General features: G+C 48.7%; 31 protein-coding genes. 12 read left to right on the top strand and 19 right to left on the bottom strand.

Translation table 11 applies throughout. The annotated features are described in order from the left end of the window. The 7 genes from ACTHMC_RS03395 to ACTHMC_RS03365 form a co-directional block, all read right to left on the bottom strand. On the bottom strand, window positions 1–1,219 hold a 1,219-nt coding region (locus tag ACTHMC_RS03395), incomplete at its 3' end, for a carboxypeptidase-like regulatory domain-containing protein (protein ID WP_440410824.1). 267 nt (window positions 1,220–1,486) lie between these two features. After that, window positions 1,487–2,680 (bottom strand): FecR family protein, encoded by a 1,194-nt coding sequence (locus tag ACTHMC_RS03390; protein WP_440410823.1) that lies wholly within the window; start codon window positions 2,678–2,680, stop codon window positions 1,487–1,489. A gap of 87 nt (window positions 2,681–2,767) precedes the next feature. Next, window positions 2,768–3,343, bottom strand: coding sequence for an RNA polymerase sigma factor (locus ACTHMC_RS03385; RefSeq protein WP_440410822.1), 576 nt, complete (start codon window positions 3,341–3,343; stop codon window positions 2,768–2,770). A gap of 177 nt (window positions 3,344–3,520) precedes the next feature. Next, a complete protein-coding gene (locus ACTHMC_RS03380; protein ID WP_440410820.1) occupies window positions 3,521–3,889 on the bottom strand; it encodes a carboxypeptidase-like regulatory domain-containing protein in 369 nt (122 codons plus the stop codon). Further along, window positions 3,886–4,269 carry a carboxypeptidase-like regulatory domain-containing protein gene (locus ACTHMC_RS03375; protein ID WP_440410819.1) on the bottom strand — a complete coding sequence of 128 codons (384 nt, stop codon included), beginning with the start codon at window positions 4,267–4,269 and terminating at the stop codon, window positions 3,886–3,888. Before ACTHMC_RS03375 ends, ACTHMC_RS03380 begins: the two co-directional genes overlap by 4 nt. 511 nt (window positions 4,270–4,780) lie before the next feature. After that, complete coding sequence (locus ACTHMC_RS03370; RefSeq protein ID WP_440410818.1) at window positions 4,781–5,212, bottom strand: carboxypeptidase-like regulatory domain-containing protein; 432 nt, start codon at window positions 5,210–5,212, stop codon at window positions 4,781–4,783. A gap of 157 nt (window positions 5,213–5,369) precedes the next feature. Further along, the gene (locus tag ACTHMC_RS03365; RefSeq protein WP_440410816.1) at window positions 5,370–6,533 is read right to left on the bottom strand and encodes a TlpA family protein disulfide reductase; all 1,164 of its coding nucleotides are present in this window, start codon (window positions 6,531–6,533) and stop codon (window positions 5,370–5,372) included. 227 nt (window positions 6,534–6,760) lie between these two features. Here ACTHMC_RS03365 and ACTHMC_RS03360 point away from each other — a divergent pair, with 227 nt between their 5' ends. The 7 genes from ACTHMC_RS03360 to ACTHMC_RS03330 all read left to right on the top strand — a co-directional run bounded on the left by ACTHMC_RS03360 (window position 6,761) and on the right by ACTHMC_RS03330 (window position 17,214). Further along, window positions 6,761–7,885, top strand: coding sequence for a sensor histidine kinase (locus ACTHMC_RS03360; RefSeq protein WP_440410815.1), 1,125 nt, complete (start codon window positions 6,761–6,763; stop codon window positions 7,883–7,885). After that, a complete protein-coding gene (locus tag ACTHMC_RS03355; protein WP_440410813.1) occupies window positions 7,882–8,622 on the top strand; it encodes a LytR/AlgR family response regulator transcription factor in 741 nt (246 codons plus the stop codon). Before ACTHMC_RS03360 ends, ACTHMC_RS03355 begins: the two co-directional genes overlap by 4 nt. A gap of 106 nt (window positions 8,623–8,728) precedes the next feature. Then, window positions 8,729–9,328: an RNA polymerase sigma factor gene (locus ACTHMC_RS03350; RefSeq protein ID WP_440410812.1), complete on the top strand. Its 600-nt coding sequence runs from the start codon at window positions 8,729–8,731 to the stop codon at window positions 9,326–9,328. Between the two features lie 66 nt (window positions 9,329–9,394). Next, a complete protein-coding gene (locus ACTHMC_RS03345; protein WP_440410810.1) occupies window positions 9,395–10,567 on the top strand; it encodes a FecR domain-containing protein in 1,173 nt (390 codons plus the stop codon). A 269-nt stretch (window positions 10,568–10,836) separates the two neighbouring features. Beyond that, the gene (locus ACTHMC_RS03340) at window positions 10,837–14,337 is read left to right on the top strand and encodes a SusC/RagA family TonB-linked outer membrane protein (protein ID WP_440410808.1); all 3,501 of its coding nucleotides are present in this window, start codon (window positions 10,837–10,839) and stop codon (window positions 14,335–14,337) included. 11 nt (window positions 14,338–14,348) lie between these two features. After that, a complete protein-coding gene (locus ACTHMC_RS03335; protein ID WP_440410807.1) occupies window positions 14,349–15,911 on the top strand; it encodes a RagB/SusD family nutrient uptake outer membrane protein in 1,563 nt (520 codons plus the stop codon). Window positions 15,912–15,942: 31 nt separating this feature from the next. After that, complete coding sequence (locus ACTHMC_RS03330) at window positions 15,943–17,214, top strand: hypothetical protein (RefSeq protein WP_440410805.1); 1,272 nt, start codon at window positions 15,943–15,945, stop codon at window positions 17,212–17,214. Between the two features lie 90 nt (window positions 17,215–17,304). Here the strand turns inward: ACTHMC_RS03330 and ACTHMC_RS03325 are convergent, their stop codons facing one another. The 4 genes from ACTHMC_RS03325 to ACTHMC_RS03310 are packed head-to-tail and all read right to left on the bottom strand — an operon-like array spanning window position 17,305 to window position 24,484. Continuing rightward, the gene (locus ACTHMC_RS03325; protein WP_440410804.1) at window positions 17,305–18,519 is read right to left on the bottom strand and encodes a glycoside hydrolase family 130 protein; all 1,215 of its coding nucleotides are present in this window, start codon (window positions 18,517–18,519) and stop codon (window positions 17,305–17,307) included. A gap of 7 nt (window positions 18,520–18,526) precedes the next feature. Then, entirely contained in the window at window positions 18,527–19,642 is a 1,116-nt protein-coding gene (locus tag ACTHMC_RS03320; RefSeq protein ID WP_440410802.1) for a glycan-binding surface protein, read from the bottom strand. Between the two features lie 24 nt (window positions 19,643–19,666). Beyond that, the gene (locus ACTHMC_RS03315) at window positions 19,667–21,280 is read right to left on the bottom strand and encodes a RagB/SusD family nutrient uptake outer membrane protein (protein WP_440410799.1); all 1,614 of its coding nucleotides are present in this window, start codon (window positions 21,278–21,280) and stop codon (window positions 19,667–19,669) included. Window positions 21,281–21,307: 27 nt separating this feature from the next. Next, window positions 21,308–24,484 (bottom strand): SusC/RagA family TonB-linked outer membrane protein, encoded by a 3,177-nt coding sequence (locus tag ACTHMC_RS03310; RefSeq protein ID WP_440410797.1) that lies wholly within the window; start codon window positions 24,482–24,484, stop codon window positions 21,308–21,310. A gap of 228 nt (window positions 24,485–24,712) precedes the next feature. Between ACTHMC_RS03310 and ACTHMC_RS03305 the strand changes: the two genes are divergently transcribed. Both ACTHMC_RS03305 and ACTHMC_RS03300 read left to right on the top strand, forming a co-directional pair. Further along, complete coding sequence (locus ACTHMC_RS03305; protein ID WP_440410796.1) at window positions 24,713–25,606, top strand: helix-turn-helix domain-containing protein; 894 nt, start codon at window positions 24,713–24,715, stop codon at window positions 25,604–25,606. Between the two features lie 131 nt (window positions 25,607–25,737). After that, a complete protein-coding gene (locus ACTHMC_RS03300; RefSeq protein WP_440410795.1) occupies window positions 25,738–26,556 on the top strand; it encodes a hypothetical protein in 819 nt (272 codons plus the stop codon). A 74-nt stretch (window positions 26,557–26,630) separates the two neighbouring features. On the opposite strand, the gene ACTHMC_RS03295 is transcribed toward ACTHMC_RS03300, so the two are convergent. From ACTHMC_RS03295 to ACTHMC_RS03260, 8 genes are all read right to left on the bottom strand, one after another. Further along, entirely contained in the window at window positions 26,631–27,191 is a 561-nt protein-coding gene (locus ACTHMC_RS03295) for a hypothetical protein (protein ID WP_440410793.1), read from the bottom strand. A gap of 202 nt (window positions 27,192–27,393) precedes the next feature. Continuing rightward, on the bottom strand, window positions 27,394–29,442 hold the full coding sequence (locus ACTHMC_RS03290) for a redoxin domain-containing protein (RefSeq protein ID WP_440410791.1): 2,049 nt from the start codon (window positions 29,440–29,442) through the stop codon (window positions 27,394–27,396). After that, window positions 29,442–30,884, bottom strand: a complete 1,443-nt coding sequence (locus ACTHMC_RS03285; RefSeq protein WP_440410790.1) for a PKD-like family lipoprotein — start codon at window positions 30,882–30,884, stop codon at window positions 29,442–29,444. Before ACTHMC_RS03285 ends, ACTHMC_RS03290 begins: the two co-directional genes overlap by 1 nt. Before the next feature lie 19 nt (window positions 30,885–30,903). After that, entirely contained in the window at window positions 30,904–31,593 is a 690-nt protein-coding gene (locus ACTHMC_RS03280) for a DUF4843 domain-containing protein (protein ID WP_440410789.1), read from the bottom strand. Between the two features lie 11 nt (window positions 31,594–31,604). Next, window positions 31,605–33,017, bottom strand: a complete 1,413-nt coding sequence (locus tag ACTHMC_RS03275) for a RagB/SusD family nutrient uptake outer membrane protein (RefSeq protein ID WP_440410787.1) — start codon at window positions 33,015–33,017, stop codon at window positions 31,605–31,607. A 10-nt stretch (window positions 33,018–33,027) separates the two neighbouring features. Further along, window positions 33,028–36,414: a SusC/RagA family TonB-linked outer membrane protein gene (locus ACTHMC_RS03270; RefSeq protein ID WP_440410785.1), complete on the bottom strand. Its 3,387-nt coding sequence runs from the start codon at window positions 36,412–36,414 to the stop codon at window positions 33,028–33,030. 224 nt (window positions 36,415–36,638) lie between these two features. Further along, the gene (locus tag ACTHMC_RS03265; protein WP_440410783.1) at window positions 36,639–37,835 is read right to left on the bottom strand and encodes a FecR family protein; all 1,197 of its coding nucleotides are present in this window, start codon (window positions 37,833–37,835) and stop codon (window positions 36,639–36,641) included. A gap of 103 nt (window positions 37,836–37,938) precedes the next feature. After that, the gene (locus tag ACTHMC_RS03260; RefSeq protein WP_440410781.1) at window positions 37,939–38,526 is read right to left on the bottom strand and encodes an RNA polymerase sigma factor; all 588 of its coding nucleotides are present in this window, start codon (window positions 38,524–38,526) and stop codon (window positions 37,939–37,941) included. A 138-nt stretch (window positions 38,527–38,664) separates the two neighbouring features. Between ACTHMC_RS03260 and ACTHMC_RS03255 the strand changes: the two genes are divergently transcribed. The 3 genes from ACTHMC_RS03255 (at window position 38,665) to ACTHMC_RS03245 (ending at window position 41,631) form a co-directional block, all read left to right on the top strand. Further along, the gene (locus tag ACTHMC_RS03255; RefSeq protein WP_440410779.1) at window positions 38,665–39,702 is read left to right on the top strand and encodes an LLM class flavin-dependent oxidoreductase; all 1,038 of its coding nucleotides are present in this window, start codon (window positions 38,665–38,667) and stop codon (window positions 39,700–39,702) included. A 154-nt stretch (window positions 39,703–39,856) separates the two neighbouring features. Further along, window positions 39,857–40,414 carry a DUF305 domain-containing protein gene (locus ACTHMC_RS03250; RefSeq protein ID WP_440410777.1) on the top strand — a complete coding sequence of 186 codons (558 nt, stop codon included), beginning with the start codon at window positions 39,857–39,859 and terminating at the stop codon, window positions 40,412–40,414. Window positions 40,415–40,479: 65 nt separating this feature from the next. Then, window positions 40,480–41,631: an MFS transporter gene (locus tag ACTHMC_RS03245; RefSeq protein ID WP_440410775.1), complete on the top strand. Its 1,152-nt coding sequence runs from the start codon at window positions 40,480–40,482 to the stop codon at window positions 41,629–41,631. Window positions 41,632–42,130 lie beyond the last annotated feature (499 nt).

Raw genomic sequence — 42,130 nt, 5'->3', positions numbered from 1 at the left:
GTTTCTTACGTTGATTATACAGTTGTTGTCTTTCAATGTATTGCTGGGGATCGTATGCAGAAGAACTATACATACCATCTATCAGTTCTGCCTGCAATTTTTCATGCGCATTCGCCAGGTTATAACTGGAGAGATCAGCCATATCGATATCTACGGCAGCATTATAAGTAACCAAAGCACGGCCCGTACCATTCTTTTTCGTTTCAATAACGATAACGCCATTTGCGGCCCTTGCTCCATAAATGGCTTTGGAAGCGGCATCTTTCAGAATGGTCATGCGTTCGATCCGGTTCATGTCCAGGTCGAAGATCCTTTCCAGGCTGGCTTCAAAGCCATCGAGGATGAATAAGGGCTCATTGGGCGATTTGAGGTAATTTCCTTTGAGGTTGGCCTGCACATCGGATTCGTCTGCAGGGAAAGTGGAAGTCCCACGGAGTTGTATCGTAGGTAGTGCATTGGGGTTGCTTCCCAATGAGAAATTATCGAGCACCATGGAGGGTACGATATTTTTAAGGCTTTGGAAAACGTTGGCGTTGCCTACTTTGCGGAGTTCTTCTCCGGTGATGGTTACAGCGGCTCCGGTGAAGCTGCTGGCTTTTCTGTTGAAAATACCGGTAACTACAGTCTGTTGCATTTCCGAAGGCTTTGGTTTCAGTTTGATCATCATTGCAGGATTGGGTCCTACTATCTTTTCACGGTGACTCTCAAAACCTACAGCAGAGAAAACTATCCAGTTTCCTAATACAGTACCAATACGAAATTCTCCCTTTACATCTGAAACAGTTCCGATTTCTAATCCTTCGACCAGTACGGAAACATTAGACATTGGCTCTCCTGTAGAAGCATTCACTACCCTACCCTCAACAGTATAATTGGGCCCACGCCGGCGAACAGGAGTTGTATCGCCATTTAGAAGGTTCTGTGGAGGCCGGGCTCCCACTGCAATATTTTTATCGTTGATCATATAGGAAAGTGCCTGTCCTCTGAAAATGATAGTAAGCGCATCATGTAATGGGACATCCTTCAAAACGACTGTCACAGGCTTTGCCTGCCTGATCATAAGATCATCATAGAAGAAGAGAAAACCGGTCTGTTTGGTAACTTTTTTAAGCACGGATACAAGAGGAGCATTCTTCGCATCCAGTGTCACTTTCTGGGCATATCCAGTAGCATGTACATGCACAAGCAGACAGAAAAGAAAGAAGACAGTCAATTTCATTGCTTTTACAATTGTTGTCCACCGGACGGAGGACGACAATTCGCAGTGCATTATCCTCTTCCGGTCGGGGGTTTTGGTTAATAATGGTAACCCCTCAATGGGTTGACCATTTGAAAGCAGAATCATACCTTTGTTAGGTTTGGTGAAAAAACTTGTTATCAACTCAATTTTGAAAACCAAACGCCGCCGGAAGTGCTCGCAACACTTCCGGCTTTGTTTTACGGATTGTTTTTAATGGCTATACGGATTAAGGTCTATCGAAAACAACTAACTTTTACTTGTAACTATCACGGTCCTGCCTTCCACCTTACAATTCACGTTGCTGGTGAATTCTATCAGTTTCAGCAGTTCATAGAAATTATCGGTCCGGTACATGCTGCCACTGAAGGCGGCATCAACATTCTCTCCATTCACAAAATTCACGTCGTACCACCTGCCCAACTGGTTGAACACATCAGAGAGCCTGGCGCTTTTGAATACGAATTTCCCTTCTTTCCAGGCCATGGTCTGTTCCATATCGGCCCTTTGCAGAACAATGTCCTTATTGGGTTGCATGATGCTCTGATAAGACGGTTCCAGGATTGTTTGCTGCTTATTTCCCTTCGAATCTCTAAATGCGGAATTAAGCTGCACTTTCCCTTCCAGTAACGTGGTGATGAACCGGCTGTCTTCAGGGTAAGCGTTCACATTGAACTGCGTTCCTAAAACTTGCACTGCTCCTTTGTTCTGCACGTCCACTATGAAAGGCTGCGATTGATTCTGGGCAACTTCAAAATAAGCTTCTCCGCTCAACTGCACTCTCCTCTCCTTGCCATGAAACGCAACAGGATAGCGGAGTTGCGTGGATGCATTCAGCCATACCCTGGTGCCATCCGGCAAGGTCATTTTGTATTGTTTACCACGCATGGTCACCATCGTGTTATATACTTCATCTCCTGTTGAGGGTGCATCAGTTGATTTATAAGTCAGGGCGCCATTCTCCACTATCGCTTTACTGGTAATAGTTCCATTCTGCACGCTATCCAACACAATCACCCTGCCATCGTCCAGTTTAAGGATAGCTCCGGCCTGTCCGGGCATGATCGAATCCTGCATATCAAGCACTACGGACATCTGGATGATTTTTTCTTCAGACTTAAGCCATAAGAACCAGGCTGCGCCAGCAATCAGTACCAGCGCCGCTGCGGCAGCCCACCAGCGGCGGTACAATGGTTTTACAGGAGCGCTTCCTGTTGCTCCGGAAGTTCTATTGTTTATAGCCTCCCAAACGGACTTTGTATTATCCTGATCAAGGTTATATTGTAATTGAGGTACATTTTCAAAGGATTCATTGATGGCATTCCATTGAGCTTCATAGGACGGGTCTGCCAGCAATTGCATCAGTTCCTGCTTCTCCGAGTCGGTGCAGGTCTTGTTGATGTAACGGTCAAAAAGTTCTGATAAATACTGATTGCTCTTCATTTTCATTGGTTGAATAGATAAGGTAGCGGGCTGTACAGGAGTAAAGACACCCACGGAAACAGAGATGTATTAGGCAGGATGAAAAAATCAGGAGAAAATTTTTAGGGCGGTCACAACAGCCGGGATCAGCAGGTCTTTTTCAAGGAAGAAGGCACGGATAGACTTGCTGGCAGCCAGGAGATGTACTTTAACCGTGTTGGGTGAAATGCCCATCTGACGGGCAGTTTCCTCGCGGCTAAGGCCATTGAGTTTGATCAGCATGAAGGCCTGACGTTGCGCAGGTGTAAGTCTTTCCATCGCTTGATGAACCAGTTTATCGGCTTCAGAGGAAAGCAGTTTTGTATCGGCAGCGTCTGCGTTGGTATCAGGCGCGGCCTGTTCCAACACTTTATTACCGGAACTGAAGCGGGCAATATCCCTCAGCACATTGAAGCTGCGATTACGGGTTAGGATGAATAGCCAGGAGGGAAAATCAATGATAGTGGGGAGTGTGGTCCTTTTCCGCCAGACCTGTACAAAGATGTCCTGGAGGATCTCTTCGGCTAAAACGGTGGATTCAGTGTAGAGGAAGGCGATCTCATATACCCTGTCCTTATGGCTAACAAACAGTTGTTCAAAGGCGCGTTCATCGCTTTGAGCAGTTTGTTGCAGGAGAAAACTCATTTCCTCTGCTGTATGGGTATGGATGGGCCGGGTCAAATCAGGGCTGTGATTTCCGGCTAAGGTAATTTTATTTCATTAGTATTTTCACTAATTCACATAAATAGCAAGACTAAGATAAATAGAAACTGGTATTTCAGGAAATTTAGAAATACCAGCCTTAAATTGAATGAATAATAGTTATTCAGGTTCTGGTCTTAGTTTTATGGTCCCAAGATTCGCATAAATCCCTGCGTTGATCTCTCTGGGTATATAACCAATCATGGAGCATACAAGAACAGTATTCATTTGAACTGTGATATTAAATTTCCCATCTGCGTCCGTAAACACACCCGATCCCACACCTTTCCTAATCACATCAGCTCCAGGGATTGGATTTGAAGTTACAGAATCAATTATTGTACCGAAATAATTATAATCCTCAGTAACTAGACTGGAACCTGTATGGTCCTTTTTTTCAAGATTAGAATTGATTATATGGCCCTTCTTAGAGCAAGATGCAACTCCAACTACGATAATAAGTATTCCTATCAACTTTCTGTAATTCATTTTTGAAAAGCATTAAAAGGTGAATACTCATAATCAGATATCTTGGCTTCATACAAACGGCGACGGCTGATTAAAAAAGGTTCGTCCTGAAGCACGACGTTCACTACAGTTTGACCTGGGGGTACAGAAATTACTTCATAAACATATCCGGGGTAATAGAAAGTTAAGAGTATTGAATCAGCTCTTGCAGTTATGAAATATATACCATCAACATTAGTTAGTGTACTTAAACTCGCACCGCTTATACCTACAGATACTCCTGATACAGCATAATTTTGAGAGTTAGTAACTCGTCCAGTAATATGTCTGCTCTGGGCAAACGAAAAGTAACTAGAAAATAAACCTAGAATAAACAAAAAAAATAGCTTATTGCTACTCATTGGATTTATAGTTTAATGGTTATCAATTCACTAAAAATACAGTACTTGAGATTTTATTTCTCTACCATTGTATAATAAATCAATAAAATAAATATTTCCCACTATACTATTTCGGGGGAATACTCTTAAGTAAGATTAGTTTTCCAAGTTTCTCTGTCAACCACTTTAATGTCCGAGCACCACGATTACTCCATCGCACTTTCTCATCTATTGCTTTTGCTTATGCGTAAAGAATCAATTCAATTGAGGTTCCATCTATTTTTTTGTAAAAACAGAGTATTCTGAGTAAAAAAGAAATATAGTAAAGTCGACTTATTACCAAACAAACAATTGGCCGAATAAATTAAAAATGCTGGTATTCCTTTTTACAGGAACACCAGCAATTCATAAAACTGAAGACATCATTTCGACCTTTACTAAGGAATTGGTGTTTGAAAAGACTTGAATGCCCATCAGTCCCCAATCTGGCACCTTGTAATTTCATGAAAATAAAGTATACTACCCTGATAACTTAATCCCGACACCAAACAAAGCCTGTTTTCCCAGGCCATGCTTTGTTCATTTGATCTTTGTTACATAATGGTGAAAACTTAGGTACAAATCTTAAAATTCCTAAAGATTCGATAATAATTAATGGAGGCTCTTCTTCTAGTTCAACATCTATAACTGAAAGCTCAGGAGGCAGTGCCACCGCCGGATTAATGTATCCATACATAAAGAAATCCAAAATCACCTCACGTGGTGGTACAATAAGATAAAACTTGCCATTAATATCAGTTAAAGTAGAATTCACGGTTCCCCTTACAGTTACAGAAACTCCTGGAATTGGGCATTTTTGGGGATCAGTAACAGTACCACTTATATTTCTATTTTGAGCAAGCACAAAGTGGGTGCTAAACAACCCAAGTACACACAACAAATAAAATTTCTTGATATTACTCATTGGATTAGGTTTAATGAAAAACATTATCATAATAATAAAGTATTTTTTTAAACAACTTTTAATTCCGGTTTTCTTTTTTTAGAAAAATAAGTAATTATATCTATTGAATATTCAAGAATTATTTATGAATTACATATTCACAAACTTAAGATTGCATTTACTTCCCAAACACCTCCTTCAACTTCACCTCCAGATCCGTTGAATACCCCGTATAACTCTTCACTATCTTTCCATCCCTATCTATCAGATACAACGTCGGAATCCCGCTAAACAAGAAAGTATCCATCGTCTTATTCTTTTCCGGGCTTAGCGTTTGACCCCATGGCATCTTCTCATCCTCCATCGCTTTCACCCATGCTTTCCTATCCGTGTCAATTGAAATACTCAACACATCAAAGCCCTGCGCCTTATAAGCATCATACAACGCTTTCACCTTTGGAATAGCCGCCCTGCAAGGACCACACCAGCTGGCCCAGAAATCGATCAGCAAATATTTCCCTTTGTAATCCGCCGTGGAAATATTCTTTCCATCAGCATCAGGGTAGCTCACCACGGGTACCGGCATGCCGGGCTTCAGCAATTTCGCCTGCGCGATATTGTCTTCCACTTTTTTCTTGTATTCTGCGATCTCCGTGAAACATGGATATTTCTTTTTCAGGTCTGTGAGGATCGGCAGGATGATTTCCTGGTTCTTTTCCCAGTTCAGCATCTTGATACCGGCCAACACTACAGGCCTGTCTTTGTACGCGCGGATCAGCACCTTGAGCCTGTCGCGGTAATCATCAGCCAGTGTCTTGTACGGATCCAGCCCTTTCAGATAAGCGCTCCAGCTGGTATCGGCGGATTTTCCGGCAATGTACATTTCCTTGCTCACGGCAATCATGTTCTGGTAATCCCTGTACACCATATGGTTAACCAGGTTGAGGAACTGGTTATCAGCAGAGCCTTCGATGAAGATATAAGGATTGTTCTTGATCTTCATTTTAGCGGTATCATAACCACGGCTGTTGATGGTGGCGTCTTCATCGCCCCAAACCGTTATGCGGTCCCATCTCAGGATCTCCAGATCATAGAACCTGGGCCTGCTGGCATCTACCGTGAACTGCCATTTGCCATCCTCCTTCACTACTACGGAGTCGATGGCCTTGTAATCCCTTCCATCCCTGTACCCGATCCAGACCTTATTGTTAGCGGCATATTTCTCGGGATTGAGGAACTGGACCTGTCCCTTTATCACGATGTTCTTCTTCTTTGCTTTGGTCTGTGCCCCTGCTGTTGCCGCAGCAGTAAGGGCTAAAGCGAATACAAAAAATTTCTTCATTGGAATAAATGCATTTAAATTGAGTGGGAAGATACCTTCCATTCCAACCTCATCCCTGATGCATTATACCAAATGACCAATCCACTTGACCAACTTCCGCCACAGGGCCTGAAAAAATGTAAAGCGGATTCCCGGTTTCATCCATCGTTTGCCGGAACTGGTCACACAAAAGCGGAAATGCACCATATTTTTGTAAACTTCATATGTAGCAAAGAATGAAATGACTGATGCCTGTTGAACTCTTCAAAAGACCCTGGCTTTCTTTCCTGGTGCATTGGCTGGCCTGGGAAGGCCTGTATTTCCTGATGGGACTGCCCCTGATCCTGGCCGCCCCGTACAGGAACTGGGAGAATTTCTTTTTCAATTATGGTCTCCTGGGCAGCGTGAATTTCCTGCTTTTTTACGGCTGCGCTTTTTACCTCATCCCTGCCCTCTTCATCAAACGAAAGAATATCTGGGCCCTGGTGATCAGCAGCCTGCTGCTGGCTTTTCTTTTCACCTTCATCAAGTACAGACTTGAAATGTGGAACTTTGAAACTAAGCTGGCTGAAGTGAAAGCCGCCATCAGCAGAATCCCGGCCATCGACACCACGGCCACCGGTGGTAAAACCGGCCGTCAGTTCCCTGCCACACCGGTAAGCCCCATGCAATGGAACAGTTATGTAAGGGCTTATATTTCTTTCAGCTTCCTGATCATCATCATCGCCTTTGCTTACAGGCTGTTGCTGGTCTGGTACGGACATGAAAAAGTGCGCAAAGACCTGGAGAACCAGAAACTGCAGGCCGAACTCAGCTTCCTCAAAATGCAGATCAACCCGCATTTCCTCTTCAACGCACTCAATAATATTTACAGCATGGCCGTGCTGGAACGCGCCCAGAAAACCAGTAACGGTATCATGAAACTATCAGAGATGATCCGCTACATGCTCTATGAAAAAGAAGATGAACAATACCGTGTAACACTCGATAAAGAGATCAGCCATATCAATAATTTTATCGATCTGCAAAAGCTGCGTTACGAAGGGGAATTGTTCATCCACTTCATTATCGAAGGCGATATCACCGGCCGGAAGGTACCGCCCCTGCTGCTTTTCCCGCTGATAGAAAATGCCTGTAAGCATGGCATTGTGCAGGACCCGGCAAAGCCCGTGAGCATTCAGATCACTATAATGGATAAGTTTCTGAACTTCTCGATACACAATTTCAAGAATGATTTCCTGAAAGACCAGACCGGCGGCATCGGACTGGTGAACGTACAGAAAAGACTAAGCCTGCTCTATCCGCAGCAGGACTTACTCCATATCCAGAACACCAGAAAAGAGTTTGATGTACAATTACAATTACCTTTATGAGCGTAACCAATGACATGACTATGCTCAACTGCCTGGTGATTGACGATGAGCCGCTTGCTATCAAACTGATCGAGGACCATATCAGCAGGGTTCCCTTCCTGAAACTGGCCGGTGTGAATACCAATCCGCTGGAAGCCCTCATAGCGTTCAACCGCCAGCCGGTGGATCTGATCTTCCTGGATATACAGATGCCGCAACTCAATGGGGTGCAGTTCATGCAACTGCTGCAGAACAGGGCGCAGGTGATCATCACGTCCGCGTTCCAGGAATATGCATTCGACGGCTTCGAGCACAATGTGGTGGATTACCTGCTGAAGCCCATTTCCTTTGAACGTTTTTACAAAGCGGTGGAGAAAGCCTGGAAGATCGCCAACCCGGCAGACCGTCCGCCAGCCGTGCCTGACCTGCATCCGCTCACCGGTGGTTATATTTTTGTGAAGGTGGAAACCAAGATGATCAGGGTGGAACTGGATGATATCCTGTATGTGGAAGGACTGAAGAATTATCTATCCATCTACACCCGCTCACAACGCATCATCACCCTGCAGAGCATGAAACAGCTGGAAGAGGCACTGCCACCCAACCGTTTCATGCGTGTGCACAAATCCTACCTGGTGGCATTCGATAAGATCAACAGTGTGGAAAGGCAGGAGATCCATATCGGTAATACCATCATACCCGTTGGCAGTACTTATGCAGATAATTTTTTCACCATGCTTAACAGAAAAAAGGCATAAACAGAAAGTTACTGCATACCATTATATTTTCTAAGTTTACAGTCCATCACGATCTTGTCCGCCATTAAACCGCCTGTTTCAAATCATTCATAAACTGAACCAGCGCTTGCAACCCGAACGTTTACATACGGTCACTGATACTTCCATGCCTGCGGATGATGCACTGTTACAACAGCTCAGCACCGGAAGCATGGCGGCATTCCAGTTGCTGTACCAACGCTACCAGCCCCTGCTGCAACGCTATCTCCAGCCATTCAGCGTAGTGGAAGAACCAGATGAAGTGATCCAGGATATCTTCCTCAAACTCTGGTGGAAACGGGAATCACTCACTGCCGTTCGTTCCGTACCTCAGTATCTTTTCCGCATGGCCCGCAACCGACTGCTGGACCTGCACCGCAGCAACCGCGCCAGGCAACAACGGGAAACAGCCACCAGCAACAGTTTGGAGGCTGCCGGGAATTCAACGCTGGAAAGCAAAGAGTTTTACGAATACGCCCTCCGCGCCATCGCCCGGTTACCGGAAAGGCAAAGGATGATCTATGAAATGAATGTGTTCCAGGACCTGTCGCTCGATGAGATTGCCACAGCCATGGGCCTTTCAAAATCCGTAGTGATCAAGCAGCTTTATCTCGCCAACAAATCTGTAAGAGGTGAAGTGAAGAAATTCAGTCATTTATTCTTTTCTCTCTTCTCGGTAATTCCCTGAAAAAAATATTTCCATTTCACCATCCATGCTCTTTTCATGGCTCCGTCTTTATAGTAATCAACGATTATGAACTATCTGGATCTGCTACCAAAATTTGCGGCTGGCACTGCCACCGCGTCTGAACGCGAAGCGTTCAATGAATGGCTCAACAGCCTTTCACCAGAAGCATTCCGGGAAGTGCTTGCACAATATGAAGCATTGCTTGTTACCCAGCAACAGAACGGCCCGCACAATGAGCTGTTGTTACAATCCATCCTTCGGCAAATAGATGGAGAAACAGCCGCTACACCGGCAACCCTGCGGACTATGAATGTACGCAGGTGGATACCTTATGCTGCCGCCATTACCATAATGATTGGCATCGGGGCATGGTGGGCAATGAGCCGGCAGCAACAGGCCGTTACACCGGTTACAGCAACAACACCTGCCGCCATGCCCGATCTGCCACCTGGTAAAGAAGGAGCATTGCTCACTTTGGCTGATGGCCGCACTATTGTGCTCGACAGCCTGGCGCCCGGCGCCATCAGCGCAGACAGCAATAACCGGATCATGCTCAAACAGGGCTCACTGGACTATGCGCACTGGCAACAGGCAAACAGCAATGCCACCACCCAGTACAATACCATGCAAACGCCGCGTGGCCGACAGTTTCAGCTGACATTGCCGGATGGCACCAGGGTATGGCTCAATGCCATGAGCAGTATCCGTTTTCCTGTGAGCTTCCCCGGCAACAGCCGTGAGGTCAGCATCAGCGGAGAAGCTTACCTGGAAGTGGAAAAGGATGCCGCAAGGCCCTTCATCGTGCACAGTAATGGCATCACTACGGAAGTGCTGGGCACTGCCTTCAATGTGAACGCCTACGGCGATGAAGATGCCACCCGCATTACATTGATCAATGGAAAAGTAGTAGTGCGTAATGCAGAACAAAGCAGCACGCTGAAACCCGGCACCCAGGCAACATGCAATAAGAAAGAAATCAGACAGGCTGAAGTGGATGCAGATCAGGCCATCGCCTGGAAGAACGGCATCTTCAATTTCCATCAAACCAGCCTCCAGTCTGCCATGCGGCAGATCGCCAGGTGGTATGATGTGGAGATCGAATACGGAAATAATGTGCCTGCTATCACGTTTGCAGGAAAGATCCAGCGCAACCTGAGCCTGAAACAGATATTGAAGGGACTGGAAGATGAACAGGTGCATTTCACCATTGAAGGGAAGAAGCTGATCGTAACGAAGTAAATGAGAGAATAACCAAAATAAAAAACTGCTCCGGGTAGTGACCGGAACAGTTGACAATTCTGAGTCAGTTCATAAATAAGTCCGGCAAGACTTGTATCTATTAGTTAACCCAAAACTGTTACAAAAGTATGCAATTAAGTGTTGCAAAATCCCGGGTGACTGCGGGATGCCTTTGTAATCCAACTGCTTTATGTTCACAAGCCAGCAACCAGGCTGGCACTGGATTACACAGGTCTCACCGCACCAGCCTCCACCAAACTTTGCGCGTAATGAGACTAACTGCTTTACTGCTGCTCTCCTTTTGCCTGCATGTGAGTGCCAAAAGCATTTCACAGACGGTGAGCTTCACGGGTAAGGACGTGTCGCTGGAAAAAGTATTCAATGCCATCGAAAAGCAGACCGGTTATTTTGTTGTCTGGAAAATCAATATGCTCCAGCTGAGCAAACCGGTGACCATCGATGCACAGGATACTCCTCTCCTGCAATTCCTCCAGGAAGCGCTGCGCGATCAGCCGCTGGATTATACCATCGAGAACCAGACCATCTTCATCCGCCAGCTGACAGTAAAAGCCATCAGGGCCATTCCCCGGCTCTATGTGACCACCCCGCCCGCTCCTACAGCTACCGGAAAGATCACGGACGATAAAGGCAAACCCCTCGCCGGTGTGAATGTACTGGTGAAAGGCACCACACGTGGCGCCACCACCGATGCCGATGGGAGTTTCAAGCTCACGGCTTCTGCCGGTGATGTACTGGTGATCTCCTTCATCGGGTACCAGACCAAACAGGTGACCGTTCCGGCCAGCCTTGTAGTGAATGTATCCCTCGTTAAAACAGCCATGGAGCTCACGGATGTGGTAGTGAGCGGGTTCCAGGACAGGCGCAAAGCCGTTACCGTTGGCTCCATCACCACCGCCACCTCCAAAGACCTGGAGAATGCAGGCATCACCACTTTTGAAAAAGCATTGTCCGGCAAACTCTCCGGCGTTTACGTACGCAGCGCCTCAGGCCGCCCCGGAGAAACCGGTAATATCATCATACGCGGTATCAACACCCTCACGGGAAATGCAGAACCACTCTATGTGCTGGATGGTATGCCGTTACAGACGGGCGAAGTGTCCGGCGGCATGAACAGCCTCATTACAAATGGTATCGGTAATATCCCTCCCGAAAATATCGAGAGCATCACCATCCTGAAAGATGCCACTGCCGCCTCCATCTATGGTGCCCGCGCCGCCAATGGCGTGATAGTGATCACCACCAAGAACGGTAAGATCGGTAACGACTATGTGAACTACTCCGGTAAATACGGCATCACGCTTCGCCCCGAGAATAAGTTCAACTTCATGAACTCCCAGGAGAAAGTGGCGTTTGAAAGATCTCTGAGCGATGACTTCTATCCTCCTTACGAAAAAGGCGGTCGCGTTATTCAGCTGATCAACCTGGCAGACAAAGGCGTGATCACGCGTGAAGAAGCAGAACAAAGGATCGCTGAACTGGAGAAAACCAATACCAACTGGATCGATCAGCTTTATCGCGTAGCACAGAGCCAGAGCCATAATATCAGCTTCAGCGGTGGTAATAACAAAACCACTTACTTCGCTTCCTTCAACTACCAGGATGCGCAGGGAAGTCTGATCCAGAATAAATTCCAGACCGGTGGTCTCAACATGAAACTCTCCCGCTTTATCACCAATGACCTGCTCTTCCGCGTGAATGTGTACTCCACCATCAAACGCAATGTGGAAGGCCAGGCAGGTATGGACCCGTTCAAATATGCCGTATTTGCAAACCCCTATGAAAAACCCTACAATGCAGACGGATCATACGCTGCAGATATGACCTACCGTGAGATCCCTTACACGGTTGGCACAGCTTCTTCCCTGCTTTACACCAATTTCAATATTATCCGCGAACTGAAGGAAAACAAACTGAGCAATCTCTACGGAAATGTGAGAGGCCAGCTCAGTCTTGAATATACCTTCCTCCGCAATTTCAAATACACGGGAAATATCGCCGCTTCTTATACTTCTGTTCAGGACAAGGATGAATCCTATGCAGGTACTTACCGTTCCTGGGTAAGGAACTGGCTGAACAGTGCGAGCATGGCTACCGGTGTTCTTCCGGAACATAACCGTGGCTTCCTGCTCGAAGGCAGCGGCCGCACCATGGACTACACGGTCCGCAATACACTCGAGTACAATAATACTTTTGCCGGTAAGCATTTTGTACAGGGCTTTTTCGCCAGTGAGTTCGGCGCTGTGAAGAACGATCAGTTCAGACATTTCAATCCCATCTACCTCCAGGAATACGCTATTGCAGGTTATCCCAGCTGGGACCTGGTGGCCGATACCCGTTTCATGAACCTCAGTCTGGACGCGCTCGGCGGCACCGGAACACGCGAGAACAGATCTGCCAGTTTCATCGGATCTGCTGCCTACGCTTATGACAACAGGTATGTGGCCAATGCCAACGTGCGCTATGATGGCGTTGATATCATCGGATCAGATAACCAGTTCTCTCCACTCTGGTCTGCCGGTGTAAAATGGAATGCACACAACGAAAGTTTCCTGAAAGATCATGAAGCAGTACTGAGCAGACTGGTACTCTCTCTTGGATATGGTTACAGAGGTAGCATCAACAGAAGCGTGCTTCCTTTCCATACTTATACCCTGGGAACAGCAGTATATGCCAACACTCCTGTTGCTGTGAACTTCAATTACGGTAATCCAGTGATCAAGTGGGAACAGAAAAAAGAAACCAACCTGGGTATGGAACTGAGCTTTTATAAAGGCCGCTTCAATGCGGAGTTCCGTTACTTCAATGAAGAAGTGAGCGATCTGCTCGATCAGACCAAAACGCCTCCCTCCGTTGGCCGTCAGTCGGCCACTGTGAATGTGGGCAACCTTACCAATAAAGGATATGAAGTGAGCTTCCGTGTGGAAGTGGTGAAATCAAAGGACTGGTTATGGGAGATCGGCGGTAACTACACCAGGGTGCAGAATACCCTCACCAATGTGTTCCAGAAAGAAATACCTGCGCTTGCCGATTCATCTGCACTCAATATCCAGGGGTATGCTGTGAACAGCTGGTTCGGTTACAAATACGCTCACGTGGATGAACAAACGGGAGACCTGATGGTGTATGCACAGCGGGCCAATACCAAAGTGGTAAGTGGCAATGTGCAGACCACATATGAAGATGCGCTCATCAACCTCAGCAAGATCACGGATGCCGATCTGAAAGCTGCGTACCGCCCATATTATCTGGGCCATTATAATCCGGACTTCTACGGAGGTTTCAATACCCGCCTCAACTACAAGGCATTTGAATTCACGGCCAGCTTTGTATATGCCGGTGGCAATATGATCGAGAGTTTCCGCGACAGGCGTGAAGGTCCCAGCAGGGCAACTGATGATATTACTGCCAGCAGGACCAACCGCCTCAAAGAGAACCTCTACCGCTGGCGCCAGGCAGGGGATTACACCAATATCCCTGCATACAGGAACAGCTCCAGCAACTACACGAGAATGCTCATCAGCACTGATATCGAGAAAGGCGATTATATCAAATGCAATGAAATGAGCATCAGTTGGAGGGCGCCTAAATCCATCATCAGCAGAACAGCCATGAAAACCCTGAAAGCCACACTGGTAGCGGGTAATCTGTTCATCATCAGCCCGTACAGCGGAACTGATCCGGAAAGCCGCCTGCCTTTCGGTTATCCCAACACCAGGAATTTCGCTTTGTCATTAACCGTTGGATTCTAAAAATGACTGCAATGAAAAAGAACAAAATCATCATATGCTTTTTACTGATCGGCCTTGTTTCATCGTCAGGTTGCAAACGCTATCTTGACCTGGCACCCAAGAACCAGCGAACGGTCACTACCACGCAGGACGTGAAAAGCTTGCTGGCAGGCTATCTCCGCTCCCTCACCACCTTTGGCGTAGCACCAAGATACGGACTGGTGAACGGAACCATGATGCCTACCGGTCCCGTATATGCGAACCTTTTGTTTGAAGCTTATTCAGACAATATCGATTTCGAAACGGCAGTGCCGCAGAATTATCTTCAGTCAAATAATATACACCAGTCGCAGGAGAAAGTGTATGCCGACTGGTTGCTTTGGAATGACTATACTTCGCCCGGGCGTATCTGGACTGAATATTACGAGATCATCGGTTTCATCAATGCGCTCACAGATCAGTTCACGGAGGAAGTAACAGACGCCACCCCCGAGCAGAAAGACCAGTTGCTGGGAGAAATGCATGGCATCCGTGCTTATTACTTCTTCAAACTGCTGCAATACTTCGGACAATACAAAAATGCAGAAATGGGCATCCCTGTTTACCTGCATTCGGGAAAAGAGGTGTTGTCTGTTAACATGAGCCGCAAATCACATGCTGAAGTATATAAGACTATCCTGGAGGACCTGAACAAGGCCATTGAAATGGCCGGAAGAACACAGCCCATGCTCGGATACAATGTTTTCTTCAACAGCCGTTACCTGCATCACCTGGCCGCACAGGTGTACTGGTTCAAGGCTGAGTCCCCTGCCAAAGAAACAGGCGACTATGACCAGGTGAAAGCACATGCTACCATTGCTATAGAAAACACAGAAAGTGTGATCCCTGTTACCGGCCCAAATATTATCCTGGCCGTGGCAGGTAAAACGCCCTCTTATCCTGCTTTGTGCATGGAGAATAATTCCCAGGGCGCTATCAGTGGGCTGTATGGCAGCTGCTTTCAGTACCTGGGTTCCTTCAGCCCGATGAATATACCGCTGAAGGGCGATTTCTGTGCATTGTTCCAGCCCGGCGATGTGCGCAATGCCATCGTGTTCAATGCCAACCCAGCTGTGGCAGGTGGCAAGGTAGGCCCTGAAGGAAAGATCCTCAACTGGGGCTGGCCTTCTGATGGTACAACACAGGGAACAGTGAAGCGCGGCAACCTGGCGATGTTCAGACCTGAAGAAGCCTGGCTGATGCTGGCAGAAGCGCAGTTCAGGACCGGCCAGCCCAATGATGCCATCACTACCCTCAATAAATTCAAGAGCTTCCGTAATGCAGGTACGGCCGATGGTTTGAGCGGAGACCTGCTGCTGCAGGAAATAGTGAATGAAAGAAGGAAGGAATTCTTCGGCGACTATGACAAGCGCTGGCTCGATCTGAAACGATATGGCGGCAAAACCATTACCCGCCAGTTGAGGTTCTTCCAGAAGGATTATACGGTAAAGGCAGAGCCTAACGATTATCATTATGCGCTTCCGATACCTTTAACGGAAATACAGCTGAACAAAAACCTGGTTCCGAATGAAGGCTGGATCACTATTGAATATTAATCGAATTGTTCAACATACAGAAACAGTAATTATGAACAGGAATTTATTATATGTGGCCGCCCTGCTCCTGCTGTTGGTCAGCAGTTGTAAGAAAGACGGTTTCACTTACAAAATGTACGAACCGGCTGTGGCTGATGTGGACTCCATCTATCTCTCCGCCACGGATAAAATGATGATCGCTGACGGGCAGGCCAGTCTTCAGTTCATCGTTGAAGTATTCAGACTGGTGAAACTCCCTTCGGGAAAGGATTCCATGGAGAAGATCGACTACAGGGAATTGCCGGAAGGTTCTTTGAAGATCATCGAGGAAAGATCGAACAAGGAAGTGGGGCTGACTTATTCCACTGCCACCATTCCCTATGATACGGTGAAATTCCATGCCGAGATCGGTACGGTGAAGTCATCCACCAAGGCGGTAGCCCTTCGCGCCAAACCTGTATTGCCCCAGAAATTGTACGTGGATGTAATATTTCACGTATGGGAGCTCAATACTGCACACCCCACCTACGATGTGTCGTCGTACCAGCCGGTGACCTTTGAAATGTTGCAGGCGGCCATCAGGAATATGAACATGGCCATCAACAACCAGCTGAGCCGCAGCCCGAATGGCGCTTCCGCCAATATCGAGTTCAGGCTGGCAACAAAGAACCAGAATGGCGCCGTGATGATCCAGCCGGGATTCAACAAGATCATTTACAGCGATAATATCAAAGTGAACCCGTTGAACTCCACTTTTGCTTTTGGAGATTATACAACCTATATCAACAATAACAAGGCAAGTACCATCTGGAAGCCGAAGGAATTCCTGAATATCCATGTGCTGCCATACGGCTCAAACAACAGCATGGGTACGGTGCACCCGGCCAAACAGCTTGCGCCACAACCCGGGCAGGACCCGATCCCCGGTATTGCGGGAACAGCGGCCAATGAAGATGATTTCACGCTGGATTATGCGAATGCAGTTTGCGGCGTTCCGCGCACCCTGTTCTTCCCGGGCTTTGAAAGGAAGATCGAAATATTCCAGTTTGTAGGAAATTTCTACAGCCTGTATGTGCCGCAGTACCGCGCCAATATCCAGTTTTCCGATTACTGCTATGATACCCGTGAGTTCAATGGAAGCGACACAAAGAATTTCCAGTATGTTTTCAAGATCGGGATGGACAATGAAAAGTATGTGGCGGACAATGTAATGGATGATAACCGTTACCCTACCCTGCAGAATTCCATCACCCTTGACCAGGTGAACAGAATGAGAAGCGTGATGACGCGCTGTCCGGGCAGGATGAACAGCAAAACACAATAATAATCCTATCTGAGATCCTGAATAAAAGATGGCTGCCGGAAAAATCCGGCAGCCATTTGCTTTTGAGAAAATCGAATGCTACTCTAACTACTACTTATCGTTTGATACGCGCAGTGCCGCATATTGCTGATCGATATAAGCCTGGTTGTTTTGAATGATGCCCAGCAGTGTTGCTGTTGAACCTGCAGATGTGTACTGATCAGGCGCAGTGTTGATCACATAATCCATCAACTGATCGATGGTGCTGGTAGCTACATGCATGCGTGTGTCCGACGATGCATAATAAATGTACACCGTGCCATCATCGGTAGCGATCCATCCATTACTGAAGAGTACATTGGATACATCTCCCACGCGTTCCTCCCCCTCCGGCGCCATAAAATAGCCGGCGGGTTTGTAGATAAGCTCAGATGGGTCCTGCAGGCTTGTCATGAACAGGTACAGCGTATAACGCAGTCCTGCTGCGGTGTTGCGTACACCATGCGCCAGGTGCAGCCAGCCTTTGCTGGTTTTGATCGGTGCGGGGCCCAGACCATTCTTTGCTTCTGAGATGGTATGATAGATGCGCCTGTCGATCAGTTTCTCCTCGGTGATCACGGCATTCCCGATGGAGGCGCAGAGACCGAAGCCAATGCCTCCGCCATTCCCTGCATCTATGAATCCATCCTGCGGACGGGTGTAAAAAGCATATTTCCCCTGCACAAATTCCGGGTGCAGCACCACATTACGTTGTTGTGGCGAAGGCGTCTTCAGATCTGGCAGCCGCTCCCATTGTACAAGGTCCCTGGTGCGTGCGATTCCGCATTGAGCCACAGCAGCCGACTGATCGGAAGGCTTTGCGGCAGGGTCTCTGCGCTCCGTACAGAACAGACCATAGATCCAGCCATCTTCATGCTGCACCAATCGCATATCGTAAATATTGGTGTCCGGCTCATCGGTAGAAGGCATCAGGACCGGCTTCTCATGAAAACGGAAATTGTCGATCCCGTTCTCACTCTCCGCAACGGCAAAGAATGACTTCCTGTCTGCCCCCTCCACCCTGGCCACCATTACATATTTCCCTTTGAACAGGATGGCACCTGCATTGAATACGGCATTGATGCTGAACCGCTCCATCAATTCAGGATTGCGTGAGGCATCCATATCGTAACGCCAGTACAATGGCGTATGAGCCGCTGTGAGTACCGGATTGCTGTAGCGCTGTACGATACCGTTACTCAGACCTTCCTTCACATTAGGTGTACGGATCAGTTGCTCATGATGCTCTTCCAGGCTTTTCAGTCTTTTCATAAATCTCTTGTGCATTCACTTCTCATTTGGGTACTATTCTGAAATTGGTGATCGCGAAATTGGCATTGGTTGGTTGATCTCCCCTGATCATGATCTCCATGATCGGTGAAGCAGGGAATGCATGATCAGCAAAGGCAGACATGGGAACTGTCATGGTCAGCCACTTGCCTCCGGTGGTGAAAGGATATTGTCCTTTTCCACTGGGATCGAACCAGGTCTCTTTATAACCCGGATCCTGGAATACTATATTGATGGGCGATGGAACCCCGTTGCCACTGGCATACAATTCAAATTTGAGGCTGTAATTGCTCACCTTGGTTTTGTCGGCCACGATCTCTGCCGGAATGGGCACCCTGTTGCTCATGAAGGGATCCCATGCCCAGCCGCCGCCAAAGGCTTTGGTGATCTTGAAATATTTCTTACCGGCAAACGGGGCGGGATCAGGTCCGCTTGAAATGAAAGCTGCTCCGTTCCATCCACCGAATGGATCCATGTTCATCAGTATGCCCCTGCTATCCAGGTAATGAGCGGTAGTGGTAAAACTGGTATTCATCGGTGCAGCCCCTTTCACGGTCAGTGCTCCGGCCTGTGCACCATTAGGGACAGTGAGTTTGAGCGAAGTGGCCGTGGCTTCCGTCAGTTGCGCCGTTGCGCCTCCGGTGAAAGTAACGGTGGTACCTTCTTTGAGGAATCCGTAGAGATCGAAATTGTCGCCCAGGATGGTGAGTGTAGACCCAACGGTTGCGTAATCGAATTCGAAACCGGTATTCTTCAGTTGCGGGATCTCTATGGGAAAATCATAGGTCACAGTACCATGATCGGTGGTAAGCGTGAGCTTGTTGTTCACCGTTCCAGGGATCTTACGCGGCACCTGCACAGACACGAGCGTGTCCGATGAATAGATGTCTTTATACTCTGCCACCAGGTCATTGAACTCTACTTTCTGTGTTCGTGATAAGTTGCGGCCGATGATCACCAGCCACTGGTTGAGCTCGCCATTGGTGACGGGTGTGACGCGGTTGGTGCTGGTGGTCACATGCGTGATAACCGGTGCGCCGGGAGGTGGATCATCGTTCTTGCTGCATCCGGCAAAACCGGTGAGCAGGGACAGCAAAAAATACAGGAATGACTTTTTCATTGTTGTCTGTTTTTGGTGAGGGGTTTACCAGCCCGGATTGTTTTTGCCTTCGAGACCTTTATTACTGTTGATCTCGGTGAGCGGGATCGGCAGGAGTAGATTTCTCGGGTTCCTGGCTTTCACGATATCGAAAACATCCACACTCATTTTGTTCATCACCTGCAGGTAAATGCCCCAGCGCACGAGGTCGAAGCGGCGGTTGTTTTCGAAGAGCAGCTCGCGGCCTCTTTCTTCCAGCACAAACGAGCGGAACTGTTCCTTGCTCATGCCGGCAGGAGCTTCTGTGGCTCTTGCACGTGTTCTCACTTTATTGAGCGATGTGTAGGCAGCTGTTGTTGGTGCAGCGTTCAGCTCATTCACTGCTTCTGCATGCATCAGCAGTACGTCGGAGAAACGCAGGATGGGGAATGGCATATCATTGTCCTGGAAGTTTTTGGCGCTCACGTCTGCATACTTGGTTACATAAGCGCGGTCGTAATCTTTATTCCAGATATAGGTATTGCCATTGCCATCAGTCTGGTATTCCGTGTCTTCCTGCGGGAAGTAGAAGCTGGTGCCAAACACTTTGTACTGATGGGTAACGCCATAGAGTACACGATGATCCTGTTTCTCGTAATTGCTGTAGGTCTGTTTAGTGGCCCATACCCAGCCCTGGTTGGAACCATCGGGTCGTGCGGCGCAGAAATACCCCCAGAGGTCATCCAGTGAAAGGCCGCCTGCGCGGGCGTTTGCCATCAGCATGTTCTCAATCTTGTTACGGCTGCCGATCTTCCATACGTCCATCCACAGCGGGTAGAGATCGTACTTCTGGCTGGAGATCACTTCCTCGGCTTTGATGCGGGCGGAATCGAAATAGAGTTTGCTGTCTATTCCTTCCAGTCCGGCCACTACCGTTTTGGCGAATGTGTAAGCACCCCATTCAGTGGGTTTTCCGGTGTTCACCGTAACGTTGCCTCCCGCAAGTGATCCTGAACCGATGGTGAGGTATACTTTGGCAAGATAGGCTTTAGCGGTTTCTCTGGTCACGCGGCCAGCCTCTCCTGTATTGGGATCTCCGTTTGAATACAATAATCCATCCGCCATTTTAAGATCGGCGATGATCTGTTTGTAAGTGTCCATCACAGAGGCGCGTGGCGTGAAGAGTGGCGCTCCTGATGAAACGGTAGCCAGTTTAAGCGGCACACCGCCATATAATCTCACCAGATCGAAGTAGGCAAAGGCGCGGAAGAAATAAGCCTCACCCAGGGTGCGGTTCTTTACTGCTTCACTGATATTCATGGTGGCTACATTTTCAAGCACGGCATTGGCGCGCGCCACCATTACGTAGTGATCGTTCCAGATATTGGGCGTACCCCAGTAGTCCTGCGGGTTGCCAGCTCCCATGCTGCCCATGAACCAGGTGGGGCCTGATGAATGGTCGGCATCCATGTCCACCGTCCAGAGGTTCTGTTTGTAGAAACCAAAGGAAAGCAGCATATTGTACACACCGTTGCTGGCTGCAATGGCGTCCGCTTCGGTTTTGTAGAAATTATTGGGAGAAACGAAATCGTACACTTTTTCTTCCAGTGCTTTAGTGCAGGATGATGTGATCAAGATGCCTGCCATCAGGAAAGCCTGTATTGCGGTTAATTTTTTCATACCGGGTTTTTTTGAAATGAACAGGAATCAGAATGTAGCCTGAAGGCCGAAATTGAAGGTCTTTGAATTGGGATAAGCGCTGAGGTCAACACCACGCAGGGCCGGGTTTTCACCGAACCCGTTGATATCCGGGTCAAAGCCTTTGTAATTGGTGATGGTAAGCAGGTTGGTACCGCTCAGGTATACCCGGAGTCTTTCAAGTACCTTGCTGTTTTTGAATGGAACGGTGTAGCCCAGCACCACGTTGCGGAGGCGGATGAAAGTGCCGTCTTCCAGGTAACGTTTGGTGATGTACATGGTCCGGCTCTCTGTTCTCCATGCTTTGGGAGAAGTGGCATGCTCCCAGTTCTCAGGCGTCCAGCGGTTGTTCCAGGCTTCCTGCGTTACGTTGTTGTAGCTGCCCACATCGTTGAAGAGGCGGTAGTTCATGTTGATGATATCGCCACCATGACGGCCATTCACAAATATGTTCAGATCAAAATTCCTGTAGGTGAAATTGGTGGTTACACCGTAGGTGAATTTGGGATTCACATCGCCGATGATGGCGCGGTCCTTATCATCCAGAATGCCGTCCCTGTTCAGGTCTGCATAGCGGATCTCTCCTACTGTCTTTTTGATGAAAGGCTCTGTCTGTCCGGCTTTCACAGGATCTGCGCGCACTTCGGCTTCGTTGTTGTAGATGCCATCTTCCACCCAGCTGTAAATGGCGCCGATGGGCAGGCCTACGCGTTGAATAAAAGGAGCGTTCTGTGCGCGGTAATCCAGTGCTGCTGCAAACTGTTCTTTCACGTCATCACCCAGACTGAGGATCTTGTTGCGGTTGAAAGAGATATTTCCACCGATGCTCCAGGTGAAGCGGTTGTTGGAAACAGGAATGGTATTGATGGAGAACTCAAAACCTTTGTTCTGCACACTTCCGGAATTCACCAGTTTCTGTGTGAAGCCGTTGCTGCCGGGAATGGTGATGAACTGCAGCAGGTCATTGGTTTCTTTATGGTAGTAGTCTGCAGTGAAAGTGATGCGGTTGTTGAGGAAGGCGGCATCGAAACCGGCATTGTATTGATCAGTAGTTTCCCATTTCAGATTGTCGTTACCCGGGCCGGCATAAATATCTTCCGCAAAACCGGAAGAGAGTGAGCCGTTGAAGCTATAGTTGTATGGCCTGAGTTTGGCGAGCGACTGGTATGAGTTGATGGCCTGGTTACCGGTTTTACCGTAACCTACGCGGAACTTGAATTCATTGATGAAACCGAACTGCCTCATGAATGGCTCCTGGCTGAGGTTGTAGCCGATTGCTACTGACGGGAAGTACGCCCATTTATTATTCTTTGCAAACTTGCTGCTGCCGTCTGCACGGAACGAAAAGGTTGCCAGGTAACGGTTCTTGTAATTATAGTTCATTCTGCCGAGGGCGGAGGCCAGAGCGCTCTCCCCTCTTCCTGATACAGGTGGATCAGGGTTTTGGGCAGCGCCCATATTGTTGTTCTCCAGCAGGTCGTTGATGAAATTGGTGGCGCGATTGTTGACGAATTTGTAATTGCTTTTTTCGTACACAAAACCACCGGTGGCGCTGATGCTGTGATCAGAAATACTGGTGATATAGGAAAGGATACTTTCCAGGATCAGGGAGTTCCATTCGTTGCTGGCAACAAAGGCAATACCGTTCTTGTCCCTGCCTTCGTGCACGGTGCGTGGTATGTAGGAGTCACGGCGCGCATTGTAGAGATTATAGCCCACATTCTGGCGGAATTTCAGTCCTTTGATGATGCTCGCTTCCAGGTAGTTGGAACTGTTAAAGCTCTGGCTTTTTACTTCATCTTTCAGCGTGGTGGCGTACACGTAAGGATTGGTGATGAGGGTGGATTGTGAGAAGTCTGAGTTCAGGGTGTCATACAAGCCTTGTGTGGGATTGTAGGTGAGCGCGCTTCTGGTAACGCCCTCTGCGTGGGCATTATCGGTGCTGTTGGTTTTCACCATATTGTTGATCTCCTGTCCGTATGTGAGATAGGTGCCAACAGTGAGCCAGTTCTTGAGGTTGCGGTTCAGGTTGGCGCGGATGCTGTAGCGTTGGTATTTGGAGCCCACGATCACGCCTTCCTGGTTCAGGTAGTTGAAGCTGAGCAGGTGGTTGCCTGCGTCTCCACCACCGGAGATGCTGAGGGTGTGGTTCTGTGTGATGGCGTTGCGGAAGAGGATATCCTGCCAGTCGTTATTCTGGCCGATGTATTCTTCCGGTGTTTTTGATTTGTAATACTTCCCGGAACGGACGTCCAGTTTCATAGTGCCGTCGTAAGGGATATCCAGGGAGGTGCCATCGTAGAAATTGGCGTTGCGGGTGGCTTCGTTCTGCATGAGCGCGTATTCGTAGGCATCCAGCACATCTATCTTTTTGATCACATTGCTCAGTCCCATATTGCTGATCAGTTCCACTTTATCGGCTCCTCTTTTTCCTTTTTTGGTGGTGATGAGGATAACGCCGTTAGCCCCTCGTGATCCATAGATAGCGGTAGCTGAGGCGTCTTTCAGCACTTCGATGGATTCGATATCAGCGGGGTTGATAAAACCGAGTGAATTCACGGTCTGTTTGCTGTTGCTTCCGTCTGAAGCAGGCGTATTACCGCTGTTGCTGGTCCCGTAAGGGATTCCATCTATCACATAGAGTGGCGAGGTTCCGCTGAGGAAGGAGTTGGTACCGCGGATCTGGATGGCGAGGCCTGCGCCGGGAGCGCCATCGTTGCTGCTCACAACCACACCGGCGGCGCGGCCCTGGAGGGCGGACACCATATCGGTGGGTGCGGCTTTGGCTATGTCCGATCCTTTGATACTGGTAACGGCACCGGTAACATCGCGGCGGCGCATCGTTCCATAGCCTACCACGATCACGTCCGACATGCTCTGTCCGCCTTTCAGTGAAATGGTATAGCTGTTGGCGGCGCCGATGCGGACGGTCTGGGACTCCATACCCACGTAGGAGATCTCAATTCTTTTTGATTTTTCGGTGATCCTTAAAGAGAAGGAACCGGCAGGGTCTGTAGTAGTGATGATCCCGGGTTCTTCCGCCACTTTGATAGTGGCGCCTGTGAGGGGGCTCCCCTTTTCATCCGTCACCTTTCCGGTAATGGTTCGCACCTGGGCATAGGTAGGCAAGAGCATGCCCAGGCATAGCAGGGTCATGAGCACCCTGAGGTTAAAATGCTTTCTCATACAGCAAGATTGTTTGCAACAAATTTATCCGGATGATTAATCCAGAAGTAGTACTATTTTATCTTTTGTTCATACTTTTTGAAGCAGTGACTTTTTAAAAGAGGCCATAAACAGGCTGAAAAGCTGTCCGGTATTAGCTTTCAATGCTATTTTGCAATCGATTTAAATAATGGTATTATATTTACTATTCTTTGTATAAATTTACCCTCAAATCATTACTGATCCAGTATGCAGACTGCCACCAACCGCAAAACCATCCTGCGCGAGATCACTCCGCTCACGCAGCACGACTGCTTCACATTGTTCTCCCGCGTGAAATCCGGCTTTGATTTTCCGCTTCATTGTCACGAAGAATTTGAGCTCAATTTCATCCGTAATGCAAAGAATGCGCAGCGTGTGATCGGTGATCATATGGAAGAGATCGATGAGATAGAACTGGTGCTGGCAGGTCCTAACCTTCAGCATGCCTGGTTTACGCATAAATGTACCAGTAAGGCCATTGAAGAAGTAACGATCCAGTTTCACCGCGATCTTTTTGATGAGAAATTATTACGCCGCAATCAGCTCAGTTTTATCAGAACGATGTTTGAGAAATCAGTTCGCGGGATCCTGTTCAGTAAAGAAACTGCCCAACAACTCGCGCCCCGCATCATGGAGCTGAATCAACAGCATGGTTTTGATTCCGTCCTGGAGCTGATGAGCATTCTGCATGATCTCAGTATCAGCCGTAACCAGCGTTTTTTATCGGATGCCACCTTCAACAGCACTGAAAAATATACGTACAACAGCCGCCGCATCGAGAGCACTTTTGAATTCATGAACCAGCATTTTCAGAATGTGATCACACTGGCGGATGTAGCCAAAAAAGCGAATATGTCTGAAGTGAGTTTCAGCCGGTTCTTCAAACAGCGTACGGGTAATACGTTCATCGATTCGCTGACTGAGATCAGGTTGGGACATGCATCCAGGATGCTGATAGATACTTCTCACAGTGTGTCTGAAATAGCGTACCGTTGCGGGTTTAACAATATGAGCAATTTCAATCGCATTTTCCGGAAGAAAAAAGGATGCACGCCCAAGGAGTTCCGGGAAAGTTTTTCGGGCAGAAGGATTTTTATCTGAAATTTGCGTTTATCGGAGACCACTCGCTCGCCTCTGGCGAGTGAGGAATATTTGTTCGCCTCTGGCGAACACTGAACTCGCCAGAGGCGGGCTACTGGGCGCTGCGAAAAAAATCATCATAACGTAATACTATGAAACGCATCTTTCTTCCTGTTGCATTTTTACTGGCAGTGGCCTGTCAGGATGAGCCTACAAAAAAAGAATCAACAACAAAGCCTGACAGTGCTGTGGTAACCACCCCCGCTCCCGCTGCTGCAAAGCCTGATGTAGCAGAGCCGGTGATCAGTGAGCGCATCGATGGCCCTGCCAATATCCGTGCAGCGGCCAATGGTAAGACCATTTACAGTCTCGATCATAATATCCCTGTAACAGCGCGTGAGCCTGAGAAAGGCTGGATGGAGATCGGTGTGTGGGTTGACCTGGATAACCCGGATCAGAAAATGATCAAAAAGGATGCAGTGCTTAAACGTGATGGAAAGCCAATCGGCAAAGCGTTGGAGGATATTCATCTTTATGAGACCATCACGGTAAATGAAAAGAAACGTGGCGTCATCAATGGCTTTACGGCCGTCAATAATATCCAGGCAGGTACCATTCTGGAAAATGCTTTTGCGGAATACCTGGCTGACAAATCAACCGTTAAACTGGATGAAATAAAGCCTTTGCTGGATACTTACAGATTCGAGGATTTCAATGGCCTTGAAAAAGGAAATACTGGTTTTGTATTTTATGAAAGCAACGTGCTGGACCCCACTGCTCAGCCCCGCTTCTGGCCGGTGTTCAACAATAATAAGGAACTTGTGTTGATCTTTCATGGCAGAAAGATGGAAGTGCCTGGCGCCTCTACAGAAGCCTTTGAAGGGGGCTATGTTACAGTGTTCAGCAAGGATGTTGAAAAAGTGAAGAAGCTGAAACAGAAGTTCAAAATTTTCATGCAGTCTGCCGGATAGAGATTGTATCACTGAATAGAAAAAGCCGGGGTGAGCTATGCTTTCCCCGGCTTTTTTGTAAGTGCAGCAGTAGATTAAAGCGTCAGCTTTCCATCAAACTTGATATAAGCTTTACAATGCAGTGTTGTTTTAAGCTGGGTGCGCACATATCCTGAGAACACATAAGTGAAAGTGGTGGCTTTGAAATAATCTTTCAGTTCCACGTCTTTCACAGGGATAATCAGAGAGGCCGCATAAGTTTCAGGGTTATTGCCCAGTTCTGCAACTGTTACCAGCTCAGAAATGTTGTTGGAGCTCAGTTGAGCTTTGGCTGATTGCAATGCACCGAAATGGTCGCCATTCTCATCTGTGTTGCTGGCTTCTACCCTGATGCCGGTGATCCTGGCAGTCTGGATATTGTTTGCGCTGAAATTAGAGGCGTTTGCCTTGATCAGGCTGTCCATGTCCAGGCGGATATTGAAGTCAGCGAGTTGCTTGTCGCCAGTGTTTGTGGGGGGAATATCGAATTCCACTTCAATGGTCTGCTCGGGCAGGTTGAATTTAAGGATGTCTTTCACGGAGTCGCAGGAGCTGGTCAACATTCCGAGGGTAAGCAGTGCGATCAGGGATACGGTTGATAGTTTTGTGATCTTCATGAGAATGATTTACTAAATAAAGGGTAATGAATTGTCCGGCAAAGATCAGAAATTCCCTTGCGCAGACGCCTATAAATGTATGTAAAGCGAATTTTATTGTATGTGAAGGCGTTTTTTTTACGGATATGTAATTTTGTAACAGGCTGCATCTGAATGTGTAAACCTTACCATATCCTTTGCATGACAGGGTATGGAATACTGGTTATACTTTCTCTTTTTGCAATTTGTCTAACAGCAGACTGAGCTCCACGAGGGAAGCATCAAAGTTTCCGTCAAAGCCGGTAAGCGCATAACGCACCACGCCTTTTTTGTCAATGATGAATTTGGCGGGAATTCCCTTCACCTTGTACTGCTGTATTACTTCATATTTTCCTGCTTCACCGGCAATTGGTTTGTCGAGCAATACATCGAAACGATAGCCTTTGCTGTTAATGAATTTTGAGACCAGTGTTTTTCTTTTCGCATCATCGGGCTCTGTTTCCCAGCTGTTGATAAAAAGGAAGTTGACGGCCTGGTTTTTATATTTGTCTACTGCAGCCTGCATTACCGGAAAAGAGCCTACGCAGGGACCGCACCAGGTGGCCCAGAAATCGAGCACTACCACCCTCCCTTTCAGGTTTTCCAGGTTGATCTGTTTTCCGGCCAGGTCCTGCAGCGTGAAGCCCGGTGCCGGGTAGTTCACTTCAAACTCTTTGATATGACTGGTCTTTTGGGATACCAGTGTATCGGAAAGGGATTTGAGATAAGCATCGAATGCTTTTTCTTTTTTGCCCGTTGCGAGCCAGGTGTTCTTCAATCCTGTTTTCACCTGTTCATTTCCTCTGCCTTCGCGGACCATACCTGTATACAATCCGAATGCTTCCGTATGCCTGCCATTCTTTTCGAGCAGCAGACCCAGCAGTGCCTTCTCGTTGTTTGTCTTTACAGACTTGCTGTCTGCGGCATTCTGCATCCATTGCAGTGCTTCCGCATACCTGTTCTCTTTCGATAATACCAATGCATAATCTTTGCTGGCAGTGTAATAACCTGCGCTGTCCTTCAGGCCGGGGCCATTGCCTTTCAATGATGAAAGTTCCTCAACCAGTAATTTCTCCGCATCGGCGGTGCTGCCAATTTCCACCAGCTTCTTTACTACGCTTGTAACGGCCTGGTGCCTGAGCACACCGGGTTTGATTGCTGTGAGCAGTTGGAGGGCGGCAGGTTTGTTCTCCTTCATCAGTTGGTTGACCATCAGGAAGCGGCTAAGATCGTAGGCGTAGCCAATGTTCCTGTTCCCGTTTTCAGGATATTTCAGGAAAATTGAATCGTAGATGGTCTTTGCTTCCTGCAGGGTTTCCGCGCTGCCTATCATTTTGCTCAGCTTAAGGATATCACTGCTCCTGCGTTGCAATTCTTCCGTGGAAGGCAACAGCTTGTCCAGCGTTTCGCTGAGCTTTTCGCCACGCAGGTCACGCGCCACGATCACGCCATTGGGATCGATGAGGAAATTGGAAGGGATGGAAGATACCAGGTACAGTTTCGCGGCTTCGTTCTTCCAGAATTTCAGGTCCGACACATGTGTCCAGCGGAGCTTATCGTCCGCTATCGCTTTCAGCCAGGCTTCTTTCCCGTTCTCTTTATCCAGCGATACGCCCAGAATGGTGAAGTTGCGGGAGGAGAATTTTTTGAAGGCCTTCACCACATGCGGGTTCTCTGCGCGGCATGGCCCGCACCAGCTGGCCCAGAAATCAACGAGCACATATTGCCCGCGGAAGTCTGCCAGGTCCACCATTTTACCGGAAGTGTCCTGCATGGAGAACAGCGGAGCTTTGCCGCCGATGTTCACCACCTTCAACTTTTCCACTTCCTGCAGGTATTCCTTTACTTCGTTGTTTTGCATCACTTGCGGTCCAAGCACGGAAAGTCCCTGCTGAATGCGCTGGATATTGGAGGTCCTGCCCAACTGCTTGCGCACGATATCATAGCTGATCATGCTGTTGGGAAATTGCTGCACGAATTCTTTTTCGAGCGCCTGTTTTTCTTTGGAAATTTCCATCGAGTTGCTGAAATACCTTTTGCGGTATGCGGAATCCGATTTCAGTTTTTCAACATTGGCGCTGAGTTCATTGCCCAGGTCGTTCTCTTTCTTCAGTACTTTGGAAAAGAGCTTGTCATATTTCTTATAATAGGGATCGTCCTTGCGTTTGGACTGTGCCTGAATACCGGACAGGAGCGCGCCGATGAGGAACGCACTCAGGAAAAGCTGTTTCATTATTTTCTGTTTTTGAATTCCAGATTGCGGATCCGGCCGAAACCTGTATAAACGTTGTTGTAGGTATTGCTCACAAAATCTCCGGTATTGCTGATGGGGAAAGTATAGATCTTTCCTTCTCCACCCTCATAGGTGGCCACGGCCAGTGTTTTGTTATCGTCAGGATAGATGATGAGCAGGTTGTTTTGTGCCTGTTTCAGTTTCATGGTGGTTATATCCGTTCCTGACGGGAATGCATATACGAGACGGGCCGTTCTTGCCGGCACATCCAGGAGGTACACATTGCTGCCAGCCACATAGTAGATATGATTGTACAGGCCTGAGCTCTGGAAGAAGCGGCCGGTGGCGATGCCTGGCGCGTTCAGCACCTCCAGGGCTTCCGCGGCAGGCACTGCAGCACCGCCATTGACTCGGTACACGAAGAACCTGTCTTCATCGTTGTTCCTCATCAGGCAGTTGTAGTAATTGCCGGTGCTGGGGCCTGCATACACCAGTTGCTTGCCCACATTGTTCATGTCCCAGGCGGACCCTGCAGGATTGGAAAAACTGTTGATGACGCCCGTCTTGTGCACCAGGAATCGCTGGTTGAGATCATCATACAGGTAAGCGTCATCGGAGGACAGCAAAGGCATGCCGTATTTTGAAATACGCCAGTTGCCCTTCTGCGGGGCACCGAGCCTGGCTGTTCCGTCATTGGCAAAGGAATAGATATGGGTATAACCATCGTTCACGAGAAAAGCGGCTACTCCGAGCTTTGTATAGAAATAAGCTTCCGGCCTGATCACGGCAGGTGGTGCAAGGAACCAGCTGGAGGCTTCCCCGAACTTTTTGAAACCTGCATAGTCCACTTCCACCCCGCCATGCTCCGCCAGGATGAAAACGTTCTGGGTGTTCTTATAGGTATTGAGCACTCTGATGGAGTAGGCATCTGCGGGTAATGCTTCGCCATTGGCGCCGGTGTACAGATCATGATAGATACCGCCTGCTGTGGCGATCACAGCCACATCGGGCCTGCCGGACGGCCTGTCTTCCAGCACCAGCCAGCCTTCGCTGAGGATACTGTTCACCTGCACGATGAACTCTTTGAATGCAGAAACGCCTGTTTCCGTATCGGTAACCGTAAACAGCAGCATATAGTTGCCAGGATTGGACTTGATGGCTGCTTTCAGGTCCCTGTTGTTACCCAGTTCAAATACGTCGCCGCCATTTGGCCAGAGAAAAAGATGCCAGCGATAGGTCAGTTTGCTTTCGGCAACGGGAATGGTCTGTTCCACTTTGCCGGCGATCACCAGTGTGTCGAGCTGAAAGATCCTGATGGTATCAGGTTGTGAGCCGGACAGCGTGAGCTGATTGATGGGCGAAAGATCATAGTTGCCCTTGTCTTTGTAGCAGCCTGCCACCACAGCAGTGATGAGGCATATGATGAGGATCGATTGTTTCATGGTGTGCGTAGTTTAATGATCAGGGGAATACAACTGGTTCTCCGTTCTCGTCGAGCATGGTAGCGCCATTGGCTGCTTCCCATTCCATTACGGCATTCTTTCCGGACTGTGCAATGAAGCGCAGATCGCTGGTGCCAAGCCCGTTGAACTGCGTGTAGCCTGTTTCGCGGATAAGCAGGCTGAACTTCACGTTGCTGTATTTGCCAAAATAGTTGTCTCTCCAGGAAACAGGTTTGGTCAGAAAATCATTGATCCTGATGAGGTAACTGATCTGGTTGCTGACGCCCGGCATCAGATCACCGGAGTTGCCGATGCGTATCCAGAGCGTATATTGTTTTGTTTTCAGTTCAGCCGTTCTCATTACCCTCACCGGCAGTACACCGGTGAAGCTGTTGGCAGGAATGAAGGCTGGCAGCAGTTCATAGTTGGCTGTTTGAGCGTCAGAGCTGTCCGCTATCACAGCATAGTTCACTTTCCTGTCAACCGGTTTGACCTCTCCCATGATCCTGATAGGGATCCGGATGGTGTCATATTGGAGCTGGTCCGGTTTAACGGCAAACGAATAAATGGTGCTGTCGTTATTGGTAGTGCGGGTATCCTTGTAGATATACACTTTGTCGCCCGCCTGGAAAGACATCAGGTCTTTCTTTGTACAGGCCGCCAGCATCCAGCAGAGCAGGCCAATACAGGTATATTGAAAGTATTTCATGGTACTAAGCGTTAGTTGTTGAATTCGGTTTCGTCATTCGGTTTTGGCAGCACATAGATGGCTTGGCCAACAGGAAGCCCATATCCTTCGATGCTGGCCTTGTTCAGTCTTTTGTAGTAAAAGAAAAGCTGTCCTTCCTGGTAAAATTCCTTTTTATATTCTTTGAACAGTTCAGTGCTGAGGTCGGTAGCGCTGAGTGTGAGCGGTAAAGCGGACTGTCCGCGATGTGCCCGCACTTCATTGAGGAGCCTGATGCTTTCTTCCGTACCGGCGGCTGTTTCCGCAGCTATGTAATACATTTCGGAAAGCCGGAGCAGGGGCACCCTTCTTTCTCCCACACCAACGCTTTGCAGGTCGTCTATCAGGTATTTTGCCGGGTATTTGGTAGCCGAGCTGCCGTCTGTTTTCCAGAGGAAGGCATAACGGTAATCGGTGGTACCTCCATTGGCGATCTCAAAACGGTTGTTGATGAAGGTGGTGGTATTGGTGAGCACGGTGGTGGTTGCGGAAGCTGCCCGGAACACCTCTGTATTGTAATCTCTCAGGTTGCTTACATACACGCTGAACAGGTGCTCTGTCGGAAAAGTGCGGGAAGGGTTGAGCGTGCCGCTCACATTTGCCAGGGTTACCCAGGGGAATTTCGCAGAGCCGATCACCTCCTGTGCATACGCATAAGCATTGACGTTATCACCGCGCCATAGGCTGATCCTGGCCTTCAGGCCCGTGGCAGCCCAGTAGTTGAAATGATTGCGAGTAAAGGACAGGAAGGGATCTTCCACCCCGTACACAGGGTCTTTATAGACAGACAGCAGTTCTGTGGCCTCATTCAGGTCCTTCATGCACAGGTCCATTACTTCCCCTGCTGTTCTGGCGGGTTCAGTCTGCATCACAAAGCGGGTCATGTACGGAATGGCGGAAGCGCCGGGGCCTGCGGACGTAATGGGGCCGAAGACCCTCAGCAGATCGAAGTGCAGCAGTGCACGCAGGCCGAGGGCCTCTCCCTTCACGATCCTGTAATTGTTGCCGGTGAATACATCTTTTTTTGCATCGATGGCTTCCAGCAGGTTGTTGATATTGGCGATGGCCCTGTAGCCTGCGATCCAGAAGCTGTCCGTTTTTAAACGGGTAGCCACATCATTGTAATCATAGAGGCTGGCCTTGTTGTACACATGCAGGTTGGAAGTAACGTTGTAGTTCTGCGCCAGTACGTCCATGAAGGCCATGGTGAATTCCTTGCCATAGTACGCGCGCTGCCCCATCTGTGTGTACACTCCTGTGAGCGCATCCTTGAAGCCCTGTTCGTTCTCGAAGAGGGTATTCTGGGTTACGTTTGACTTTGGATTTACATCCAGCCATTTTTTGCAACCACTGCCAGTTAATACCACCAGCAGCAGCCATCCGAAGTATCGTGTGCGTATATTCATGACAGTTAGTTTAGAAGCTTGTATTGAGATTGAAAGTGAAATTGCGTGCAAAGGGATAGGAAAGTCCTCTCTCCACCTGGATGGAACTGATCCTGGCCAGGTTGTTCACCTGGAACCCGACACGGGTATTGTGCAGGCCCCAGCGGCCCGTGATCTTGTCTGACAGGATGTAACTGAGTGAAATGCTCTCCATATCCAGGTAATTATTGGTTTGCACAAACCTGGAAGTGGCGTTGGTGGTGGAAGTGACCCTCATGCCATTGAGGTCTGCAAGTCCTTTGAAATACGTAACGTCACCCGGGTTCTTCCAACGGCCAAGTAGTACGCGCTCATCCACATTGTAGCGGATATCAGCGTTCTCGATCCTGTCAGCCAGGGTCTGGTTGTACAGTTTTCCGCCCAGCTGGTAACTGCAGTACACGCTCAGCTGAAGTCCCTTGTAGCTGAACTGTGTGCCCAGGTTTCCGCTGATGGTTGGCAGTGCATCCCCTACTATCACTTTGTCTGCGGCATTCCAGTTGTAGGTAAGCTCCCCGTTACGCGTGATATACACTTCCTGCCCGTTGCCTGGATCGATACCGGCTGAACGCACGGCCCAGAGCGCATTCACGCTTTGTCCTTCTTCATAACGTGGCTGAGGCCTGGTTTGAAGGTTTGACGTGGTGGCATCGTTCTTCTCATTCATTTTCCGGAGTGAATTGGAGATCTCCCTGATCCTGTTCTTATTGTGAATGGCGTTCACCATGATGTTCCAGAAGATGCTCTGCTTGTCTTTCTTGATGAGGAAGGCTGTGATAGCGCCTTCCACACCGGTATTGAGCAGTTTGCCGATGTTCTCCTTGTAAGCGCTCACGCCCAGTGATGGCGGCGTATTGATGTCGAGCAGCAGGTCGTTGGTGATCTCGCGGTAGGCATCCAGGCGCAGTACAATGCGCTCGTTCCAAAGCGTGATATCCGCGCCGATATTCTGCTTGAGGGTTTGCTGCCATTTGAGCGAGGTATTACCATAAGTGATCAGGTTGGCGCCGAACATACCCAGGTATTCCTGGGTGGTATTGTAGGCATAAGTGCTTTTGGCCATATATGGCGGGAATTGCTGGCTGCCCGTGGTACCGATGCCTGCGCGCAGTTTCAGCCTGTTCACCAGTCTGCTTTTTACCAGCTGATGCATAAAGGCTTCTTCGTGTATGTTCCAGCCTGCGCCTGTAGCCCAGAAGGCCGCCATGCGGTTCTCGGAACCGAACTGTGAAGAGCCGTCCATATTGAGTGAAACGTCCAGTAAATAGCGGCGGTCATAGGTATAGTTTAAACTGGTGAAGAGGCTCATGCGGCGCGACACGTTGTTCTGTCCCGTGGGCCTGCTGTTGGCGAGGTATTCCTTTCCGAAATAGATCTCATCCAGCCTGTTGTTGGGAAAACCGCGCACCGTTACGGCAGTGGCACGGCTGTTCTGCTGTGCGGCCGATGCGCCGAAGGTGGCAAACAGCAGGCTCTTGCCCAGATACTTGTTGTAATCCAGCAGCAGGCTCGCATCGTAATTGAAGAAGCTGCTGTTATTGCGCGTATAACTTCCGCGCTGGAGGTATTCCGTTGAATTGAAATCGGTGATGGTGGCAAAGCTGCTGTGGTCTGCAGGAAGGAAAATATCACCCTGGTCTTCCTGCGAGGTGAGGCCCAGTTTTCCGGTAAGCCTGAACCCCTTTCCGAACCTGTATTCGAGGAAAGTATTGTTGTTGAAGCCCATGTAGCGGGAACGGTTGAGGGTGCCGAGTGTGGCATCGTACATGGGATTGGCCACAATGGTGGAACCTGCATAACCAGGAGTACGTAACACTTCCAGCACTTTCTGCACATTGCCTTCCACGTCGTAAGGCGACCAGTAAGGATTAAGCCTGGTATAAGTGGCAAAGTCGCCCCAGGGGCTGTTACTGGCGCGGTTGCCCGTGATCGTTAGCTGGTTGCGTACCAGGATATTTTTGTTGCGGTAGCTGAGGTTCATACCACCTTCGTAGGTATCGCGGTTGGATCCTTTCATTACACCTTTGTTGCGGGTATATCCGAAATTGACGCCATAACGGATATGCTGGTCGCCACCTTCCACATACAGTGAATGTTTTTGTCCGAGCCCCGTCTGCAGTGGCTGTGAGAGCCAGTAGGTGTTGGTACCTCTTTCAACGGCAGCCCTTCTTTGTGCGTAGAGTTCATCGTAATAATATTGAAAATCAGGGCGGGCACCTCCATTGTACATGCCTGAAAGTTGCTCTACTTCCAGCTTTCCGCGTGCATCCAGGAGTTTATAACTGGTGAGGTCCGGACCGGTGATCTGGATATTGTTGCTATAGCTTACCATCAGTTTACCTGACTGTGGCTGTTTGGTTTCCACCACTATCACGCCATTGGCAGCACGTGAACCGTAAGCGGATGTGGCTACTGCGTCCTTGAGGATGGTCATGCGGGCAATGCGGTTGATGTCCAGGTCATAGATCTTCTGCAGGCTCACTTCAAACCCGTCGAGGATGAAGAGCGGCATACTGGGATTGCTTTGCCAGGCGGCCATGAAATCCGCACCGGAGGCGGGCAGGCCGGGGTCTCCCTGCAAAGGGAAATTGTTGGTGCCGCGAAGGCTTAGTTGCGGAAGTCGGTTGGGGTCGGAGCCGAACTGCAGGTTGTCAGGAACGCGCATGGCGGGATCAAAAACTTTTAGTGCATCAAAAACGCTCATGGCATTCACGTTCCGGATCTGCTCCCCGGAAACGGAAGTGGCCACTCCTGTGAAGTTTTCAACAGGCCGTTTGAAGAGCCCGGTGGTGACCACCACTTCTTCGATCTTATCTGCTGAAGCGTGAATGCTAATACTTCCGATATCGGCACGACCATTGATCTTCACTTCGCGTTGTTCGAAGCCGATGCTTGAAATGATCAGTGTGGCGTCTGCGGGTATGTCCGGGAGCGTGAACAGCCCCTGGGCGTTTGTGGCAGTGGCTTTCTTGCTGCCTTTCAGTGTGATGGTGGCGCCTTCAACGGGTTTGCCGTTATCGTCTGTCACCTTGCCTTTGACAGTGATATTGTTGCTGATATTGGATGAAGCGGGATTGATGAGCAGCCGGCGGAGACGGATGATCACGGTTTTTTCAGTGATCTCGTATTCAAGCGGCAGCGCGTTGAAACAGCTATTGAGCGCTTCGGTGAGCGGCGTGTTTCTGAAATTTACGTCCAGCCTGGGTTGCATACGGATCAGTTGCAGATCATACACAAAGAAATAACCTGTTTGTTTTTTGAAAACGCTAATCACATCCCGAAGGGAGGCATCGTTCTTTTTCATGGTCACCTGCTGGGAGAATCCGTTGGCGGAAACCTGCAGACACGCACTGAGTAGTAAGATCGCAGTAAACTTCATGATGAGTACTGTTTTGGATTGTAAAAGCCGTGGCCACTTTCCTGCGGCTTTACAATAAGCAGTTAAATACATACTTTTGTACAGTTTTGGGTTAAACAATTACAGTTCCGGCAAACCGGTAACGGCTTGCTGGATTCAATTCCAACAAATTGACGATTGGTAACTCAATGCTTACCGGGAGTGGCTTCAACACTTCCGGTTTTTTATTGCAGCTCCAATAAAGATTAAGGCTTAACGATTACTTTCTCTCCTTCGATGGTGAAGTGCACACTGCCTGGTCCTGCCAGTAAAGCCAGTACTTCCGAGAGTTTTTTCGATCTTGAGATGGTGGCACCCAACATCCGGTTTTCCGTGCCGCCGGTGTATTCCACTTCGTTTATATTGTACCAGCGTTGCAGCTGGCGCATGATGTCCTGTATATTCCCTTCGAATTCAAAACGGCCTTCTTTCCAGGCAGTCACTTCTGATACATCCACTGTTTTTACAAGGATTGGTCTTGTCTTGCTGGTGCTGGCCTGTTCTCCAGGCTTCAGGATGGATGATGCTCCGCCATATTGCATTTTAACGGAACCTTCTGCCAGCGTAGTGCTGATGCCGGATTCGTTCTCATAGGCGTTCACATTGAAGGCGGTGCCCAGTACTTCCACAAAAGTTTCAGTGCCGGCCTTTACCCGGAACGGATGTGTTGCATCTTTCTTTACTTCGAAATACACTTCCCCGCTCATTTCAACGAGGCGTTCTTTTCCACTGAATGCAGCAGGAAAACGCAGGGAAGAGCCGGCATTGAGCCAGGCGCGGGTTCCATCAGGTAAGCCAAGCTGGATCTGGCGTCCCCTGGGTGTGGAAATGGTATTGAAGCCTTTTGCGGCGATGGTGGTATCGTTCACATCATAACTGAGGGTTCCGTTACTTAGCAGCAGCTCCGCTCCCTTCTCGCGGGTGATGGTACCGTTCTTCATCGTGTCCAGTAATAACTTGCGTCCATCTGCCAGCACCAGGATGGCGCCGTCTTTTCCTGGATCGAGGTCGTTCCCATGCACGACAGGGATTTCCTTGCCGGCCAGTTCCTGTTGGCTGATCCTGTGCTGCAGCAGGTACCATGTGCCTGTCACCACCATCGCGACCGCAACGGCAGCTGCTATCCATTTTTTAGCAGTCATTACCCGTACAGGAGCCGGAACTTTTTCCGGTAACGCATCTATTTTCTGCTGCAACAGCTGCAGGCTTCGGGCTTGCATGCCTGTGTTGCCTGCACCATTAACAGCCCTTTCGGATGCCAGGGAGTCGATGGCCTCTTCCAGCAGTTGCTGATTGGCTGGGTCAAGCAGCATCTCCGTAAAGAGTGGCCGCTGTTCCTCCCTCAGTTCATCGGTGAGGTAGGCCGTGAGTAATTGCAGGAATGTAGTTGAATGAGGTTCCATGGCTGAAAAATGGACTGTTTTCAGTTACCACGTAAAATAAGGAGGCAACACCCGTCATATTCAGGAATTTTTTTCCAGATTTTTTTGAAATGCGTGGAAGGGCTCATTTTTTTATCATCATTACCATGAGGAGCGCCATGAGTCCGCGACTGGAAAGGCTTGTGCGCAGATGGTTCAGCACCTGTGTGATGGTATTGGAAACAGTTTTTTTGGAGATGCCCAGGCGTTCTGCAATGGCTTCGTGGGATAAACCTTCGTCGCGGCTCAGTGAGAAGATCAGCAACTGGCGTTCTGTGAGCTCAGCCAATGCTTTTCTGATCCGGGCAGCCGTATCTGCATCAGACAGCGGCAATGGCTGTTGCGGGTATTCGATAAGGTTGGATATGTATTGTGCATGCTTTTTCTGTTGCCGGGCCATGCGCCTGACTGCATCGATGATCTCGTTGCGGACCATCACCATAAAATAAGGAGTGAAATCTTTGATGGAAGGAAGCTGATCTCTTTTTACCCATAACTTGAGAAAAACTTCCTGTACCAGGTCTTCCGCCTGATGTGGGTTTTTGAGAAAAGCGAGCGCCAGTGAATACACTTCATTCCAGTACCGGCCATGCAACTCTGCAAAGGCGTCCTGCTGCCCTTCGGCAATACGCAGCAACAGTGTATGATTGGTATGTAACGGTTCAGAGGGCATGGGTTCCGGCGATAAAAATAGAGAAAGAACAGAATATGAGAATGGCTTTTTTGCAATAACCTGGAGGTTAGTGACTCAAGCCCCGGTGGTTGAACTTTCATTTCCCGGCTTTGTTAGTCTGTATATAAATCACCAATTATGGAAATAGGCATCAGTACTTTTGTTGAAAGAACCCCCGATCCTGCCACAGGGATAACCGTTTCTCCGCATCAGCGATTGAAAGATCTGCTGGAAGAGGCGGTGCTGCTGGAACAGGCCGGTCTGGATGTATTTGCGGTGGGTGAGCATCATCGTCCGGATTTTGTTGCCTCCTCTCCTGTTGTGATCCTGGCAGCCATTGCGGCCCAGACCAAAAAGATAAAACTCAGCAGCGCTGTTACTGTATTGAGCTCGGATGATCCGGTTCGTGTGTTCCAGGATTTTGCCACGCTGGATCTCTTATCAGAAGGACGTGCCGAGATCATGGCGGGCCGTGGTTCTTTCATTGAATCCTTCCCGCTTTTTGGATACGATCTGGAAGATTATGATGAGTTATTCTCCAAGAAGCTCGATCTGCTGCTTCAACTCAATAAATCAGAAAAGGTGAACTGGCAGGGTAAGCACAGGCCTGCAATCAAAAACCTGGGTGTCTATCCCAGGCCTTTCCAGCAGGAGTTGCCCGTTTGGGTAGCAGTAGGCGGTACACCACAGTCTGTGATCCGCGCTGCGAAATACGGACTGCCACTGGCTTTGGCTATTATAGGCGGAAGCCCCGGGCATTTTGTTCCACTGGTGAAGTTGTATAAAGAAGAATATGCAAAAGCCGGACATGATCCTGCAAAGATGCAGATCGGTGTTCACTCTCATGGATATATTGCCGATGGGTCCGATCAGGCGGCACTGGAATTCTATCCACCCTATCAGCATGTAATGACACAACTGGGCCGCGAACGCGGATGGCCTCCCATGAGCCCGCAGCAGTTTCAGGCACTGCGCTCAAAAAAGGGCGCTTTGCTGGTGGGTGATCCGGATGAAGTAACAGACAAGATCCTGCATTACCATGAATTGTTCGGCCTCACCCGTTTCCTGTTGCATGTAAGTGTTGGCACTTTGCCGCATAAACAGGTGATGCATGCAATTGATCTGCTGGGCTCCAAAGTGGCGCCGGCAGTGAATAAGCATTTGATGCAGAAGTAGATCAGTTCAATCCCTGCAAGTATATGTTCAATACCCCGCAGGATTTTTTGCGGGGTATTTTATTTCCGGTTCGAGGGACTGTAGATGGATTTCCACTTCCTGACTTTTCCTGCATTGGTATGATTTTTTACATCATCCTTTCAAACCCATCGCCATGAATGCCAATGTACAGAATGAAAACAGCCTGCTGATTGCCATGCAGAACATGATGCAGGAAATGAACAATGCCAGCCTTCACGGGGAACCTGATATCTACTTTGCAAGACTGATGCAACTGCATCATGCAGGGGCTATCAATATGTGCGATCTTGTATCTCAGGAAGGCCGGGACCTGACCGTTACCGGCATAGCATCCGGGCTCTGCCAGAAGCAGAAAGAAGAGATCGCTGCATTGCAGCTTTTCCTGAATAATCACCGCCCAATGCCGCATTCTGAAAGCGCAGGTTTCAATACGGAGATGAAAAACGTACTGGAAAAGACTATCATCAATGCGGAGCAGGAAGAGCTCACAGGTGATGCCGATCATGATTTTGTGGCGTTGATGATGCATCATCACCAGCAAGGCATCGATATGGCCAACCTGATCATGGAGCATGGTTCCAATCCGGATATCAAGAAACTGGCCGGGATCATCAGGTCTGACCGGGAAATGGAAATAGAAATTCTCCTTAAATGGCTGAATAATCACCGTGGTCAGCATTCTCCTTCGTAATTGTGTACCGGATACGGCCAATTCCTGCTGAATTTCTACCTTCGCGGCAGAAAAGTGATGGAAATATGATGGAAGCTCCGGTCAGCGAGTCCGCCAGGAAGGCCCGAATAGCAATAGCAGTTTTCTTTTTTCTCTCAGGTTTCGGCTTTGCCACCTGGGCGTCGCGTATTCCCAGCCTGCAGGCCAAACTACACCTTAATGAGGCCGAATTAGGCGGCGTGCTCTTTGCGATGCCTGCCGGACTGATGGCCACTCTACCGCTTACAGGTTTTCTCCTACGGCGTTTCAGCAGCCGGTATATCATGCTGGCAGGAGCCCTGATGTTCAATACCATGATGTGCCTGATCGGACTGGTGAATGAAACCTGGCAGTTTGCCGCTGTGCTTTTCTGTTTCGGCTCCAGCCGTAACCTGATGAATATCTCCGCCAATGCACAATCCATAGCCGTTCAGGCATTGTATCCCAAATCTATTATCGCCTCACTGCATGGCATCTGGAGTATCGCCGGATTTTCCGCAGCCGCGTTGGGCGCGTTGCTGGTAAATTTCAATGTACTGCCCGACTGGCATTTTGCAGCAGTAAGTATTTGTTTGTCTGCCCTCGCAATTTACTTTTTCCGGGATACTGTACAGCAACTACCGGCGGCGCATGAACGAAAACAGAGTTTTGCGCTTCCACAGAGATCGATGCTTGGCTTCGGCTTCATCTGTTTTGCTGCCATGGCCTGCGAAGGCACGATGTACGACTGGAGCGCCATCTATTTAAAAAAAGCGGTAGGTACTACCAAAGAAGTGGCTACTGCCGGTTATGCAGTGTATATGGTGGCAATGACGCTCGGCCGTTTCCTTGGAGACAAAGTGGCCAATGCAATCGGCGTGAAAGGATTGCTGCGCAATTGTGGAATTCTCGTTTTTTCAGGCCTGCTGATAGCCGCATTACTTCCTTACACCATTACCACTTATCTTGGTTTTATCATGGTGGGCTTTGGTGTGAGCTGCGTGGTGCCGATGGTGTTTGCCATGGCAGGAAAAGTGAAAGGAATGAGCGGTGGGCCGGCAATTGCGGCCGTATCCACTGTTGGTTATTTCGGTTTCCTGATAGTGCCGCCGGTGGTAGGTTTTGTGGCGGAAGCCTTCAGTCTCCAATGGTCATTTGCATTAATGAGCCTGCTGGGACTGCTGGTCATCTGGATGGTGACCAACCTGAGGGAACAGTAGTGTTTTACGCTGGAACTTATAACCGCAGTGCGGTGATAATCAAAAAAATACGCACTCGTATTAATTATTCCGTATATTTGAAAAAGCAACTCTCTACGGCTTCTGATTCATCATTACATCTAAGATCCTGCACCGCACCTGTAGTACCTGAAGGAAGATCTTGTACCAGGTTACCCCATGATTTGCCTGACAATGATTTGCTCATTAGTAGTGCTGGGCAATGTATTAAAAAGGTTGTAGTCAATGCGGATTCTGCGCACCAGTGGTGTGAGTGATTTTCCCGCATTTCTAACTCACCCGGGCCGCCACCCGGACGGGCACACTGGCAATCGCAGCAACCTGTGCTCCAGCTTGTCGCAAAATGACCAGCTTTCGTCGTGTTCATACCCCTTCACAATCATAATTATCATTCAATTTTATGTTCATAAAAACGAATGATCATGCAAGTGATAGCACGTACAGAAAACACCACTGTTTATTGTAATACCGCCGCTTCCTT

The sequence above is a fragment of the Pseudobacter sp. genome, from assembly GCF_051955275.1.
Lineage (GTDB): Bacteria > Bacteroidota > Bacteroidia > Chitinophagales > Chitinophagaceae > Pseudobacter.
This window is presented reverse-complemented; position numbering and strand designations above follow the sequence as displayed.

Coding starts and splice junctions, on each gene's coding strand:
- ACTHMC_RS03255 (WP_440410779.1), top strand. CDS start 38,665: ATGGAAATAGGCATCAGTACTTTTGTTGAAAGAACCCCCGATCCTGCC.
- ACTHMC_RS03250 (WP_440410777.1), top strand. CDS start 39,857: ATGAATGCCAATGTACAGAATGAAAACAGCCTGCTGATTGCCATGCAG.
- ACTHMC_RS03325 (WP_440410804.1), bottom strand. CDS start 18,519: ATGCACAAGAGATTTATGAAAAGACTGAAAAGCCTGGAAGAGCATCAT.
- ACTHMC_RS03310 (WP_440410797.1), bottom strand. CDS start 24,484: ATGAGAAAGCATTTTAACCTCAGGGTGCTCATGACCCTGCTATGCCTG.
- ACTHMC_RS03260 (WP_440410781.1), bottom strand. CDS start 38,526: ATGCCCTCTGAACCGTTACATACCAATCATACACTGTTGCTGCGTATT.
- ACTHMC_RS03330 (WP_440410805.1), top strand. CDS start 15,943: ATGAACAGGAATTTATTATATGTGGCCGCCCTGCTCCTGCTGTTGGTC.
- ACTHMC_RS03285 (WP_440410790.1), bottom strand. CDS start 30,884: ATGAAACAATCGATCCTCATCATATGCCTCATCACTGCTGTGGTGGCA.
- ACTHMC_RS03320 (WP_440410802.1), bottom strand. CDS start 19,642: ATGAAAAAGTCATTCCTGTATTTTTTGCTGTCCCTGCTCACCGGTTTT.
- ACTHMC_RS03275 (WP_440410787.1), bottom strand. CDS start 33,017: ATGAATATACGCACACGATACTTCGGATGGCTGCTGCTGGTGGTATTA.
- ACTHMC_RS03340 (WP_440410808.1), top strand. CDS start 10,837: ATGAGACTAACTGCTTTACTGCTGCTCTCCTTTTGCCTGCATGTGAGT.
- ACTHMC_RS03305 (WP_440410796.1), top strand. CDS start 24,713: ATGCAGACTGCCACCAACCGCAAAACCATCCTGCGCGAGATCACTCCG.
- ACTHMC_RS03290 (WP_440410791.1), bottom strand. CDS start 29,442: ATGAAACAGCTTTTCCTGAGTGCGTTCCTCATCGGCGCGCTCCTGTCC.
- ACTHMC_RS03375 (WP_440410819.1), bottom strand. CDS start 4,269: ATGAGTAGCAATAAGCTATTTTTTTTGTTTATTCTAGGTTTATTTTCT.
- ACTHMC_RS03355 (WP_440410813.1), top strand. CDS start 7,882: ATGAGCGTAACCAATGACATGACTATGCTCAACTGCCTGGTGATTGAC.
- ACTHMC_RS03280 (WP_440410789.1), bottom strand. CDS start 31,593: ATGAAATACTTTCAATATACCTGTATTGGCCTGCTCTGCTGGATGCTG.
- ACTHMC_RS03390 (WP_440410823.1), bottom strand. CDS start 2,680: ATGAAGAGCAATCAGTATTTATCAGAACTTTTTGACCGTTACATCAAC.
- ACTHMC_RS03360 (WP_440410815.1), top strand. CDS start 6,761: ATGCCTGTTGAACTCTTCAAAAGACCCTGGCTTTCTTTCCTGGTGCAT.
- ACTHMC_RS03365 (WP_440410816.1), bottom strand. CDS start 6,533: ATGAAGAAATTTTTTGTATTCGCTTTAGCCCTTACTGCTGCGGCAACA.
- ACTHMC_RS03245 (WP_440410775.1), top strand. CDS start 40,480: ATGATGGAAGCTCCGGTCAGCGAGTCCGCCAGGAAGGCCCGAATAGCA.
- ACTHMC_RS03315 (WP_440410799.1), bottom strand. CDS start 21,280: ATGAAAAAATTAACCGCAATACAGGCTTTCCTGATGGCAGGCATCTTG.
- ACTHMC_RS03265 (WP_440410783.1), bottom strand. CDS start 37,835: ATGGAACCTCATTCAACTACATTCCTGCAATTACTCACGGCCTACCTC.
- ACTHMC_RS03345 (WP_440410810.1), top strand. CDS start 9,395: ATGAACTATCTGGATCTGCTACCAAAATTTGCGGCTGGCACTGCCACC.
- ACTHMC_RS03300 (WP_440410795.1), top strand. CDS start 25,738: ATGAAACGCATCTTTCTTCCTGTTGCATTTTTACTGGCAGTGGCCTGT.
- ACTHMC_RS03385 (WP_440410822.1), bottom strand. CDS start 3,343: ATGAGTTTTCTCCTGCAACAAACTGCTCAAAGCGATGAACGCGCCTTT.
- ACTHMC_RS03380 (WP_440410820.1), bottom strand. CDS start 3,889: ATGAATTACAGAAAGTTGATAGGAATACTTATTATCGTAGTTGGAGTT.
- ACTHMC_RS03370 (WP_440410818.1), bottom strand. CDS start 5,212: ATGAGTAATATCAAGAAATTTTATTTGTTGTGTGTACTTGGGTTGTTT.
- ACTHMC_RS03270 (WP_440410785.1), bottom strand. CDS start 36,414: ATGAAGTTTACTGCGATCTTACTACTCAGTGCGTGTCTGCAGGTTTCC.
- ACTHMC_RS03295 (WP_440410793.1), bottom strand. CDS start 27,191: ATGAAGATCACAAAACTATCAACCGTATCCCTGATCGCACTGCTTACC.
- ACTHMC_RS03335 (WP_440410807.1), top strand. CDS start 14,349: ATGAAAAAGAACAAAATCATCATATGCTTTTTACTGATCGGCCTTGTT.